The organism is Stenotrophomonas sp. AC248, assembly GCF_979258185.1.
The window spans coordinates 4,430,228-4,472,500 of the sequence record NZ_OZ409840.1; the positions used below are offsets into that span (position 1 = coordinate 4,430,228).

The following is a 42,273-nucleotide window of genomic DNA, read 5'->3' on the forward strand; positions in this document are numbered from 1 at the left end:
ATGGAGAGCCGGCCAGCGGCCGGCAGTACGTCGCCTTCGCAAGGGTGTGCGTGGTTGCCGGCCAGCGGCCGGCACTACCGGAAACGAAAAGGGCCGCGATTCGCATCGCGGCCCCTTGGTCATGCCGTGTGGCGCACCGTTACTTGGTGATGTCCACCCCGCGGGTTTCCTTCAGGAACAGGCCACCGACCACGACCGTCATCAACGCGATGATGATCGGGTACCACAGGCCGTAGTAGAGGTTGCCGGTACCGGCCACCAGCGCGAAGGAAATCGCCGGCAGGAAGCCACCGAACCAGCCGTTGCCGATGTGGTACGGCAGCGACATCGAGGTGTAGCGGATGCGGGTCGGGAACAACTCGACCAGATAGGCGGCGATCGGGCCGTAGACCATGGTCACGTACAGCACCAGCAGCCACAGCATGAAGATCGTGCCGGGAATGTTGACGCGTGCGTTGTCGGCCTTGGCCGGGTAGCCGGCGGTGGTCAGGGCGGTCTTCAGCTCGGCACCGAACGCATCGGCCTTGGCCTTGCCCTCTTCCTTGGTCAGGCCGGCGGCCTCGTAGGAGGTGACGCTTGCACTGCCGACGTTGATGATCGCCAGCGAACCGGCACCGGCCGGCTTCACTTCATACGGCACGCCTGCCTTGGTCAGCGCGGCGGTGGCCACGTCGCAGGAGCTGGTGAACTTGCGCATGCCAACCGGATCGAACTGGAACGAGCAGGTGTTCGGATCGGCCACTACCAGCGCCGGCGAATTGGTGCGGGCTTCTTCGATGGCCGGGTTGGCGAAGTGGGTCAGGCCCTTGAAGATCGGGATGTAGGTGATGGCGGCCAGCAGGCAGCCGGCCAGGATGATCTTCTTGCGGCCGATACGATCGGACAGCCAGCCGAAGAAGATGAAGAACGGCACGCCCAGCGCCAGCGCGGCGGCGATCAGCAGGTAGGAGGTGGTGGCATCGACCTTGAGCATGCTGCTCAGGAAGAACAGCGCGTAGAACTGGCCGCCGTACCACACCACGGCCTGGCCGGCCGCGGCACCCAGCAGCACCAGCAGCATCAGCTTGAGGTTGCCGCCCTTGAGGCTGTCACGGAACGGGGTCTTGGAGCCCTTGCCTTCGGCCTTCATCTGCTGGAACAGCGGCGACTCGCTCAGCTGCAGGCGGATCCACACCGACACGCCCAGCAGCACGATGGACACCAGGAACGGAATGCGCCAGCCCCAGGCTTCAAAGGCTTCGTTGCCCAGGAAGTAGCGGCAGGCCAGGATGATCAGCAGCGACATGAACAGGCCCAGCGTCGCGGTGCACTGGATGAAGCTGGTGTACAGGCCACGCTTGTCAGCCGGTGCATGCTCGGCCACGTAGGTGGCCGCGCCACCGTACTCGCCGCCCATCGCCAGACCCTGGGCCAGGCGCAGGATGATCAGGATCACCGGCGCGGCAAAGCCGATCGACGCATAGTTGGGCAGCACGCCGACCAGGAAGGTCGAGATGCCCATGATCAGGATCGTGACCAGGAAGGTGTACTTGCGGCCGATACGATCGCCCAGGCTGCCGAAGAAGGCCGCGCCGAACGGACGCACGAAGAAGCCGGCGGCGAAGGCCAGCAGGGCGAAGATCATGCCCGTGGTTTCGTTGACGCCACTGAAGAACTGCTTGGCGATGATCGCCGCGAGCGATCCGTATAGGAAGAAGTCGTACCACTCGAAGACCGTCCCCAGGCTGGACGCGAAGATGACCTTCTTGTGTCCCTGGGTAAGCGTGGCAGGTGCGGGTGTTGTTGACATGGGAAGCATCCCCTCGGTAGTGCCGACCGTAGGTCGGCAATCGCAGTGTTGGTCGGGTGGTTTCTAGTTGTGTGGGTGCCGACCGTTGGTCGGCACACATTTTTTAGAAGCTGTACTTCGTGGTGAACTGCAGGCGGTTGATGTCACCCTTGCGCCCGTCCTCGATCTCGCGCACGCCGTACATGTACTCGGCACCGATATCGACCTTGGGCATCGGCGTGTAGAAGATGTTGCCGCGGATGCTCTGCACGCTCTTGGTGACCAGCGGGCCCAGGCTGCCGTCGTTGTCGTAGTCGCTGCGGGCGTAGATCAGGTTGGTGCGCAGCTTCGGGGTGAACGCATGGCGCCAGCCCACGTAGCCGGCCAGCACGCCGGTCGGGTTGAGCTCGTCGCGGGCGATGTCATAGGCGGTATCGGCGGTGACGCCCAGGCCTACGTAACGGGCGATACCTTCGCCGCCACTGACCTGGTAATGCAGCGTGTCGCTGCCGCCCATCACCCATTTGCCGCCCAGGGTCAGGCCGCCGCCGATCTTGTCGGCCTTGGCGCCGGTGGCCTGGTTGTCGATCTGCAGCTGGCGCACCACGCCGCCCACGCCGAAGGTGCCCCAATCGCCCTTCCAGCCGTAACGCAGGGTCAGGTCGGGCAGCGCGCCGCGGTCGGAGTTGCCGGCCACATTCGTCCACGCCCCGGTGATCGGGTTGCGGGTGCCGGTCAGCGTGGTGGTTTCCGGGTTTTCCAGCGCGACGCTGAAGCCGCCCTGGGTGTAGCGGATCTGCGCCTGGCGCACGAACAGCACGCCGTCGGTCGGCCCCACGAAGTCCGCCGCTTCCGGCAGCGAGGCGGCGTCCATGAAGTTGGACCAGGTCTGGCCGGCCAGCCAGTTGTTCCAGTACATGTACGCGTGGCGCAGGGTCACGCCGTAGGTGTTGGTGGCCGTCTGGTTGCCCAGCGAGTTGCCGAAGAAATCCATCTCGAAGAACGCGCCGGCCTTGTTGCCGCCTTCGCTGATGTTGTCGATGCCCAGGTTGAAGCGCGAGAACTTGGCGTGGGCGTTGTAGTCCACGTCCGAGCGCTTGCCGCTGCCGCCGGCACCGGCCACCGGGGTCTGGCCCGGCAGGTACAGCGCGCGGCCGGTGGCGTCGTCGGCCAGCTGGCCATCGCTGGTCTGGGTGGCCAGGAAGTCGGCCTTGATGAAGCCGCCGATCTTGACCGTGGTACCCGGCGCGGCGCCCGGCGTGATGGTGGTGACCTGGATCGGCTGCTTGCCGGCCGGCACCTGCGCAGCCAGCGGCTGCTGGGCCTGCACGGTCTTCACCGCGGTGACGTCGGTCTGGGCCTGGCTGATCTGGCTCTGTTGCTGCTGGCTGGTATTGACCAGCATCTGCACCTGGCGTTCCAGCTCGGCGATACGTGCTTCCAGCGCCTTCTCTTTGGCGGTATCGGCGAATGCGACGCCTGGTGCGATCAATGCAACGAACAGGGCGGCCGCCAACGGCCGGCGTGTCGTCTTCAATAAACGGTGGCTCATGTTGCCCTCTCTCCCGGGTGGCAATGCGAACGCCGCGCTGGGCACGGTCGAGCCGACAGTGGGGCCGCCGCGCCCGCAACGGCTATTGGCCATTAGTCGTACGCGCCCGCCGGGCGAGCACGACCCGGGCGCCAACGGCGGACGGCAGGTGCCGCAGGCACCTGGGCAGGTACCGACCGTTGGTCGGTACGCTCTTCCTCACAGATAGCGCAACGCCCCCTTCCCACGGGCCCAAACGCGCCCGACACCCGCCGACAGCCACTTGCTGCCCACCCCGCACGCGCCAACCTGACCCGTTCCCCACGTTCCTGCCGCGTTCGACCATGGTCTAACCACCCATCCACCGCGAAGCAGGGTGGATGCGGCAAACTGAGGGGGAGAGGTCGCACCTTATGTTGCGACCGCACAACCCAAGTCCTGTTGCAAGTGAGGGTGCCATGGCCGATCTTTATCCCGTCAAGGCGGATTTTTCCGCCAAGGCGCGCATTGACAAGAACACGTACGAAACGCTCTACCGTGAGTCGATCGAGCACCCGGATGCTTTCTGGGGCAAGGCCGCGCAGCGCCTGCAGTGGTTCAAGCAGCCGACCACGATCAAGAACGTCAGCTACAACCTCGACGATTTCCGCATCAAGTGGTTCGAGGACGGCGAGCTCAACGCCAGCGTCAACTGCCTGGACCGCCAGCTCGAACAGCGCGGCGACAAGGTCGCGCTGCTGTTCGAACCGGACAGCCCCGACGCACCGTCGCAGGGCGTCACCTACCGCGAGCTGTATGAGCGCGTGTGCCGGCTGGGCAATGCGCTGCGCAACCTGGGCGTGCAGAAGGGCGACCGGGTCACCATCTACCTGCCGATGATCGTCGACGCCGCCGTGGCCATGCTCGCCTGTGCGCGCATCGGCGCGGTGCACTCGGTGGTATTTGGCGGCTTCGCGCCGAACTCGATCGCCGATCGCGTGATCGACTGCGCCAGCAAGCTGATCATCACCGCCGACGAAGGCCTGCGCGGTGGCCGCAAGATTCCGCTGAAGGCCAACGTGGATGCGGCACTGAAGCTGCCCGGCACCACCACCGTGGAGACCGTGCTGGTGGTGCGCCACACCGGCGGCGCGGTGGACATGCAGGCCCCGCGCGACCGCTGGTTCCACGATGTGGTCGATGCGCAGCCGGCGCAGTGCGAACCGGAGCGGATGAACGCCGAAGACCCGCTTTTCATCCTCTACACCTCCGGTTCCACCGGCAAGCCCAAGGGCGTGCTGCACACCACCGCCGGCTACCTGCTGTACGCGTCCTACACCCATGAGGCAGTGTTCGACCTGCGCGAGGACGACATCTACTGGTGCACCGCCGACGTGGGCTGGGTCACCGGTCACAGCTACATCGTGTACGGCCCGCTGGCCAACGGCGCCACGTCGCTGATGTTCGAGGGCGTGCCGAACTTCCCGAACACCTCGCGTTTCTGGGAGGTGATCGACAAGCACCAGGTGACCATCTTCTACACCGCACCCACTGCCATCCGCGCGTTGATGCGGGAAGGCGAGGCACCGGTGAAGCGCACCTCGCGTGCCTCGCTGCGCCTGCTGGGCAGTGTCGGCGAGCCGATCAATCCCGAAGCGTGGCGCTGGTACTACGAGGTGGTCGGCGACAGCCGCTGCCCGATCGTGGACACCTGGTGGCAGACCGAAACCGGCGGCATTCTGATTTCCCCGCTGCCGGGCGCGGTCGATCTCAAGCCGGGTTCGGCCACCCTGCCCTTCTTCGGCGTGCAGCCGGCGCTGGTCAATGCCGAAGGCGAGATCCAGGACGGCCCCACCGAGGGCAACCTGATCATCCGCGATTCGTGGCCGGGCCAGATGCGCAGCGTGTACGGCGACCACCAGCGCTTCATCGACACCTATTTCCGTACCTACCCGGGCAGCTACTTCACCGGCGACGGCTGCCGTCGCGATGAAGACGGCTACTACTGGATCACCGGCCGCGTGGACGATGTGATCAACGTGTCCGGCCACCGCATCGGCACCGCCGAGGTGGAAAGCGCGCTGGTCTCGCACCCGAAGGTGGCCGAAGCGGCCGTGGTCGGTTTCCCGCACGACATCAAGGGCCAGGGCATCTATGCCTATGTCACCCTGATCGCCGAAGAAACGCCGAGCGATGCACTGCACAAGGAACTGATCGCCTGGGTGCGCAAGGAGATCGGGCCGATCGCCGCGCCCGACCACCTGCAGTGGGCGCCGGGCCTGCCCAAGACGCGCTCGGGCAAGATCATGCGCCGCATCCTGCGCAAGATCGCCGAGAACGCGCCGGACCAGCTGGGCGACACCTCGACCCTGGCCGATCCGTCGGTGGTGGCGTCGCTGGTGGAAGAGCGCAAGGTGAAGTAAGGGTCGCCACATCGCATTCGCGCTGTCGCTCCCACGGTCTGCAGGCGGACCGTGGGCCCTTCTCACTCGCGCCCCGCCCCCTGACTCGGGGGTTGTCATCTCGATGCACTCGTTCCGTTACGTCGTGTTACCCCTTTCGCAACATGGCCCCCACCATGACAACCCTTCTGATTGCCGACGACCACCCGCTGTTCCGCGAAGCCCTTCGCGGGGCCGTGCAACGCGTCATTCCCGGCGTGCAGCTGTTTGAAGCCGACAGCGTGGAAGCGCTGTACCAGCTGGCCGACCAGCACACCGACGCCGACCTGGTCCTGATGGACCTCAACATGCCCGGTGCGCAGGGCTTCAACGCGCTGGTGCACATGCGCGCCCTGCACCCGCAGCTGCCGGTGGTGGTGGTGTCCGCGCGCGAAGAACCCACCGTGATGCGGCGTGCGCTGGACCATGGCGCATTCGGGTTCATTCCCAAATCCGCCGATTCGGACACCATCGGCCATGCGCTGGGCACCATCCTCGATGGTGAAACCTGGGCCCCACCGGAAGCACACAACGTGCCGCCGACCGGGCGCGAGGAACGCGAAATCGGCCAGCGCCTGCGCGAACTCACCCCGCAGCAGTTCCGAGTGCTGCAGATGCTGGGCGCCGGCCGGCTCAACAAGCAGATCGCCTACGACCTCAACGTGTCCGAGGCGACGATCAAGGCTCACGTCACCGCGATCCTGCGCAAGCTGGGCGTGACCAACCGCACCCAGGCCGTGCTGATGGCCGGCAAGCTGGCCATCGACGACGAACAGATCGTGTTGCCGCCGGAAGAGGATTGAGGGCGGCGGTTGCGTCAGGAGCAGCCGACCAACGGTCGGCTCTACCCGTCAAGGGAGCATGCAGGGGCGGCCGGTTGCATTTCCGCGTTGCGACGACGCGGTGTGCGTGATGTCCAGCCGGTAGGGTCGCGCCCCAGCCGACTGCCGGTGCGGCTCCCGCGTTCGATATCGGCATGACGTTTGAACGGCGCCGGCTGTGGCCTCTGCTTCGTTGAAGGTCATGCCGTTCCCGAACGCTGCACGTGTATCGGCAGTCGGCTGGGGCGCGACCCTACCGGCATCCAGGCAGGTTGGTGGTGGGTTCATGCGGCCGCTGCGTGGCGGTGCTGTGCGAACGGTGGGGAAATTGCGTGGTGGGCGGACAAGGGCAGCCGACCAACGGTCGGCTCTACCCGCCCCGGCTTATAGCCGGGGCTATGAAAGCCAGCGTTGCCTGCGCAATTGCCGGTAAATGATCGATCCGGTGAGCCCGGTGCTAAGCTTCGCGTCCCCTTGGGGAGTAGCCGGATTCCTGCTGCAGGAATCGCCCGCATCAACATACTCGGCCAGTGCGCCGTGGTGCGGGTAGCCATCGTGGTTGGCGAGACCAGCGGTCCGCGTGCGCAACGACAGGTTGGGCGCGTTCGCGGTCCGTTGCTCGCAATCGCCCGACCTGCCGTGTACCCCAATGTCTCCCCTTTCGATCCTGCTGATCGGCTTTGCCATGTCCACCGATGCCTTCGCCGCGGCGATCGGCAAAGGCGCGGCCATGCGCAAGCCACGCTTCCCCGATGCGCTGCGCGCCGGCCTCATCTTCGGCGTCATCGAAGCCATCACCCCGGTGATCGGCTGGTTGCTGGGCCGCGCCGCCCTGCAGTACGTCGAAGCGTTCGACCACTGGATCGCGTTCGGCCTGCTCGGTGCGCTGGGCGTGCACATGATCATCAACGGCATCCGGCCCGATGACAGTGCCGAGGACGAAGACACCAGCAAGCACCATGGTTTCTGGCGCCTGGCCGTCACCGGCTTTGCCACCAGCATCGATGCGATGGCGGTCGGTATCGGCCTGGCCTTCCTGGATGTCCACATCGGCGTGATGGCGCTGGTGATCGGTCTGTGCACCTTCACCATGGTCACCGCCGGGGTCATGCTCGGCCGCGTGCTGGGCAACATGGTCGGCAAGCGCGCCGAGATCATCGGCGGCATCATCCTGATCATCATCGGCTCGACGATCCTGTACGAACATCTCAGCGGCGCCATGGGCTGATGCGCCCTGCCCCACCGCCGCGCGGCTACATGTCGCCGCGCGGCGCGTGGAAGGCGGCCAGGAAGGCACGCAACGAGGCCGGCTTGATCGGCTTGGTCAGCAACCGGTAGCCGCGCTCGCGCGCCATCCGCTTCAGCTCATCGCGCCCGTCGGCGGTCAGCAACGCCCCCGGAATCGCGCGCCCGGCCTTGTCGCGCAGTGCCACCAGCGTATCCAGGCCGTCCAGCCGGTCGTGCAGGTGGTAATCCACCAGCATCACGTCCGGGTGCAGGTCCACTTTCTCCAGCGCCTGGTCCACCGTGCTGGCGGTGATCACCTCCACGCCCCAGCGTCCGAGCAGCGCGCGCATGCCGTCCAGGATTTCCTGGTCGTTGTCCACGCACAGCACCCGCATGCCGGCCAGTGAATCGGTCCGGGTCGGGGTGGGCGTCGGCGATGCCAGGGCCGACTGCGGCAGCACCGGCGCGTCCACCCGCGGCAGCATGATCGAGAACATGCTGCCGCTGCCCACCCGGCTGCGTGCGTTGAGCCGGTGGTCGAGCAGGCGCGAGATGCGCTGGCAGATCGACAGCCCCAGCCCCAAGCCCTGCTCGCCCCAGTCGAAGGGCTGCTGGTAGCGGTGGAACTCGTCGAAGATCTGCTGCATGTGGTGCTCGGGAATGCCCGGCCCGGTATCCCAGACCTGCAGCTCCACCTCGTTGCCACGGTGGCGCACCGCCAGCACGATCCGGCCCTGCCGGGTGTAGCGCAACGCGTTGGCCAGGAAGTTCTGCAGCACCCGGCGCAACAGCCGGCGGTCGCTGCGGATCCAGGCCGGGCGCGCGAACAGGTCCAGGCGCAACCCGCGCCCTGCCGCCACCGGCGAGTACTGCGCGGCCAGCTCGCGCATCAACAGGCTCACGTCGAAATCGCCGATCACCGGGTGCAGCCCGCCCGCATCCAGCCGCGACACGTCCAGCAGGCCGTCCAGCAGCTCCTCGGCCGCGCGCAGCGAGGCATCCACGCGCTCGGCCAGGTGGCGCTGCTCTTCGTTGTTGTGGTGGCTCTCGCGCAGCGCCGAAGCGAACAGCCGCGCCGCGTTCAACGGCTGCAGCACGTCGTGGCTGATCGCCGCCAGGAAGCGCGTCTTGGACTGCTGCGCCACCTCGGCCTCGTGCGAGCGCTCGGCCACGCGCTGTTCCAGGGTTTCGTTGGCTTCCAGCAGCGCTTTTTCGGCGTGCTTGTAATCGGTGATGTCGTTGTAGCTGGTGACATAGCCGCCGCCGGGCAGTGCCTGGCCACGCATTTCGATGACCTTGCCGTCGCTGCGGGTGCGCTCGAAGATGTGCGGCGAACCGGCCCGCATGTAGCCGATGCGGCGGTTGATCTGCACGTCGATGTCGCCCTCGCCCAGCTCACCGCGTTCGGCGTTGTAGCGGATCAGGTCGGCCACCGGGCGGCCCACGTAGAGCATGCCGTCGGGGTAGCCGAACATCTGCTGGTAGCGTCGGTTCCACGCGGTCAGGCGCATGTCCGGGTCGACCACGCTGACCCCGGCGCTGATGTTCTCCAGCGTGGTGGACAGAATCTCGCGGTTGAAGCGCAGCTCCTGGCCGGCTTCGTCCAGCACCGCCACCACTTCGCCCAGGTCCATGCCCGAGCCGCGCAGCAGGCTGGTCAGCAGCAGGCGCGCCGAGGCCGCGCCGATCGAGGCGGCCAGCAGGCGCTCGGTGAACTGCACCCAGGCCCGGTCCGCCGGCGCGGACGCCTGCAGCTCGCGGCCCATCGACTGGGCCTGCTCGAAGAACGAGCGCCGCGCATGGCGGTCGCCGACCACCCGCGAGGCCAGGGCCAGCAGGTCTTCAACGTGCACATGGCCCGGCCACGCCCCGGCCACCGACGGCCGCTGCGCATACGGGTCCAGGAACGGCGCCGCGCGCAGGCGTTCGTCCACGCCCGGGCGCCAGCGCACCGATACCAGCAGCATCGCTGCGGCATTGACCAGCAACGACCAGAACGTGCCGTGGGTCAGCGGGTCCCAGCCGCTCATGCCGAACAGGCGCTGCGGCCGCAACCAGTCGATGCCGAACGGCCCCTGCACCAGCCACGTCGCGTCCATCCAGCCGGCATGCGTCAGCGCCGGCAGCAGCAGCGTGTACACCCAGGTGGCGAAGCCGAGCAGCATGCCCACTTCCACGCCCCGTCGGCTGGCGCCGCGCCAGTACAGGCCGCCGATCAGCCCGGGCGCGAACTGCGCCACCGCCGCGAACGCCATCAACCCATACGAGGCCAGCGTGCTGTCATTGCTGCTGCCGCGGTAGTAGCTGTAGGCGGCCAGCGCCAGCAGCAGGATCGCGGTGCGCCGGATCCACAGCACCCGCGAGGCCACGTCGGCCGCTTCCTGGTGGTCGCCACTGCGGCGCAGCAGCACCGGCATCACCAGGTCGTTGCTGACCATGGTGGCCAGCGCGATCGAGGCCACGATGACCATGCCGGTCGCCGCCGAGAAGCCGCCCACGTAGGCCACCAACGCCAGGAACTTGCGGCCTTCGGCCAGCGGCAGGGCCAGCACCATGCTGTCGTCGGCGACGCTGCCGCCGGTGCCGAACAGGGTCACGCCGGCGGTGGCGATCGGGATCACCATCGCCGAGATGATCACCAGGTACGCACCGAACATCCAGCGCGCGCGGCGGATGTCACGCACGTCGCCGCACTCCACCACCGCCACGTGGAACTGGCGCGGCAGGCAGATGATGGCCAGGAAACTGAGCAGGGTCTGCGAGATGAACCCGACCGGCGGCAACCCGGCAAACAGCGTATGCGCCGACTCCAGCACCGCGTCGGTACGGTCGTTGAGCCACAGGTAGGCGAACAGGCCCAGCGCCACCATCGCGATCAGCTTGATCAGCGACTCCAGCGCGATGGCCAGCATCATGCCGTGGTGATGCTCGGTGGCATCCACCTGGCGGGTACCGAACAGGGTGGCAAACAGCGCCATCAGCAGCGCCACATACAGCGCCGGATCAGTGAAGAAACCGGTGGGCCCGACATTGCCGGTGAGCACCTGCAGGCTCATCGCCACCGCTTTGTACTGCAGCGCCAGGTACGGCACGATGCCGATCAGCGCGATCACCGCCACCAGCGCGGCCAGCCGCCGCGAGCGCCCGAACCGCGAGGAGATGAAGTCGGCGATGGACACCACATTCTGGCTGCGCGCGATCAGCGCCAGACGCTCGATGATGCGCCAGCCGAACAGCCACAGCAGCAGCGGCCCCAGGTAGATCGGCAGGTAACCGATGCCGTTGCGCACCGCCGTGCCCACCGCCCCGTAGAAGGTCCACGACGAGCAGTACACCGCCAGCGCCAGGCTGTAGACCACCGGCCGCAGCCACGGCCGGTCGGGGTACATCGGGCGACGGTCGCCCCACCACGCCACGCCGAACAACAGCGCGGCATAGGCCACCGATACCAACAGCAGGATCCAGCTGGAGACCACGAGGTGATTCCGTCAGGGTAAACAGCAGTAGATCACGACCGTTGGTCGTGATGGAAACATCGCCACCGCCCAATCGGCCGGCCGACCACAACGGTTGGCCGTGATTGCCGGCACCGTGCCCACCACCGGTGGGCACCTACCGGGGCGGTGACGCCCATCGCCCCACCGGACCGTTCACGCCCCACCCAACCGGTAGGTCACGACCGTTGGTCGTGACCCGCCCCGGCTCATTCCGCCGGAACGCCCATTTCCTTCAGCAGCTCGGGCGCCGGGTACACCTTGGCCAGCAACCAGCGCAGGTAGCGCATGTCCACGTGCACGGCGCGCTTGTAGCGCGGGTCGAACCACCAGCTGGCGCTCACCGATTCCCAGTTGCTGTCGAAGTTCAGCCCGATCAGCTCGCCCTTGGCGTTGAGCACCGGCGAGCCGGAGTTGCCGCCGGTGGTGTCCAGGTTGGTCAGGAAGTTGACCGTCTGGGTCTTCAGCACCGGGTCGGCGGTGGAGCCGAAGTCGCCCTTGGCGATCGCGGCCAGCAGCGGCTTGGGCGCGTCGAACGGATAGGCGTTGGTGTTCTTTTCCACGATCCCGGCCACGGTGGTCACCGGGTCGAAATGCACCGCATCGCGCGGCGACAGCGCTTCCACCTTGCCGTAGCTGATGCGCAGCGTGCGGTTGGCATCGGGGTACACCGCGCGCCCCTGCTTCGCGCGCCAGGCAAACAGCGCCTGCATATAGGCCGGGCGCAGGCGTAGCTGTTCACCGGCGCGGGCCTTGCTCTGGTCGTCCAGGCGCAGCTGCGCGGCCACCAGCGGGCCGGCCAGGTCGATCAGCGGGTCGCGCGGCAGCGGCTTGCCGTCCTTTGCCGCGGCAAACCGCGACAGGCGCTGGGCTTCCTCACCCAGCGTGGTGCTGGCATACAGGCCGCCCAGCGCCTTGGCCAGCGCCGCCGGGTTGCGCCCGAAGGCCGCGTCGAACTCGGGCACACGCTGTGCCTCGGGCAGCTGCTGGTAGCGGGTCAGCAGCGTGGTCAGCAGCGCCTTTTCCACCTCGGGCGAATAGCGACGCTGCACCTGCTTCAAGGTGCCTTCGATCAGCGCCAGGTCGCGCTGCTGGTAGCCGCTTTCGCGCTCGGCATCGGGCTTGGCCGATTCAATGCGCAGGCGTTCCAGGGTCAGCGCCGACCGCAGCAGCTGGCTCTGCGCCGACAGCAGGTCCAGCAACAGGTCGCGTTCACCCACCGACGCGCCCTGCGACAACGAGCCCAGCAGCGCCTGGATGTCGCCCTGGAATTGGGCGTCGGTAGCCTTCAGCATCGCGCCTTCATCGCTGGCGCGCTGGGCCTTGGCATCGCTGCGCAGCAGGCCTTCCAGCTCGCCGGCGGCGCGCTTGCGGTTGTTCTTCAGCGACTGCAGCTGCGAGGCGTAGCGGGTACGCGCCTGCGCATCCTTGGCGGTGGCCGCTTCGATGGTGTCGATCATCTGCTGGAACACCGCCACCCGGCGCGGCAGCACCGCGTCGATCTGGCTGGCGAACTCGGCGGCGGTACGGTGCCGGTAGGTGATGCCCGGGTAGCCGGCCAGCATCGCGTAATCGCCCGTCTTCGGCCCATCGATGGCCATCTTCAGGTGCGCCGGCGGCTGGTAGGGCACGTTGTCCGGGCTGTACGGGGCCGGCTTGCCGTCCTTGCCCACATAGGCACGCAGCAGGGTGAAGTCGCCGGTGTGGCGCGGCCACATGAAGTTGTCGATCTCATCGCCGTAGTTGCCGATCGCACGCGGCGGCGCGTACACCAGCCGCACGTCGCTCAGCTCCAGCTGGCGGATGCGGTAGAAGTCGGTGCCGTAGTACATGTCGGCCACGCTGCAGCGCACGTTGCCTTCCTTCTCGCAGTCGGCCACCAGCTGCTTGCTGGCACGGTCGACCGCATCGAAATAGGCGCGCCCGGTCTTGCCGCGCGCGTCGCGCAGCACCTCGTCGGTGACCTTGTCGAAACCGGTGGTGACCAGCACGCGGAAGTCCGGGTTGGCCGCGCGTTCGTCGCTGCGGCCCTGGGCGATGAAGCCGTTGTCGATCAGGTTGTGCTCGGGCGAGCTGTTGTACTGGATCACGCCCATCGCCACGTGGTGGTTGGTGAGCAGCAGGCCGTCGGCGGACACGAACGAACCGGTACCGCCACCGGCACGCACCACCGCGCTCAGCGGCGGCGCGGTGACGTTGGCCAGGTCGGCCGGGTTGCCCTTGAAGCCGGCCGCCTTCAGCGGCTTGGCCAGGTCCGGCAGCTGGGTCGGCATCCACATGCCTTCATCGGCGTGGGCGCCGGCGGCGAGGGTCAGGCCAAGGGCCAGGGCGGCGGTCAGGGGTTTACGTGGCGACATGGGCACTTCCGGTACGTCAGAACAGCCCGGGACCATAGCCGCTGCGCCCGGCAGGGGCAACGGCCGATGGTTGGGCAGGCACCGGCATCACGACCAACGGTCGATGGTGGGCAAGCACCGGCATCACGACCAACGGTCGTGATCTACTTTTCTTTTCGCCAGTTCAACGACCCCCGGTTTTCCACCGTGCTCGATTCCACTTCCACGTCGAAGCCACGCCGCAGCAGGTATTTCAGGGTCAGCACCGAGCCGCTGCCGACCAGCGACACGCCGTAGCCCACATACAGCTTGGGCGAGATGTACTTGCCCACGCCGATCACCGAGCCGCCCAGCGCGCGCGACTGGCTCACCCCGGCATCGTCCAGGCCGAGCTTGGCGCCCAGCTGCGAGGCCAGCAGGCCGCTGCCGGCCGAGATCGCCGCCGAGGCCGCGTTCACCTGCTGGGCCTGGTCGCTGCTGGCGCCGGTCAGGCTGCGTCCCAGCACCAGGTAGGCCAGCGCCTCGGACTGCGACATCGCCGGGGTCGACCACACATCCACCCGCGGCGACTGCGCACGGCCGCTGACATCGATACCGGCCACCACGTCGCCGATGGTGCGTTCGGCGCGGATGTTGATGCGCGGATCGGCCACCGCGTTGTAGTTCCAGCTGAGGTTGCCGCGGGTGATGGTCAGGTCCTGGCCATAGGCCTTGTAGCGCCCGCTGACTTCCAGCCCGCCGTTGGCCGTCATCTCCCGGCCCGGGCGCGACCACACCTGCATCTTGCCGCCCAGCGCGCCCTTCAGGCCGAAGCCGCTCATCTTGACCTTGTCGCCCAGGCTGACGGTGAGGTCCATGTCCAGCGGCGAGGTCGGGGTTTCTTCCGGATCCACCGGGTCCAGCACCACCACGTCCTCGGACACGGAGGTACCGCGGTCCAGGCGTTCCAGGTCGAGATCGGCCTCGGGCACATGCACGCTGCCCCGCAGCTGCATGGCGGTGCCGGCCAGGGTGAAATCAAGATTCGGGTTGGCGATCACGCGCAGTTCGGGGGTATTGGCCAGCAGCACGTTCTCGCCGTGGATGTGCAGCTGCAACGGCTGCGCATCGCCGAACCAGGACAGCCCGCCATCGACGAACAGCGTGCCCTGGCCCGAATTGGCCTGCGCGGCGATCTTGGCCGAGCCGTCGGGCTGTGCGGTGAAGCTGCCCTTGCCTTCATCGAAGGTCAGGCCCAGCGCCGGGAACTCGCCCTTGAACTTGCTCAGCGTGGCCTCGCCGCCCAGCGACGGCGTGCCGCGCGTGCCACGCAGGCTGACGTGGCCTTCGATCAGCCCGGTCGGGCGCACGATGTCCGGCGAGAACAGCTCCAGCCAATACAGCCGCGCAATGTTCATGTACAGCTCGCCGGTGAGCGGCGCATTGGCATCCCACCCGGTCTGCACCTTGGCATCGACGAAGCCGTCGCCCTGGAAGCCGACGCCGAGCTTGGCGTTGATCTGCGCCTGGGTCATTTCCACGTCGGCGGAGAAGTGGTCGTAGCGCACCAGCTCGCCGCGTGCGTTGTCGCCCAGGCGGATGCCGCCCTCCATCGAGGCCACCTTGAAGTTGCCTTCAAAGGCATTGCCACGCGGACGGATGCGGCCGTCCAGGGTCAGTTCGCCACGCAGGTACATGCGCCGCCCCGATTGCGGCGGCAACCACGGCTGCACCAACGCCAGCGGCAGTGCATCGCCCCGCACCAGCAGGCCTTCGCGCGGCCAGTTGGCGCTGGCGCACAACGCGCCGCCGGTGGCCGCGCCCAGGCAGGCATCGCTTAGGGTGAAGTTGCTGCCCTGCACGCCGAAGGTGGCCGGCGCACGCAGGCTCCACGCATCGCCCTTCACCGGCGCGATGCGCAGGGCGGTGAGGTCGCCGCGCCAGGCCTGGCCCTGCTGGCGCACGCCACCGCTCAGGGCGACCGCGCCCAGTTCGTTCCTGGTCTGCGCATCCAGGCGCAGGTTGGACAGGCTGCCGCGCGCATCCACGTTGAGCGTATCCAGCAGCATGCCCACCTGCACCTTGCGGCCCTGCACCGCCAGCGTGCCGCTGTCGCCCTGCCACGGCAGGCGACCCTTGATGCTGATCGCCTCGGCGCTCCAGTCATTCCAGCGCAGGCCGTTGCCCACCAGGTCGGCGCTGATGTCCGGCGCGGTACGCGGCCCCTTCACCAGCACGTGGCCGCGCAGGCTGCCGGTGCTGCCCGGCAGCAGGTCGTCCAGGTTCACCGGCTCCAGCTGCGCGTCGATATCCAGCCGGTCGCCCACCGAGCCCTTGGCCGTCAGGCGGCTGTTGCCCACCGCCAGTTTCACGTTGCCCTCGCCCTGCTCACCGCGCAGCGCGAACTTGCCCTGTGCATCCACCGTGCGCTTGCGCAGCATGCCCTTGATCCCGGGCACGTCCACGGTGGCTTCGTACGCGCCGGCGGTACCGGCCGGGCTGCCAGCCGGTGGCGGCAACTGTCGGCCCTTGGAGGCCAATGCGCCGGACAGCTTGCCGTCCCAGCCCGGTGCGAAATAGCCCGGGTCGAACCCGGCCAGCTTGGCGGCCACGTCCCAGTCCAGCTGCGGTGCCCACGCCACTTGGCCGGTGACGTCCAGCGACCCGCCCGGGGTACTGGCCAGCAACTGCTTGATCGACGCCGCCTGGTCGTTGCCGCGCACATCGAAGGTCAGGTCGGCGGTCTGTTTTTCGCGCTCCACCGAGGCATTGCCCACCGCCGCCCAGTTCTTGAGCGTGCCGGCCAGGCCCATCCGCGCCTCTTTCAGCGTCACCGGCACCGGCGCGGCGGCGCCGGCGGTGGTGGTGTCGGCGGCCGGCACGAAGGTCAGGTCGTTGGCCACGATCGAGAAGCGCAGGCTGGCGTTTTCCTTGTCGGTGAAATCTGCCTTGCCCTGCAGGCGTGCCTGGCCACCGAAGGCCTTCACCTGCAGCGGCGCCACGGTCAGCACCTGGTCGGCCAGGCCTACCTTGGACGGTGCCAGTTCCACCGCGATGTCGCCCTGCTTGAAGCTGCCCTGCAGGTTGGCCTGGCCGCCCTTGCCGTCGGCCTTGAAATCCAGCGCCATCGGCGTGCTGGCGCTGGCATCCATGCCCGGTACCAACAGCGACAGATCCAACTCACGGGTGCGTGCGCTGGCCGTCCAGACCGGGTCGCTGCGGCCGTCGAACACCACGCTGGCCTGCAGCGGCGCCGGCGCGTTGCCGGCTACGGCCACTTCCATATGGCCCAGGTCGCCGCGTGCCACCAGGCCCAGCCGCGCGGGCGTGCGCCCCAGCGGCGCCGGCAGGCGCGCACCGATGGTGATGTCGGTGTCGTAGTCGCTGCGTGGCAGGTAACGCCCGTCCACGCGGAAGTAGCCCAGGTCGCTGTCGATCTTGAGCTGGCTGGCGCGGAATTCGCCATTGGCGATTTCCACCCCGCCGCGCAGCGTGGCGATGTCGATCAGCGGCTGCTGCGCCTGGGTGATGCGGAAGCCATCGATGATGATGGTGTCGGCCTGGATCGCCAGCGGCATTTCAATCTGCGGCAGCGAGTCCGGCCAGGACGGCAGTTCGAACGGCTCATCGCTCTTGGCCAGGTTCAGCGAGGCGTTCTTGAGCTGCAGCGCGTCCAGCTGCAGCTTGCGCCCCAGCAGCGGGCGGATGTCCGGATCGAGGTAGGCGCGCTCGGCGGTGAAGTGGATATCGTCGTAACGGAAATCCAGGTCATGCAGCACCAGGGGCCCGGCGACCGGGCCATCGACCTTGCTCCAGGTCAGCGTGGCGCCCACCGGCAGCCGCGCCACCACCTGGGCCAGCAGCACGTCGCGACCGGCCACGGTCTGCAGCAGCCAGTACACCAGCAGCAGCGCCAGCAGCACCAGGCCCAGCACGGTGAAGCCGGACCACGCCCAGAAGCGGCGCTTGCGGTAGAAGCGCACGCGCGGCGGCGGCGGCGTGGCGGGTGCGGACGGGGTCGGCGTGCTCACAGGTCCGCTCCGATGTTCAGGTACAGCTGGAACTGCGAATCCGGGTCGTTCAGGCCGTGCGCGATATCCACGCGCACCGGGCCCACTGGCGATTTCCAGCGCACGCCAAAGCCCACGCCGGTGTGCAGGTCGATGGTGTTGTCGAACGCGCTGCCGGTGTCGACGAATACCGCCGCGCCCCACGGGCCGCCCTTGAAGTAATGCTCATACTCGGCCGAGCCGACCACCAGGTTCTTGGCGCCCAGTGCGAACTTGTCCGGCGCCGGCGTGCGCGGCCCGACTTCGCGGAACGCGTAACCGCGGATGCTGCGATCGCCACCGGCGAAGAAGCGCAGGCTGGGCGGCATCGCCACCAGGTCACTGGTCCAGGTGGTGCCGCCTTCGCCGCGCAGGATCAGGCGGTCGCTGTCGCCGATCGGCACGTACCAGCGCAGCACCATGTTGGCCTGCACGAAGCTGGTGTCCGAGCCCACGCCTTCCACGCCACCGCGGAGCGTCGCGCTGCCACTGATGCCGCGGCGCGGGAACAGCTCGTCGTCCACGTTGACGTAGTCGGCCACCAGCTGCGGGTAGACCAGGGTCGAGGTGGTGTAGAGCGCATCGTTGAACTCGGTGCCCGACGCGTAGCGCCAACGCTCGCGCAGCGCGTTGATCGAGGCGATCGCCGTCCAGTGCTCGTTGATTTCACCGCTGCGGCTGGCCGACAGCTTGAAGTTGCGCAGGTCGATGTAATCGGTCTGCTCATCGTAGGCACTGGCGGTGAAGGCGTACCAGCCATCCAGCCAGGCGAAGGCCGGAATGCGGTAGCTGGTGACCAGACTCTTGCGCTTCTGCGCATAGTCCAGCTGGGTGTTCATTTTGTGGCCGCGGTTGTTCAGGAACCGCCGTTCCAGACCGCCGCGCACACCGGCGCCACTCTCGCTGCCGTAGCTCAGGCCGGCGGTGTAGATCGACCGCTTGGCCCGGGTCAGGTTGACGTCCACCGGCACGTCGCCGTTGGCATCGGCCTGGTCCGGGCGGGGCTGGATGTCGATCACGCTGAAGTAGTCCAGCTTGGTCAGCGACTCGCGCAGGCGGTCCAGCTTGCCTTCGTGGAAATAGCTGCCCTTTTCCCAGTACACCAGCGGGTCGAACAGCTTGTCGACGAAATAGTCCTGGTGGAAGCGGATATCGCCCATGTTGTAACGGCGGCCGCTGTCCCAGGTCAGGTCGATGTCGGCGGCATTGTCGGCACGGGTAACCTGCACCTGGCGCTGGGTGTAGTCGGCATCGAAATAGCCGCGCTCGGCCAGGCGCCGGGTCACGGTGATCTTGCTGGCTTCGTACTGGGTATGCTCGAAACGCTGGCCCTTGCGCGGCTTGAACTTCTCCAGGTCTTCCTGGAGGTACTGGTCCAGCTGCGCCGGGCCGGTGATGTCGATGTGCTCGCGCCGCACCAGCGTCGGCGGGCCCTTGTCGACCTGGATCACCACCCGCAGATTCTCGCCCTCGCGCGGGCTGTCCACCTTGATCACCGGGTTGTAGTAGCCGAACGGCTCCAGTGCTTCCCGGGTCTGGCGCTCGGCCTGGGACAACAGATACTCCAGCCGCGACTCGCCCTGGGGCTTGCCGATGGTGTCGTACAGCGACAGCGAGACCTCGATGTTCTCGATCATCTCGGCGTCGTCGCCCTTGTCCAGTCCTTTGATTTCCACCTTGTCGATGGTTCCGCGGGCGTGTGCCACCGAGGCGGTGACCAGCGACAGGAACATCAGGGGAAGGGCGTAATTCTTTGGCTGCATGGGGACAGCATAACGGGCCATTGCGAGCATGCGAAATCGGCGGGGCTGTTTCAGAATGACGGTGAAGGCCCCGTTAAAATCGCGCAGAACATCGGCTACGTCGTTTTCAAGCGGATCGATGCCGACACCTCGCCGGACAGATCCGTCCGCACGCGCGTGCGGCACCGCCCACGCGGCCGACACCCGCGCTCATGACAGGCCTGAAACGCAGAAGGCGCGAGCGGCCGGGGCCGTCGCGCCTTCTGCATTACCACCGGCGGGCAGGGCTGCCCGCCACGCCTCAGCTGGACAGGTGCTCGATCGCCGCCACGCTGCCCAGGCGGTCGCCCAAGCGCTTGAGCAGCGCCAGGCGGTTGCCGCGCAGCGCCGGGTCCTCGGCATTGACCATCACCGCATCGAAGAACGCATCCACCTGCGGGCGCAGGCGCGCCAGGCGGTTCAGCACGCTCACGTAGTCCTTGTGGTGCAGGCTGGCGTTGCTGTCGTCGATGGCCGCTTCCACCGCCTCGGCCAGTTCGCTTTCGGCCGGCTCGGCCAGCAGCGCCGGGTCGACCATGCCGGGAATGTCGCCCTCGGCCTTGCGCAGGATGTTGCGGATACGCTTGTTGGCCGCGGCCAGCGCATCGGCTTCGGGCAGGGCCGCGAAGATGCCGATGGCGTCGATGCGACGGTCCAGGTCATACAGCGACGCCGGCTTCAGCTCGGCCACCGCGTTGAAGTGCGTGGCCGGCACGCCCTTGTCGGCGTAGTAGCCACGCAGGCGGTCCAGGATGAAGTCGTACAGCTCCTGCGGCAGCGCGTCGGTCTTGCGCTCGGCACTGGGCTGCACGGCGGCCGGCAGGCCGGCCAGGGCGCTGTCCACCAGCGCGCGCAGGTCCAGGTCGAACCCGCTCTCGATGATCGTACGGGCCAGCCCCAGTGCATTGCGGCGCAGCGCGAACGGGTCCTTGTTGCCGGTCGGCTTCAGGCCCGCGGCGAACCCACCGGCCAGGGTGTCCAGGCGTTCGGCAATGGCCAGCACCTTGCCCAGCGCCGACAGCGCGATGTCATCGCCGCCGAAGCGGGGCTGGTAGGCCTCGTCGATGGCCAGCGCAACCTCGGGCGACTCGCCGCCGGTCAGCGCGTAATGCCGGCCGGCGATGCCCTGGAGCTCCGGGAACTCGTTGACCATGCGCGACTGCAGGTCGTTCTTGGCCAGCAGCGCGGCACGCTTGGCCAGCACCGGGTCGGCGCCCACCTGCGGGGCGATCACCCCGGCCAGCGCCACCACGCGGCCGACCTTGTCGGCCACGCTGCCCAGCTTGGCCTGGTAGGTCACGGTCTTCAGGCCGTCACCCATCGATTCCAGGCCCTGCTTGAGGTCTTCGTCGAAGAAGAACTTGGCGTCGGAGAAGCGCGGGCGGATCACCCGCTCGTAGCCCTTGGACACCTCGTTCACGTCCTTGGATTCGATGTTGGCGATGCCGATGAACTTCTCGGTCAGCTTGCCGCCGGCATCGAGCACCGGGAAGAACTTCTGGTTGATCTCCATGGTTTCGATCAGCGCTTCCTGCGGCACCGCCAGGAATTCGCGCTCGAAACTGCACAGCACCGGTGCCGGCCATTCCACCAGGTTGACCACCTGCTGCAGGTTGTCCTCGGTGATCCGCGCCTGGCCACCGGCCGCGGCCGCGGCAGCGTTGACCTGCTCGACGATGCGCGCACGGCGCACGTCGGCATCCACCAGCACGAAGGCGGCCTGCAGCGAACTGATGTAGTCCTCCGGCGAGGACAGCCACACGGTCTTGTCGTGCATGAAACGATGGCCGCGGCTCATGCGGTCGGCCTTCAGGCCCAGCACCTCGGCCTCGATGATCTCGGTACCGTGCAGCAGCACCAGCCAATGCACCGGACGCGCGAAGCCATAGGCATGGCTGCCCCAGCGCATCGGCTTGGGGATCGGCATGGCCGCGATGGCCTCGCGCAGGATCTCCGGCAGCAGCGCGGCAGTGCGCGCGCCCGGGGTGGTGGAACGGTGCACGAAGCGTTCGCCCTTGGCGTCGCTGGTGCGCTCCAGCGCGCTCCAGTCGATCCCGGCCTTGGCCGCGAAGCCCTGCAGGGCCTTGGTCGGCTGACCCTCGGCGTCCAGCGCGATGTTCAGGTACGGGCCCAGCACTTCGCTGTGCTGTTCGGGCTGTTCAACGGCCACGCCGGGCAGCAGCACGGCCAGGCGGCGCGGGGTCGACAACGGCTTGGCATCGCCGCGTTCGATGGCCACGCCACGCTTGGCCAGGCCATCGACCACGCCATCAAAGAAAGCCTGGGCCAGGCCCGGCAGCGCCTTCACCGGCAATTCTTCGGTGCCCAGTTCAATCAGCAGCGGCAGCATCGTGCTCATGCCTGCACCTCCTTGGCGGCGACGGCTTCGAGGCGCTTGGCCTCGTACAGCTTGGCCACCGCCTGGGCCAGCGCGCGCACGCGCAGGATGTAGCGCTGGCGCTCGGTCACGCTGATCGCACGGCGCGCATCCAGCAGGTTGAACGCATGGCTGGCCTTGCACACCTGCTCGTAGGCCGGCAGCGGCAGGCCCACATCGACCAGCGTCTGCGCTTCTTTTTCGCAGGCATCGAAGCGGTGGAACATTTCCTCCACGTCGGCGTATTCGAAGTTGTAGGTGCTCTGCTCGATCTCGTTCTGCAGGTACACATCGCCGTAGGTGACCGGGGTGCCATCCGGACCGTAGGTCCAGATCAGGTCATAGACGTTGTCGCAGTTCTGCAGGTACATGCACAGGCGCTCCAGACCGTAGGTGATCTCGCCGAGCACCGGCTTGCACTCCAGGCCGCCGGCCTGCTGGAAATAGGTGAACTGGGTGACTTCCATCCCGTTCAACCACACTTCCCAGCCCAGGCCCCAGGCGCCCAGCGTCGGCGACTCCCAGTTGTCCTCGACAAAGCGCAGGTCGTGCACCAGCGGGTCGATGCCCAGCGCCTTGAGCGAATCCAGGTACATTTGCTGGATGTTGTCCGGGCTGGGCTTCATCGCCACCTGGTACTGGTAATACCGCTGCAGGCGGTTCGGGTTTTCGCCATAGCGGCCGTCGGTGGGACGGCGCGAGGGCTGCACGTACGCGGCATTCCAGCTTTCCGGACCGATCGAGCGCAGGAACGTGGCCGGGTGGAAGGTGCCCGCACCGACCTCCAGGTCCAGCGGCTGGATCAGCACGCAGCCCTGCTGCGCCCAATACTGGTTGAGGGTCTGGATCAGGCCCTGGAAAGTGATGGCAACGTTCGTGGTGACGGACATGCGGCGGATTCTTGCCTGCAGGAGGGGTGCGCTAGTATAGCCAGCGACCGCGTTGCCGCCTTCCGGACGGCCCACCCCATTACTGCGCGCCTGGCGCGCTTCGAGGACTTTGGCGGATGGATCAGCGCCCACCGGTACCTTTCGCCCCTGCCACAGGCCCGGGGCCGGCCGCGCCAGTGCCGTTGCCGCCGGGTCGGCTCGGCTTCGACCAGGTGGCCGCCGCGCTGGTGGCCGATGGCCTGGTGGCCGAGGTCGACCTGGAGCGCATCCGGTTCTCGGCCCAGGGCGCGCGCAATGCCAGCGAGGTCCATCCGCTGGTGCTGCTGGCCAACCTGAAACTGGCCGCCGCCGGTGGCGGTGAACTCGGACTGGAACGGCTGACCGAATGGCTGGCCACCCGCACCGGCAGCCGCTACCTGCGCATCGACCCGACCCGGGTGGACGTGGCCTCGGTGACCGCCGTGGTCTCCCATGCCTACGCACGCCGCCACCGCTTCCTGCCGCTGGCGGTGGACGCCGAGCGCCTACTGGTGGCCACCAGCGAGCCGCTGGTGCAGGAATGGCTGCGCGACCTGCAGCACCTGACCCGGCGCCGCATCGAGCTGGCGATGGTCAACCCGCTCGACCTGCACCGTTACACCATGGAGTTCTTCGGGGTCACCCGCTCGGTGCGCGGCGCACGCGGCGACGTGCGCGGCGAAACCAACGGCACCCTGCCCAGCTTCGAACAGCTGGTGGAACTGGGCCGCGCCGGCGACGTCAACGCCGACGACCAGCACATCGTGCACATCGTCGACTGGCTGCTGCAGTACGCCTACGAACAACGCGCCTCGGACATCCACCTGGAGCCGCGCCGCGACATGGGCCGCATGCGCTTCCGCATCGACGGGGTGCTGCACAAGGTGTTCGAAGTACCGCCGGCGGTGATGACCGCCGTGGTCAGCCGCATCAAGGTGCTCGGGCGCATGGACCTGGCCGAGCGTCGGCGCCCGCAGGACGGTCGCATCAAGACCCGCTCGCCGGGCGGCCGCGAGGTCGAAATGCGCCTGTCCACCATGCCCACCGCGTTCGGCGAGAAGTGCGTGATGCGCATCTTCGACCCGGATGCGGCCTTCAAGAGCATCGACCAGCTCGGCTTCAGCCCGCAGGAAGCGGCCGGCTGGACCGCCCTGGTCGAGCGCCCGCACGGCATCGTGCTGGTCACCGGCCCCACCGGCTCGGGCAAGACCACCACCCTGTATTCCACGCTCAAGCGGCTGGCGCACCCCGGACGTGAACGTGTGCACGGTGGAAGACCCGATCGAGATGATCGCGCCGGAATTCAACCAGATGCAGGTGCAGACCAACATCGACCTGGATTTCGCCAGCGGCGTGCGCACCCTGCTGCGGCAGGACCCGGACATCATCATGATCGGCGAAATCCGCGACCTGGAAACGGCACAGATGGCGGTGCAGGCTTCGCTCACCGGGCACCTGGTGCTGTCCACCCTGCATACCAACGACGCGCCCTCGGCGATCACCCGCCTGCTCGATCTGGGCGTGCCGCACTACCTGCTGGCCTCCACCCTCAACGGCATCCTGGCCCAGCGCCTGGTGCGTACCCTGTGCCCCAACTGCAAGGTGCCGCGCCCGCTCAGTGCCGCCCAATGGGCGGTGCTGGCTGATGCCGATGAAGCATTACCTGAGTCACCCACGCCATATGCACCGGCCGGTTGCATCGACTGCCGGCGCACCGGTTACCTGGGTCGGGTGGGGCTGTATGAGTTGCTGCCATTGGGTTCGCGCCTGCGCAGCCTGATCCGCGCGGACATGGATCTGGCCGCGTTCAACCGTGCCGCGCGTGCTGAAGGGGTGCGAACCCTGCGCCGCGCGGGACTTGAAAAGGTGGCCGCAGGGCTGACTACAATCGAGGAAGTCCTGTCAGTGCTGCCGCCCCCGGATGAATTCCGCCCCGTTCCTGATTCTTGAAACCGGCCAACCCGTCGCCTCGCTGCGTCGTTACGGGCGTTTTCCGCATTGGATCCGCGTGGCGGCCGGGCTGGACGCCGACGAAACGGTGGTGGTGGATGTCGAACACGGCGGCGCCCTGCCCGACCACCGCCACTTCGCCGGGGTGATCGTCACCGGCTCGGCCGCCTACGTCACCGACCGCGCCGACTGGAGCGAGCGCAGCGCACAGTGGCTGCGCGGCGTGGTCCACGACGACCGCCCGGTGTTTGGCATCTGCTACGGCCACCAGCTGCTGGCGCACGCCCTGGGCGGCGAGGTGGCCTACAACCCGGCCGGCCGCGAGTCCGGCACCATCGAGCTGGCCCTGGACCCGTCGGCCAGCAGCGATCCGCTGTTCGCCGGGCTGCCCGAGCGCTTCCCGGCCCACGCCACCCACATGCAGACGGTGCTGCGCGCACCGGAGGGCGCGTCGATCCTGGCGCGCTCGGCGCAGGACAACTGCCACGCCTTCCGTTTCGGCCGCCAGGCCTGGGGCGTGCAGTTCCACCCGGAGTTCGCCACCCACCACATGCGCGGCTACGTGCGCGCCCGCGCCGAATGCATCCGCAGCCACGGTGGCTGCGCCCGCAGCGTGGCGCGCGGGGTCAGCGCGGCGCCGTTGGCGCGGCAGCTGCTGCGCCGTTTCGTGCGCCAGGCCCGCAACGCCTGAGCCGCGTCCCGGGCACTGCGACGCAGCGTCCCGGCATTGCTGCCCGGCCTTCAGGTGGCGCGTCCGGAAAACAGGGATAATCGAACGGATTCGGGGCGGTTGCGCCCCTTCCCCCTGCTTCCGGAATGGTATGAGCGAGATTCGCAAGCTGCCCGCCTCGGCCGGCGCCCAATGGCTGCTGGACGCGTTTTCCCTGTATGCCCGCGCACCGATGCAACTGGCCGTGATCGGCGTGGTGTGGATGCTGACCACCTCGCTGATCCTGCTGCTGGCCCAGCTGCTGCCGGGTTGGCTGGGGCTGATGGTGCAGCTGCTGTCACTGGCGGTGGGCCCGCTGATGTTCGGCGGCATGCTGTGGGCCGTCAGCGAGATCGACCAGGGCCGTCCCGGCCTGCCGACCCACCTGCTGCAGCCCATCCGCGACCGTCGCGTCACCCACCTGCTGGTGCCGCTGGCGATCCAGCTGATCGCCATCATCGCGCTGGGCACGCTGCTGTTTGCGTTGATCGGCAGCGAAGGCTTCAGTGCCTTCAACGACCTGCTGCACCGTGCGCAGGAACTGCAGCAGTCCGGCAAGCAGCTCAGCAACGAAGAGACCCTGGCGCTGATGGCCAACGTGCCGGTCAAGCGCATCATGCTGTGGATCCTCATTGCCTTCGCCACCTTCGTGGCGCTGAGCATGGCCATGTTCGCGCAGCCGGCGCTGGTGGTGTTCGACCGTCAGAGCGGCATGCACGCGCTGCGCATGAGCCTGCAGGGCTGCATCGAGAACTTCCCGGCCATGGCCGTGTTCATGGTGCTGGGCCTGATCGCGGCGATGTGCATCTACTTCCTGGTGTTCGTGCTGATGCAGGTGGCCCTGCTGCTCGGCGGCATGGGAGCGGCCGCGTTCGTCATGCAGCTGTCGATGACCACCGTGATCATGCCGCTGTACGTCGGCGCGGTGTACGCCGCCTGGAAGCAGATGTTCGCGCACCGCGGTCGCACCCCGCCGCCGGTACCCGGCGGCCCCGGCAACGTGTTCGCCGCCTGATCGACCACAAAAAACCCCGGCATCTGCCGGGGTTTTTGTTCACGACGCCCGCCACCGATCACCCCGCCGGCTTCACCACCGACGACGGCACCAACCACCGCGCCGCGTGAATGCCCAGCTCGTACAGCACGCACATCGGGATCGCCAGCAGCAGCTGCGACACCACGTCAGGCGGCGTCAGCACCGCGGCCACCACGAAGATGCCCACCACCGCATAGCCGCGGCTTTCCTTGAACTGCTGCGGCGACACCCAGCCCAGCAGCACCAGGATCACCATCGCCACCGGCAGCTCGAAGCTGGTGCCGAAGGCGAAGAAGATCGCCAGCACGAAATCCAGGTAGGCGTTCGCATCCGGGGTGATCGCAATCACTTCGGGGCGGAAGGTGGTCAGGAAGTGGAAGACCGCCGGCAACACCAGGAAGTAGGCGAACGCGCACCCCAGGTAAAACAGCAGCACCGAAGACGCCAGCAGCGGCACCGCCAAGCGCTTTTCGCGCGCATACAGGCCGGGCGCCACGAACGACCACAGCTGGTACAGCAGCCACGGCACGGCCACGAACAGGGCCACGAAGAAGGTCAGCTTCAACGGCGCGAAGAAGGCGCCGGCCGGGTTGGTCGCAATCATCGTCTGCCCGTTGGGCAGCTGCGAGATCAGCGGCTCGGCCAGCCACGTATAGATCTTGCGCGAGAACGGCAGCAGCACCAGCAGCACCGCGAGCAGGCCAACGATCGCGCGCACCAGGCGCGCACGCAGCTCGATCAGGTGTTCCACCAGCGAGCTTTCCGGGTACTCGTGTTCACTCATCGCGGTGCCTGCTCGTCGCGCGGCAGCGGCGCGTCCTGTGCGGTGTCGGGGTGAGGCGCGCCGACCGGCGCCGTTTCGACAGGCGCCGCCACGCGGGGCGCGGTGCCATCGATGCCGGGCGGTGCCATCGCATCACGCACCGGCTCGGCCACGTCGACGGCATCGGCCGCCACCACGTGCTGGGCCACGCTCGCCGGGGAGCCGGGCGCGGGGCCGGTCATCACCGGTTCGTCAGCGGTGGCGGCCACGTCGTCGCCGTGTCGGGCCACGTCCTGGCGCATCTGCTCGGCTTCGCGGCGCACCGCTTCACCACTGGCGCGCAGCTGCGCCTCGGTGTCCTGCACGGAGGCCTGCACGTCGCGGAACTGCCGCTTGATTTCATCGGCGTGCAGTTCGCGCTCCAGTTCCTGCTTCACCGAATCCCATTGGGTCCGCGCACGGCGCACCCACAGCCCGGCAAAGCGCGCGGCCTTGGGCAGGCGCTCGGGACCGAGCACGACCAAAGCCACGACCGCGATGACCAGCAGTTCACTGAAACCGATATCGAACACGCCCGCCGGTCCCGATCAGCGCGGGTCGCGATCGTGCTCGGTCTGCGACGTCGTCGTCGAGTCCTGCGGGCGCGAGGCGTCGTTGAGCTGCGCCTTCGGCTTGTCCTCGTCGTGCATGCCCTTCTTGAATTCCTTGACGGCGCTGCCAAGGTCCTTGGCGCCGCTGGTCAACTTCTTGGTGCCGAACACCAGCAGAACGATGACCAGCACGACCAACCAATGCCAGATGCTGAAACTGCCCATGAGCCGCTCGCGTTACGTAGTGATCAGACGGTTGAGCATAGCGCACCGGGTGTTAGCCGGCGCGCGTGACGAAAGTCAGTTGCCGTCCAGCGATTCCGTGCGTACTTCACCTTCGCCAACGGCCTGGAAGCCCTGCTGCGGCGCGGGCTGGGCCGGGGCCGGCTGCAGCGGAGCGGTAGTGGCACCGGACGCCGGTGCCTGTTCAGCCACCGGCGCGGCGACCGGGGCCGCCTGGCGCGCAGCCGGGGCCGGGGCGCTGCCAGCGGTGCCACGCTTTTCGCGGGCGGTGTAGGTGGCTTCTTCCAGACGGTCGCGGAAGGCCACCACGTCGATCGACGGCGGCTCGCCCATACGGCCCTCGAACACCATCCGCGGCGTGGTGTTGCTGCCGTAGGCGTCCAGGTTGGCGGCATCGTCGATCTGCAGCACCGCGCCGTCCAGCGCGACGCCGGCAAACAGGCCGCGGGCACGCGACCACGACCAGATCTCGGCCTTCAGCTGGCCATCGGTGGCCGCCGCCGCGTTGCGCCCTACCGGGCCGGCTGCCACGCCGGCATCGGCGCCGAGGGTGAACTTGCCGTTGACGAGGTTGTCCAGGCTGCGGTCGTTGCGGAACACCAGCACCACGTCCGAGGACTGCACGCCGGCCTGGAAGCCGATGCTGCCGCCGGTGAGCTTCACGAACACCGGGTTGGACCAGCTGCCATCGGCATTCTTCACCGACATCAGGCCATGGCCCCGACGCCCGCCGATCACCAGACCGGCCTTGATCGTGTCGGGAATGACGACAATCGCGCGGCCTTCGTCCAGCAGCTTGTCGGGGATGCCCTGTTCGGGGATGTTCTGGATTTCATTGAGCACACGCACCGCATTGCGGGCGCGCTGGTCTTCCTGTGGTCCGGCCATCGCCTGGGTGGACAGCAACAGGCTGGCGGAGATCAGCAGTACAAGGCTGAGGCGGCGCATGGGTGGGCTCCAGAAGTCGATCACACAAGATAGCGGTAGGTAGGACCATTGGTCGATACGCTTTCCGACGTTAGAAGCCCTGCGATGAATCCGCAATGAGTGATGCCGTCTATTGATATGCCCAACGCATCACAACGATGGGTGGAATCCATCCCGCCAATCGCGCAGACCTGCGAGAATGGGCCCATGCTCGACGCACCCGACACCGCCGTGCTGGCGGTCAATCTAGGCACGCCCGAGACGCCAACCGCCCCGGCGGTGCGTCGCTACCTGGCTGAATTCCTCAGCGATCCGCGCGTGGTCGCGATCCCGCCGATTCTGTGGAAACCCTTGCTGTACGGGCTTATCCTGCCCCTGCGCAGCGGTCGCTCGGCGGCCAAGTACGCCCAGGTGTGGCTGCCCGACGGCTCCCCGCTGATGGTCTACACGCGCCAGTTGGCGCAGGCGATGCAGGCGTTGATGCCCAACGTGCGGGTGCGCCACGCGATGCGCTACGGCGCCCCGGCACTCACCGCCGAGCTGGACCGGCTGGCTGCCGAGGGCATGCGCCGGATCGTGGTGCTGCCGCTGTATCCGCAGTATTCCACCACCACCACCGCCTCCATTGAAGACCAGGTGCGCGCGTGGCAGCCGCGCCACCCTGCCGTCACCGTCACCCTGGTGCGCGATTACGCGGTGGACCCGGACTGGGTGGCGGCCGTGGCCGGCAGCATCCAGCAGGCCTGGCAGCAGCACGGTCGCGGCGAAAAGCTGGTGTTCTCTTTCCACGGCATCCCGCAACGCCTGGCCGACGCCGGCGATCCATACCCGCAGCGCTGCGAGGCCAGCGCCCGCGCCATCGCCGATGCGCTGGGGCTGCCCGACGACGCCTGGCAGCTGACGTACCAGTCCCGTTTCGGCCGCGAGAAGTGGCTGCAGCCCTATGCCGAACCCACGATGTGGGCCATGGCCGAAAGCGGCGTGCGCCGCATCGACGTGGTCTGCCCCGGGTTCGCCACCGACTGCCTGGAAACCCTGGAGGAAGTGGCACTGGGCTTCACCGAAACCCTCGCCGCGCGCGGCGCGCAGATGCGCTACATTCCCTGCCTCAATGCGGCGCCCGAACACGCCCTGGCGTTGTCGCGGCTGAGCATCGCCGCACTCGCATGACCTTGCAGCCCTTCACGCTGGAGGTGCAGGGCGTGCACGCCGCGGGACTGCGCGCGCCACAGCGCGAGGGCAGGCGGGTGCTGGCCCTGCACGGCTGGCTCGACAACGCGGCCAGCTTCGTGCCGCTGGCTGCCCAACTGCCGGCACTGGATCTGGTGGCCCTGGACCTGCCCGGCCACGGCCACAGCGCGCACCTGCCGCCGGGAACCCAATACAACACGCCCGGCGCGATCTGCCATGTGCTGGACGTCGCCGATGCGCTGGGCTGGGACCGTTTCACCCTGCTCGGCCATTCGATGGGCGCCGGCATCGCCAGCCTCACCGCCGCCGCCGCGCCGGAGCGGGTCGAGCGCCTGGTGGCGATCGAAGCGCTCGGTGGCCTGCGCGGTCCCGAAGATGAAACCGCGCAGCGTCTGCGCGACCACGTGCGCGCCGCCCGTGCGCTGCCGGGCAGGAACTTGCGGGTGTTTGCCGACCTGGCCGCGCCGATCCGCGCACGGATGATGGCCAACCAGCTCAGCGAGCCCTGCGCGCGGCTGCTGGTGGAGCGCGGGGTGAAAGCGGTCGAGGGCGGCTACAGCTGGTGCAGCGACCCGCGCCTGATGCTGCCCACCGCGTTGCGCCTCAGCGAAGCGCAGATCGACAACCTGCTGGCGGCCATTGAATGCCCCACCCAGGTGATCTACGCCACCCCCGCGCAGTCGTACTACCCCGAACCCCTGCGCAGCCAGCGCATCGGCCTGCTGCGCGATGGCCGGCTGTCCGTGTTTCCCGGCACCCATCACCTGCACATGGAGCATCCGCAGGTGGTTGCCGAGGTGATCACCGCCTTCCTCGCCGGCTGACAGCGCCGCCATGGGTCGCATGGTCCGCGGCGTGCCGCCGCCAGCACCTGCAGGCGGCCCTGCGGCATCCTGACGCACTCAACTTCCGCGCTGCCCGGCCGATACCCGTTAGGCAGCCCGGCACGTTCGGCCTGTGTCGCCGCTTGCTCCGCCGTCGCGAAGCCGCGCATCACTCCAAGGCTTCAGGGAAGGTCGTCGCAATGCCGTGTTGGCCGTGCCATCGCCCACAGGACCGGGCCATGCCGGCGGTGTTCCGCACCGTCGATGCGTCGCTATCAACCGCGCGCGGCATGCGGGCCTCTTCCCTCCTCGTCTTCCCCGCAGCGCCCACCGCATCGACGGTGACCGGCGCGCCATTGGCCTGTCCGCTTCCGCGCGCGACCGGCCGTCCCTGCTTCTGAATCCCGGAGTCCCCATGTCTGCCCTTCCGCTTGTTGCGCCGCGCCCACCCGACCCTTCCCGCGCGCCCCGTCCGCCCGCCCTGTTGCAGCGCCTGGACGGCACCGTCGCGGTGGCCGCTGCGCTGCTGCTGGCCGCTGGCTCCGGTACGGCGCTGTGGCAGCGGCAGTGGGGGGTGTCGTTGACCATTCTCGTGGCCGCTGTGCTGCTGGCGGTGCTGGCGCTGCGTACCCGCCGGCAGACCCAGCGCTGGCAGCGCGATCTGCAGCAGGCCGACGCCGCCGCGCGTGCCCTGGCCGAGCAGCAACAGCGGGCTGCCACCGTGCATACCGAGGACGCGCAGATCCACCGTGCACTGGATGTCTCGCGTACCGCGATGATGATCGCCGACAACGACCACGTGATCCGCTACGTGAACCGGTCGGTGGTGACGCTGTTGCGCAACCAGCAGGCCAGCCTGCGTGAGGCGTTCCCCGACTTCGACGTCGACACGCTGGTGGGCAGCAGCATCCACCGCTTCCACGTGAACCCCGATCGCATCCGCGCCATCCTCAACACGCTGCAGCAGGTGCACCACGGCCGTGTGCGGATCGGCCCGGTGCATTTCGCCCAGGTGGTGACGCCGGTGTTCGACGACCACGGCGAGCGTCTCGGCTTTGCCGTGGAGTGGCACGACCGCACCGCGGAACTGCAGCTGGAAACCGCCGTGGCCGACATCGTCGCGGCGGCCGCCAAGGGCGACCTGGACCGGCGCCTGCCGTCGGCCGAGGGCACGGCCAGCTTCCTCGACGGCCTCACCGGCGGCATCAACCAGTTGCTGCAGAGCGTGGGCGGCACCGTGGGCGAAGTGCGCCGTGTGCTGGCGGCGTTGGCCCGCGGTGACCTGGACCAGCGCATGCACGGCCAGTTCGAGGGCGCGTTCGCCGCCATGCAACGCGATGCCAATGCCACCGCCGAACAGCTCACCGCCATGGTGCAGCGTATCCAGCAGTGCACCGGCGCGATCGCGCAGGCCGCCGGCGAGATCGCCAGCGGCAACAGTGACCTGTCCGAGCGCACCGAGCGCCAGGCCGCGCACCTGGAAGAAACCGCCGCCTCGATGGAGGAGCTGACCTCCACCGTCCGCCAGAACGCCGAGCATGCGCGCCAGGCCAGCACGCTGGCCCAGGGCGCACAGGACGTTGCCGGCCGCGGCAGCGCGGTGGTTGGCCAGGTGGTCACCACGATGGAGGCCATCCAGACCGCGTCGCGGCGGATCGGCGACATCACCCGCGTCATCGACGGGATCGCGTTCCAGACCAATATCCTGGCGTTGAACGCGGCGGTGGAGGCAGCACGTGCAGGCGAGCAGGGCCGCGGATTCGCAGTGGTGGCCAGCGAAGTGCGCACCCTGGCGCAGCGCTCGGCCGAGGCGGCCAAGGAGATCAAGAGCCTGATCGATGCCTCCGTGGAGCAGGTGGCCGACGGCGCGCACCTGGCACAGGATGCCGGCAAGACCATGGCCGAGATCGTCGGCAGTGTGGCAGCGGTCAGCGGCATCATGGCCGAGATCTCGTCGGCATCGCAGGAACAGGCCAGCGGCATCGATCAGGTCAACCAGACGGTCGTGCAGATGGACGATGCCACCCAGCAGAACGCGGCATTGGTCGAAGAGGCCAGCGCCGCGGCACGCCTGTTGGAAGAACAGGCCGCCGAACTGAGCGAAGCGGTTGCGGTGTTCCGGCATGGACATACCACGCAGACAGCAGCGCCGGTACGGCGTGCAGTTGCCGCCGTGGCCTGAGCAGCTCATCCCGGTTGGCCCGCGCATGGCGCGGGCAGCAGGTGACACAACAAAACGGCGCCCGTGAGGGCGCCGTTTTTGTTTGGCTGTGACCCTGGGGGTAGAGCCGACCGTTGGTCGGCTGCCCTGTGACACCGTCGGGGGTAGAGCCGACCGTTGGTCGGCTCCACGGGTATTAAGGGCTCCACGCATGCCTTCCGGTGAGAGCCGCACGCCTTCGGAAGGGCCGAGCGCTGCTCGGCAGGGGACATTCCACGTACACCGCAACGCCATTGCCACGTGCAGCCGACCAACGGTCGGCTCTACCGGTAGGGCCGAGCGCTGCTCGGCAGGGGTATTCCACGTATATCGCAATGCCACTACGACGTGCAGCCGACCAACGGTCAGCTCTACCAGTAGGGCAGAGCGTTGCTCGGCAGGGGTATTCCACGTACACCGCAACGCCATTGCGACGTGCAGCCGACCAACGGTCGGCTCTACGCCGCGGGGTGCGGGGTGCGCGCATGGCGCGCGCCCGGAAACGCACAAAGAAAAAACCCCGTTGCGTGAGCAACGGGGTTTTTGGGTATAAACCCTGGCGATGACCTACTCTCGCATGGCTTGAGCCACACTACCATCGGCGCAGCTGCGTTTCACTTCCGAGTTCGGGATGGGATCGGGTGGTTCCACAGCGCTAATTTCACCAGGGAGGCTTTTGGAGTGTCGCCGCAGAGCGTGTCTTTGCAGGGAGCGGGCACGGGTGTGCCGGCTTTACAAAGAGACGCGCCTGAGCGCCTGCCTCTCGTTTGGTCTTGTGACGTAGCGTGCACTTGGGATCTATCGACATGTCATGTCGGCCAAGGCAACTTGAGGTTATATGGTCAAGCCACACGGATCATTAGTATCAGTTAGCTCAATACATTGCTGTACTTACACACCTGACCTATCAACCACATAGTCTATATGGTTCCTTCAGGGGGCTTGTGCCCCGGGAGATCTCATCTTGAGGCGCGCTTCCCGCTTAGATGCTTTCAGCGGTTATCGCTTCCGAACATAGCTACCCGGCAATGCCACTGGCGTGACAACCGGAACACCAGAGGTTCGTCCACTCCGGTCCTCTCGTACTAGGAGCAGCCCCTCTCAAATCTCCAACGCCCATGGCAGATAGGGACCGAACTGTCTCACGACGTTCTGAACCCAGCTCGCGTACCACTTTAAATGGCGAACAGCCATACCCTTGGGACCGACTACAGCCCCAGGATGTGATGAGCCGACATCGAGGTGCCAAACACCGCCGTCGATATGAACTCTTGGGCGGTATCAGCCTGTTATCCCCGGAGTACCTTTTATCCGTTGAGCGATGGCCCTTCCATACAGAACCACCGGATCACTAAGTCCTAGTTTCCTACCTGCTTGATCCGTCGATCTTGCAGTCAAGCACGCTTATGCCTTTGCACACAGTGCGCGATGTCCGACCGCGCTGAGCGTACCTTCGAGCTCCTCCGTTACTCTTTAGGAGGAGACCGCCCCAGTCAAACTACCCACCATACACGGTCCCCGATCCAGATTATGGACCCAGGTTAGAACGTCAAGCACGACAGGGTGGTATTTCAAGGATGGCTCCACTGCAGCTAGCGCCACAGTTTCATAGCCTCCCACCTATCCTACACAGACGAACTCAACGTTCAGTGTAAAGCTATAGTAAAGGTTCACGGGGTCTTTCCGTCTTGCCACGGGAACGCTGCATCTTCACAGCGATTTCAATTTCACTGAGTCTCGGGTGGAGACAGCGCCGCTGTCGTTACGCCATTCGTGCAGGTCGGAACTTACCCGACAAGGAATTTCGCTACCTTAGGACCGTTATAGTTACGGCCGCCGTTTACTGGGGCTTCGATCAAGAGCTTCGCCTTGCGGCTGACCCCATCAATTAACCTTCCAGCACCGGGCAGGCGTCACACCCTATACGTCCACTTTCGTGTTTGCAGAGTGCTGTGTTTTTGATAAACAGTCGCAGCGGCCTGGTTTCTGCGGCCCTCTTCAGCTATAGCTCGCATGAGCCACCAAAAAGGGCGCACCTTCTCCCGAAGTTACGGTGCCATGTTGCCTAGTTCCTTCACCCGAGTTCTCTCAAGCGCCTGAGAATTCTCATCCTACCCACCTGTGTCGGTTTACGGTACGGTCTGCGTAAGCTGAAGCTTAGGAGCTTTTCCTGGAAGCGTGGTATCAGTGACTTCGCCTTAAAGGCTCGTCTCGGTGCTCGGTCTTGAAGAATCCCGGATTTGCCAAAGATTCAAACCTACCTCCTTTCCCCCGGACAACCAACGCCGGGTACACCTAACCTTCTCCGTCCCTCCATCGCACTTACGCGAGGTGCAGGAATATTAACCTGCTTCCCATCGACTACGACTTTCGTCCTCGCCTTAGGGGCCGACTCACCCTGCGCCGATTAACGTTGCGCAAGGAAACCTTGGGCTTTCGGCGTGCGGGTTTTTCACCCGCATTATCGTTACTCATGTCAGCATTCGCACTTCCGATACCTCCAGCAGACTTCTCAATCCACCTTCAACGGCTTACGGAACGCTCCTCTACCGCGTACATATAAATATGCACACCCCAAGCTTCGGTTCACTGCTTAGCCCCGTTAAATCTTCCCCGCAGACCGACTCGACCAGTGAGCTATTACGCTTTCTTTAAAGGGTGGCTGCTTCTAAGCCAACCTCCTGGCTGTCTGTGCCTTTCCACATGGTTTTCCACTTAGCAGTGAATTTGGGACCTTAGCTGTGGGTCTGGGTTGTTTCCCTTTTCACGACGGACGTTAGCACCCGCCGTGTGTCTCCCATACAGTCCGTCTCGGTATTCGGAGTTTGCAATGGTTTGGTAAGTCGCGATGACCCCCTAGCCATAACAGTGCTCTACCCCCGAGAGGATACATATGAGGCGCTACCTAAATAGCTTTCGAGGAGAACCAGCTATCTCCGGGTTCGATTAGCTTTTCACTCCTAATCACAGCTCATCCCCGTCTTTTGCAACAGACGTGGGTTCGGGCCTCCAGTACCTGTTACGGCACCTTCACCCTGGCCATGACTAGATCACCCGGTTTCGGGTCTACTGCCCGCGACTATGCGCCCTTATCAGACTCGGTTTCCCTTCGCCTCCCCTATACGGTTAAGCTTGCCACGAACAGTAAGTCGCTGACCCATTATACAAAAGGTACGCAGTCACTCTTTCGAGCTCCTACTGCTTGTACGCACACGGTTTCAGGATCTATTTCACTCCCCTCTCCGGGGTTCTTTTCGCCTTTCCCTCACGGTACTGGTTCACTATCGGTCGGTCAGTAGTATTTAGCCTTGGAGGATGGTCCCCCCATGTTCAGACAGGGTTTCACGTGCCCCGCCCTACTCGTCTTCACTGGAGTGGCCCTTTTAAATACAGGGCTATCACCTTCTATGGCCAGCCGTTCCAGGCTGTTTTTCTAGAACCATTCCAGCTTAAGGGCTAGTCCCCGTTCGCTCGTCGCTACTCAGGGAATCTCGGTTGATTTCTTTTCCTCTGGTTACTTAGATATTTCAGTTCACCAGGTTCGCTTCCAGCAGCTATGTATTCACTGCAGGATACCCGCAAGCGGGTGGGTTTCCCCATTCGGACATTACCGGATCAAAGCTTGTTGCCAGCTCCCCGATACTTTTCGCAGGCTGCCACGTCCTTCATCGCCTCTGACCGCCAAGGCATCCACCGTGTGCGCTTATTCGCTTGACCATATAACCGCAAGTTGCCTTGGGTTACATATATGACCTGGGGGTACAAAGCCCAGATACGAAATATAACGACTCAATTAATAAGAAGACATTTAAGTCTTCCGCCTTAGCCTCACGACACGTCAAGATAGAATCTCAAACGCTCGCTACGTCACAAGTTTTAAAAGAACACGTACCGGCCACAATGCCGATGCGTAATAAATTCTTTGTATGCGCTAGTCATTCAGAGTGGTGGGTCTGGGTAGACTCGAACTACCGACCTCACCCTTATCAGGGGTGCGCTCTAACCACCTGAGCTACAGACCCAATGTCCGTTTAGCTCATTGCCGAACACACCGATAAACGTGTGACGTGTGGTGGAGCCTGTCGGGATCGAACCGACGACCCCCTGCTTGCAAAGCAGGTGCTCTCCCAGCTGAGCTAAGGCCCCATATACGGGACTATCCACGTCGGCCAGGCCGACGTGAAACTCTGAATGCAGGTTACTTGTGAAGACGCCCGACAGGACGATGCTGTCTTTGCTCAAAAGGAGGTGATCCAGCCGCACCTTCCGATACGGCTACCTTGTTACGACTTCACCCCAGTCATCGGCCACACCGTGGCAAGCGCCCTCCCGAAGGTTAAGCTACCTGCTTCTGGTGCAACAAACTCCCATGGTGTGACGGGCGGTGTGTACAAGGCCCGGGAACGTATTCACCGCAGCAATGCTGATCTGCGATTACTAGCGATTCCGACTTCATGGAGTCGAGTTGCAGACTCCAATCCGGACTGAGATAGGGTTTCTGGGATTGGCTTGCCCTCGCGGGTTTGCAGCCCTCTGTCCCTACCATTGTAGTACGTGTGTAGCCCTGGTCGTAAGGGCCATGATGACTTGACGTCATCCCCACCTTCCTCCGGTTTGTCACCGGCGGTCTCCTTAGAGTTCCCACCATTACGTGCTGGCAACTAAGGACAAGGGTTGCGCTCGTTGCGGGACTTAACCCAACATCTCACGACACGAGCTGACGACAGCCATGCAGCACCTGTGTTCGAGTTCCCGAAGGCACCAATCCATCTCTGGAAAGTTCTCGACATGTCAAGACCAGGTAAGGTTCTTCGCGTTGCATCGAATTAAACCACATACTCCACCGCTTGTGCGGGCCCCCGTCAATTCCTTTGAGTTTCAGTCTTGCGACCGTACTCCCCAGGCGGCGAACTTAACGCGTTAGCTTCGATACTGCGTGCCAAATTGCACCCAACATCCAGTTCGCATCGTTTAGGGCGTGGACTACCAGGGTATCTAATCCTGTTTGCTCCCCACGCTTTCGTGCCTCAGTGTCAGTGTTGGTCCAGGTAGCTGCCTTCGCCATGGATGTTCCTCCCGATCTCTACGCATTTCACTGCTACACCGGGAATTCCACTACCCTCTACCACACTCTAGTCGCCCAGTATCCACTGCAATTCCCAGGTTGAGCCCAGGGCTTTCACAACAGACTTAAACAACCACCTACGCACGCTTTACGCCCAGTAATTCCGAGTAACGCTTGCACCCTTCGTATTACCGCGGCTGCTGGCACGAAGTTAGCCGGTGCTTATTCTTTGGGTACCGTCAGAACAACCGAGTATTAATCGACTGCTTTTCTTTCCCAACAAAAGGGCTTTACAACCCGAAGGCCTTCTTCACCCACGCGGTATGGCTGGATCAGGCTTGCGCCCATTGTCCAATATTCCCCACTGCTGCCTCCCGTAGGAGTCTGGACCGTGTCTCAGTTCCAGTGTGGCTGATCATCCTCTCAGACCAGCTACGGATCGTCGCCTTGGTGGGCCTTTACCCCGCCAACTAGCTAATCCGACATCGGCTCATCTATCCGCGCAAGGCCCGAAGGTCCCCTGCTTTCACCCGAAGGTCGTATGCGGTATTAGCGTAAGTTTCCCTACGTTATCCCCCACGAAAAGGTAGATTCCGATGTATTCCTCACCCGTCCGCCACTCGCCACCCATAAGAGCAAGCTCTTACTGTGCTGCCGTTCGACTTGCATGTGTTAGGCCTACCGCCAGCGTTCACTCTGAGCCAGGATCAAACTCTTCACTTAAAAACGCATAGTCCGAAGACTAAAAATTTAAAGCTGCAGATGCTTGACCGCTGGCAACGTTTCGCTTGCTTTAAAACAATTGATATGTTGCTTGATCAAACGTCTGCAAGATGGACATACATCCTTCCTGCAGGCGCCTTCACAAGATACCTGCGCATACTGTCAAAGAACTTTGGAATCGGCCTCAGCGCCTTCTTCCGTTTGCCCCGACGTTTCCGTCGTTGCGAGCCGCCCATTGTAGACCGGCTTATCTACTTCGTCAACACCTTTTTTCAAGGCCGTTTCACCGAAGCGAAACGTTGTTGCCGATGCCGCTTCGTCGTTTGCCTCGAGAGGCTTTCGTCGTTGCGAGCCGCCTATTATGTCAGGCTTTTCGAATCTGTCAACAACTTGTTTGATGAACTTGACGTTCTTCTTGAAGTTGTCGGTGTAAGTCCATGAAAAATCATGTGCTTACATAAAAAGGAAAACCCCGTTGCGTGAGCAACGGGGTTTTCGGGGTATAAACCCTGGCGATGACCTACTCTCGCATGGCTTGAGCCACACTACCATCGGCGCAGCTGCGTTTCACTTCCGAGTTCGGGATGGGATCGGGTGGTTCCACAGCGCTAATTTCACCAGGGAGGCTTTTGGAGTGTCGCCGCAGAGCGTGTCTTTGCAGGGAGCGGGCACGGGTGTGCCGGCTTTACAAAGAGACGCGCCTGAGCGCCTGCCTCTCGTTTGGTCTTGTGACGTAGCGTGCACTTGGGATCTATCGACATGTCATGTCGGCCAAGGCAACTTGAGGTTATATGGTCAAGCCACACGGATCATTAGTATCAGTTAGCTCAATACATTGCTGTACTTACACACCTGACCTATCAACCACATAGTCTATATGGTTCCTTCAGGGGGCTTGTGCCCCGGGAGATCTCATCTTGAGGCGCGCTTCCCGCTTAGATGCTTTCAGCGGTTATCGCTTCCGAACATAGCTACCCGGCAATGCCACTGGCGTGACAACCGGAACACCAGAGGTTCGTCCACTCCGGTCCTCTCGTACTAGGAGCAGCCCCTCTCAAATCTCCAACGCCCATGGCAGATAGGGACCGAACTGTCTCACGACGTTCTGAACCCAGCTCGCGTACCACTTTAAATGGCGAACAGCCATACCCTTGGGACCGACTACAGCCCCAGGATGTGATGAGCCGACATCGAGGTGCCAAACACCGCCGTCGATATGAACTCTTGGGCGGTATCAGCCTGTTATCCCCGGAGTACCTTTTATCCGTTGAGCGATGGCCCTTCCATACAGAACCACCGGATCACTAAGTCCTAGTTTCCTACCTGCTTGATCCGTCGATCTTGCAGTCAAGCACGCTTATGCCTTTGCACACAGTGCGCGATGTCCGACCGCGCTGAGCGTACCTTCGAGCTCCTCCGTTACTCTTTAGGAGGAGACCGCCCCAGTCAAACTACCCACCATACACGGTCCCCGATCCAGATTATGGACCCAGGTTAGAACGTCAAGCACGACAGGGTGGTATTTCAAGGATGGCTCCACTGCAGCTAGCGCCACAGTTTCATAGCCTCCCACCTATCCTACACAGACGAACTCAACGTTCAGTGTAAAGCTATAGTAAAGGTTCACGGGGTCTTTCCGTCTTGCCACGGGAACGCTGCATCTTCACAGCGATTTCAATTTCACTGAGTCTCGGGTGGAGACAGCGCCGCTGTCGTTACGCCATTCGTGCAGGTCGGAACTTACCCGACAAGGAATTTCGCTACCTTAGGACCGTTATAGTTACGGCCGCCGTTTACTGGGGCTTCGATCAAGAGCTTCGCCTTGCGGCTGACCCCATCAATTAACCTTCCAGCACCGGGCAGGCGTCACACCCTATACGTCCACTTTCGTGTTTGCAGAGTGCTGTGTTTTTGATAAACAGTCGCAGCGGCCTGGTTTCTGCGGCCCTCTTCAGCTATAGCTCGCATGAGCCACCAAAAAGGGCGCACCTTCTCCCGAAGTTACGGTGCCATGTTGCCTAGTTCCTTCACCCGAGTTCTCTCAAGCGCCTGAGAATTCTCATCCTACCCACCTGTGTCGGTTTACGGTACGGTCTGCGTAAGCTGAAGCTTAGGAGCTTTTCCTGGAAGCGTGGTATCAGTGACTTCGCCTTAAAGGCTCGTCTCGGTGCTCGGTCTTGAAGAATCCCGGATTTGCCAAAGATTCAAACCTACCTCCTTTCCCCCGGACAACCAACGCCGGGTACACCTAACCTTCTCCGTCCCTCCATCGCACTTACGCGAGGTGCAGGAATATTAACCTGCTTCCCATCGACTACGACTTTCGTCCTCGCCTTAGGGGCCGACTCACCCTGCGCCGATTAACGTTGCGCAAGGAAACCTTGGGCTTTCGGCGTGCGGGTTTTTCACCCGCATTATCGTTACTCATGTCAGCATTCGCACTTCCGATACCTCCAGCAGACTTCTCAATCCACCTTCAACGGCTTACGGAACGCTCCTCTACCGCGTACATATAAATATGCACACCCCAAGCTTCGGTTCACTGCTTAGCCCCGTTAAATCTTCCCCGCAGACCGACTCGACCAGTGAGCTATTACGCTTTCTTTAAAGGGTGGCTGCTTCTAAGCCAACCTCCTGGCTGTCTGTGCCTTTCCACATGGTTTTCCACTTAGCAGTGAATTTGGGACCTTAGCTGTGGGTCTGGGTTGTTTCCCTTTTCACGACGGACGTTAGCACCCGCCGTGTGTCTCCCATACAGTCCGTCTCGGTATTCGGAGTTTGCAATGGTTTGGTAAGTCGCGATGACCCCCTAGCCATAACAGTGCTCTACCCCCGAGAGGATACATATGAGGCGCTACCTAAATAGCTTTCGAGGAGAACCAGCTATCTCCGGGTTCGATTAGCTTTTCACTCCTAATCACAGCTCATCCCCGTCTTTTGCAACAGACGTGGGTTCGGGCCTCCAGTACCTGTTACGGCACCTTCACCCTGGCCATGACTAGATCACCCGGTTTCGGGTCTACTGCCCGCGACTATGCGCCCTTATCAGACTCGGTTTCCCTTCGCCTCCCCTATACGGTTAAGCTTGCCACGAACAGTAAGTCGCTGACCCATTATACAAAAGGTACGCAGTCACTCTTTCGAGCTCCTACTGCTTGTACGCACACGGTTTCAGGATCTATTTCACTCCCCTCTCCGGGGTTCTTTTCGCCTTTCCCTCACGGTACTGGTTCACTATCGGTCGGTCAGTAGTATTTAGCCTTGGAGGATGGTCCCCCCATGTTCAGACAGGGTTTCACGTGCCCCGCCCTACTCGTCTTCACTGGAGTGGCCCTTTTAAATACAGGGCTATCACCTTCTA

21 protein-coding genes, 2 tRNA genes, 5 rRNA genes and 1 pseudogene (1 of these 29 running past the window's edge) are annotated in these 42,273 nt (G+C 65.0%); 10 read left to right on the plus strand and 19 right to left on the minus strand.

The features are described 5' to 3' along the window. Positions 1-139: 139 nt before the first annotated feature. Both ACZ0AE_RS19865 and ACZ0AE_RS19870 read right to left on the minus strand, forming a co-directional pair. Positions 140-1,789 (minus strand): MFS transporter, encoded by a 1,650-nt coding sequence (locus tag ACZ0AE_RS19865; RefSeq protein WP_038685446.1) that lies wholly within the window; start codon positions 1,787-1,789, stop codon positions 140-142. A gap of 103 nt (positions 1,790-1,892) precedes the next feature. Then, on the minus strand, positions 1,893-3,320 hold the full coding sequence (locus ACZ0AE_RS19870) for a DcaP family trimeric outer membrane transporter (protein WP_463601977.1): 1,428 nt from the start codon (positions 3,318-3,320) through the stop codon (positions 1,893-1,895). Positions 3,321-3,757: 437 nt separating this feature from the next. Here ACZ0AE_RS19870 and acs point away from each other — a divergent pair, with 437 nt between their 5' ends. The 3 genes from acs to ACZ0AE_RS19885 all read left to right on the plus strand — a co-directional run bounded on the left by acs (position 3,758) and on the right by ACZ0AE_RS19885 (position 7,768). Continuing rightward, the gene (acs, locus tag ACZ0AE_RS19875; protein WP_448134759.1) at positions 3,758-5,701 is read left to right on the plus strand and encodes an acetate--CoA ligase; all 1,944 of its coding nucleotides are present in this window, start codon (positions 3,758-3,760) and stop codon (positions 5,699-5,701) included. A gap of 155 nt (positions 5,702-5,856) precedes the next feature. Further along, positions 5,857-6,522 (plus strand): response regulator transcription factor, encoded by a 666-nt coding sequence (locus tag ACZ0AE_RS19880; RefSeq protein ID WP_038685440.1) that lies wholly within the window; start codon positions 5,857-5,859, stop codon positions 6,520-6,522. Between the two features lie 667 nt (positions 6,523-7,189). Then, positions 7,190-7,768, plus strand: coding sequence for a manganese efflux pump MntP (locus ACZ0AE_RS19885; protein ID WP_038685438.1), 579 nt, complete (start codon positions 7,190-7,192; stop codon positions 7,766-7,768). Between the two features lie 25 nt (positions 7,769-7,793). Here ACZ0AE_RS19885 and ACZ0AE_RS19890 read toward each other — a convergent pair whose 3' ends face one another. The 6 genes from ACZ0AE_RS19890 to glyQ all read right to left on the minus strand — a co-directional run bounded on the left by ACZ0AE_RS19890 (position 7,794) and on the right by glyQ (position 22,673). Beyond that, on the minus strand, positions 7,794-11,243 hold the full coding sequence (locus ACZ0AE_RS19890; protein WP_448134760.1) for a hybrid sensor histidine kinase/response regulator: 3,450 nt from the start codon (positions 11,241-11,243) through the stop codon (positions 7,794-7,796). Positions 11,244-11,470: 227 nt separating this feature from the next. Further along, on the minus strand, positions 11,471-13,618 hold the full coding sequence (locus tag ACZ0AE_RS19895) for a S46 family peptidase (protein WP_463601978.1): 2,148 nt from the start codon (positions 13,616-13,618) through the stop codon (positions 11,471-11,473). 143 nt (positions 13,619-13,761) lie between these two features. Then, positions 13,762-17,607, minus strand: a complete 3,846-nt coding sequence (locus ACZ0AE_RS19900) for a translocation/assembly module TamB domain-containing protein (RefSeq protein WP_463601979.1) — start codon at positions 17,605-17,607, stop codon at positions 13,762-13,764. After that, positions 17,604-19,388 carry an autotransporter assembly complex protein TamA gene (locus ACZ0AE_RS19905; protein WP_185753416.1) on the minus strand — a complete coding sequence of 595 codons (1,785 nt, stop codon included), beginning with the start codon at positions 19,386-19,388 and terminating at the stop codon, positions 17,604-17,606. The genes ACZ0AE_RS19900 and ACZ0AE_RS19905 overlap by 4 nt, the downstream gene beginning before the upstream one ends. Positions 19,389-19,668: 280 nt before the next feature. Further along, positions 19,669-21,765, minus strand: a complete 2,097-nt coding sequence (gene glyS, locus ACZ0AE_RS19910) for a glycine--tRNA ligase subunit beta (protein WP_463601980.1) — start codon at positions 21,763-21,765, stop codon at positions 19,669-19,671. Beyond that, positions 21,762-22,673 carry a glycine--tRNA ligase subunit alpha gene (glyQ, locus tag ACZ0AE_RS19915; protein WP_463601981.1) on the minus strand — a complete coding sequence of 304 codons (912 nt, stop codon included), beginning with the start codon at positions 22,671-22,673 and terminating at the stop codon, positions 21,762-21,764. The genes glyS and glyQ overlap by 4 nt, the downstream gene beginning before the upstream one ends. A 116-nt stretch (positions 22,674-22,789) precedes the next feature. Between glyQ and ACZ0AE_RS19920 the strand changes: the two are divergent. From ACZ0AE_RS19920 to ACZ0AE_RS19930, 3 genes and pseudogenes are all read left to right on the plus strand, one after another. After that, positions 22,790-24,641: pseudogene (locus tag ACZ0AE_RS19920) on the plus strand (GspE/PulE family protein). Beyond that, a complete protein-coding gene (locus ACZ0AE_RS19925) occupies positions 24,613-25,332 on the plus strand; it encodes a glutamine amidotransferase (RefSeq protein WP_038685423.1) in 720 nt (239 codons plus the stop codon). Before ACZ0AE_RS19920 ends, ACZ0AE_RS19925 begins: the two are co-directional and overlap by 29 nt. Positions 25,333-25,462: 130 nt before the next feature. Continuing rightward, complete coding sequence (locus ACZ0AE_RS19930) at positions 25,463-26,365, plus strand: BPSS1780 family membrane protein (RefSeq protein WP_038685421.1); 903 nt, start codon at positions 25,463-25,465, stop codon at positions 26,363-26,365. 58 nt (positions 26,366-26,423) lie between these two features. Here ACZ0AE_RS19930 and tatC read toward each other — a convergent pair whose 3' ends face one another. The 4 genes from tatC to ACZ0AE_RS19950 all read right to left on the minus strand — a co-directional run bounded on the left by tatC (position 26,424) and on the right by ACZ0AE_RS19950 (position 28,930). Beyond that, positions 26,424-27,170, minus strand: coding sequence for a twin-arginine translocase subunit TatC (gene tatC, locus ACZ0AE_RS19935; protein WP_038685419.1), 747 nt, complete (start codon positions 27,168-27,170; stop codon positions 26,424-26,426). Then, a complete protein-coding gene (gene tatB / locus ACZ0AE_RS19940; protein ID WP_463601982.1) occupies positions 27,167-27,721 on the minus strand; it encodes a Sec-independent protein translocase protein TatB in 555 nt (184 codons plus the stop codon). Before tatB ends, tatC begins: the two co-directional genes overlap by 4 nt. Positions 27,722-27,736: 15 nt before the next feature. Beyond that, entirely contained in the window at positions 27,737-27,964 is a 228-nt protein-coding gene (gene tatA / locus ACZ0AE_RS19945; RefSeq protein ID WP_038685414.1) for a Sec-independent protein translocase subunit TatA, read from the minus strand. Positions 27,965-28,039: 75 nt separating this feature from the next. Next, positions 28,040-28,930 (minus strand): lipid-binding SYLF domain-containing protein, encoded by an 891-nt coding sequence (locus ACZ0AE_RS19950; protein WP_038685413.1) that lies wholly within the window; start codon positions 28,928-28,930, stop codon positions 28,040-28,042. A gap of 186 nt (positions 28,931-29,116) precedes the next feature. On the opposite strand from ACZ0AE_RS19950, the gene hemH reads away from it, so the two are divergent. The 3 genes from hemH (at position 29,117) to ACZ0AE_RS19965 (ending at position 33,106) form a co-directional block, all read left to right on the plus strand. Next, entirely contained in the window at positions 29,117-30,079 is a 963-nt protein-coding gene (hemH, locus tag ACZ0AE_RS19955; protein WP_428711170.1) for a ferrochelatase, read from the plus strand. After that, on the plus strand, positions 30,076-30,924 hold the full coding sequence (locus tag ACZ0AE_RS19960; protein ID WP_463601983.1) for an alpha/beta fold hydrolase: 849 nt from the start codon (positions 30,076-30,078) through the stop codon (positions 30,922-30,924). Before hemH ends, ACZ0AE_RS19960 begins: the two co-directional genes overlap by 4 nt. A 415-nt stretch (positions 30,925-31,339) precedes the next feature. Then, the gene (locus tag ACZ0AE_RS19965) at positions 31,340-33,106 is read left to right on the plus strand and encodes a methyl-accepting chemotaxis protein (protein WP_463601984.1); all 1,767 of its coding nucleotides are present in this window, start codon (positions 31,340-31,342) and stop codon (positions 33,104-33,106) included. Between the two features lie 572 nt (positions 33,107-33,678). Here the strand turns inward: ACZ0AE_RS19965 and rrf (ACZ0AE_RS19970) are convergent. From rrf (ACZ0AE_RS19970) to ACZ0AE_RS19990, 5 genes are all read right to left on the minus strand, one after another. Beyond that, positions 33,679-33,793: ribosomal RNA gene (rrf, locus tag ACZ0AE_RS19970) — 5S ribosomal RNA — on the minus strand. A gap of 169 nt (positions 33,794-33,962) precedes the next feature. Next, positions 33,963-36,841: ribosomal RNA gene (locus ACZ0AE_RS19975) — 23S ribosomal RNA — on the minus strand. A 228-nt stretch (positions 36,842-37,069) separates the two neighbouring features. Next, positions 37,070-37,146 (minus strand) — tRNA-Ile (locus tag ACZ0AE_RS19980). A 48-nt stretch (positions 37,147-37,194) separates the two neighbouring features. Next, positions 37,195-37,270 (minus strand) — tRNA-Ala (locus ACZ0AE_RS19985). 95 nt (positions 37,271-37,365) lie between these two features. Continuing rightward, positions 37,366-38,912: ribosomal RNA gene (locus ACZ0AE_RS19990) — 16S ribosomal RNA — on the minus strand. Between the two features lie 39 nt (positions 38,913-38,951). Here ACZ0AE_RS19990 and ACZ0AE_RS19995 point away from each other — a divergent pair. Further along, entirely contained in the window at positions 38,952-39,353 is a 402-nt protein-coding gene (locus ACZ0AE_RS19995) for a hypothetical protein (protein ID WP_463601985.1), read from the plus strand. A 66-nt stretch (positions 39,354-39,419) separates the two neighbouring features. Here the strand turns inward: ACZ0AE_RS19995 and rrf (ACZ0AE_RS20000) are convergent. Next, positions 39,420-39,534 (minus strand): 5S ribosomal RNA (gene rrf / locus ACZ0AE_RS20000). A 169-nt stretch (positions 39,535-39,703) separates the two neighbouring features. Then, positions 39,704-42,273 (minus strand): 23S ribosomal RNA (locus ACZ0AE_RS20005); it runs 309 nt beyond the window's last position. Together the 16S, 23S and 5S rRNA genes with 2 tRNA genes alongside form the textbook arrangement of a ribosomal RNA operon.

Coding starts and splice junctions, on each gene's coding strand:
- ACZ0AE_RS19885 (WP_038685438.1), top strand. CDS start 7,190: ATGTCTCCCCTTTCGATCCTGCTGATCGGCTTTGCCATGTCCACCGAT.
- hemH (WP_428711170.1), top strand. CDS start 29,117: ATGCTCGACGCACCCGACACCGCCGTGCTGGCGGTCAATCTAGGCACG.
- ACZ0AE_RS19895 (WP_463601978.1), bottom strand. CDS start 13,618: ATGTCGCCACGTAAACCCCTGACCGCCGCCCTGGCCCTTGGCCTGACC.
- glyS (WP_463601980.1), bottom strand. CDS start 21,765: ATGAGCACGATGCTGCCGCTGCTGATTGAACTGGGCACCGAAGAATTG.
- acs (WP_448134759.1), top strand. CDS start 3,758: ATGGCCGATCTTTATCCCGTCAAGGCGGATTTTTCCGCCAAGGCGCGC.
- ACZ0AE_RS19965 (WP_463601984.1), top strand. CDS start 31,340: ATGTCTGCCCTTCCGCTTGTTGCGCCGCGCCCACCCGACCCTTCCCGC.
- ACZ0AE_RS19865 (WP_038685446.1), bottom strand. CDS start 1,789: ATGTCAACAACACCCGCACCTGCCACGCTTACCCAGGGACACAAGAAG.
- tatC (WP_038685419.1), bottom strand. CDS start 27,170: ATGAGTGAACACGAGTACCCGGAAAGCTCGCTGGTGGAACACCTGATC.
- ACZ0AE_RS19950 (WP_038685413.1), bottom strand. CDS start 28,930: ATGCGCCGCCTCAGCCTTGTACTGCTGATCTCCGCCAGCCTGTTGCTG.
- ACZ0AE_RS19995 (WP_463601985.1), top strand. CDS start 38,952: ATGCTTGACCGCTGGCAACGTTTCGCTTGCTTTAAAACAATTGATATG.
- ACZ0AE_RS19930 (WP_038685421.1), top strand. CDS start 25,463: ATGAGCGAGATTCGCAAGCTGCCCGCCTCGGCCGGCGCCCAATGGCTG.
- ACZ0AE_RS19960 (WP_463601983.1), top strand. CDS start 30,076: ATGACCTTGCAGCCCTTCACGCTGGAGGTGCAGGGCGTGCACGCCGCG.
- ACZ0AE_RS19870 (WP_463601977.1), bottom strand. CDS start 3,320: ATGAGCCACCGTTTATTGAAGACGACACGCCGGCCGTTGGCGGCCGCC.
- ACZ0AE_RS19905 (WP_185753416.1), bottom strand. CDS start 19,388: ATGCAGCCAAAGAATTACGCCCTTCCCCTGATGTTCCTGTCGCTGGTC.
- tatA (WP_038685414.1), bottom strand. CDS start 27,964: ATGGGCAGTTTCAGCATCTGGCATTGGTTGGTCGTGCTGGTCATCGTT.
- ACZ0AE_RS19925 (WP_038685423.1), top strand. CDS start 24,613: ATGAATTCCGCCCCGTTCCTGATTCTTGAAACCGGCCAACCCGTCGCC.
- ACZ0AE_RS19880 (WP_038685440.1), top strand. CDS start 5,857: ATGACAACCCTTCTGATTGCCGACGACCACCCGCTGTTCCGCGAAGCC.
- glyQ (WP_463601981.1), bottom strand. CDS start 22,673: ATGTCCGTCACCACGAACGTTGCCATCACTTTCCAGGGCCTGATCCAG.